The 57,671-nt window shown below is 70.7% G+C and carries 43 protein-coding genes, 2 rRNA genes and 1 pseudogene (2 of these 46 only partly in view); 17 read left to right on the top strand and 29 right to left on the bottom strand.

The window, feature by feature from the left end; genetic code table 11:
* The 3 genes from QIY60_RS17055 to QIY60_RS17045 all read right to left on the bottom strand — a co-directional run.
* Positions 1 to 723: ribosomal RNA gene (locus tag QIY60_RS17055) — 23S ribosomal RNA — on the bottom strand (it extends 2,403 nt beyond the left edge of the window).
* A gap of 287 nt (positions 724 to 1,010) precedes the next feature.
* Positions 1,011 to 2,538 (bottom strand): 16S ribosomal RNA (locus QIY60_RS17050).
* Together the 16S and 23S rRNA genes form the textbook arrangement of a ribosomal RNA operon.
* A gap of 575 nt (positions 2,539 to 3,113) precedes the next feature.
* The gene (locus QIY60_RS17045) at positions 3,114 to 4,121 is read right to left on the bottom strand and encodes a stage II sporulation protein M (protein ID WP_283143221.1); all 1,008 of its coding nucleotides are present in this window, start codon (positions 4,119 to 4,121) and stop codon (positions 3,114 to 3,116) included.
* Between the two features lie 164 nt (positions 4,122 to 4,285).
* On the opposite strand from QIY60_RS17045, the gene QIY60_RS17040 reads away from it, so the two are divergent.
* Entirely contained in the window at positions 4,286 to 5,278 is a 993-nt protein-coding gene (locus QIY60_RS17040) for an RDD family protein (RefSeq protein ID WP_283143220.1), read from the top strand.
* Positions 5,279 to 5,342: 64 nt separating this feature from the next.
* Here QIY60_RS17040 and QIY60_RS17035 read toward each other — a convergent pair whose 3' ends face one another.
* Entirely contained in the window at positions 5,343 to 5,960 is a 618-nt protein-coding gene (locus QIY60_RS17035) for a hypothetical protein (RefSeq protein WP_283143219.1), read from the bottom strand.
* A gap of 182 nt (positions 5,961 to 6,142) precedes the next feature.
* A complete protein-coding gene (gene ahcY / locus QIY60_RS17030) occupies positions 6,143 to 7,600 on the bottom strand; it encodes an adenosylhomocysteinase (RefSeq protein WP_283143218.1) in 1,458 nt (485 codons plus the stop codon).
* Between the two features lie 507 nt (positions 7,601 to 8,107).
* Between ahcY and QIY60_RS17025 the strand changes: the two genes are divergently transcribed.
* Positions 8,108 to 10,219, top strand: coding sequence for a fructose-specific PTS transporter subunit EIIC (locus QIY60_RS17025; protein WP_283145978.1), 2,112 nt, complete (start codon positions 8,108 to 8,110; stop codon positions 10,217 to 10,219).
* A gap of 174 nt (positions 10,220 to 10,393) precedes the next feature.
* Here QIY60_RS17025 and QIY60_RS17020 read toward each other — a convergent pair whose 3' ends face one another.
* The 6 genes from QIY60_RS17020 to QIY60_RS16995 all read right to left on the bottom strand — a co-directional run bounded on the left by QIY60_RS17020 (position 10,394) and on the right by QIY60_RS16995 (position 16,440).
* Complete coding sequence (locus QIY60_RS17020; protein WP_283143217.1) at positions 10,394 to 11,359, bottom strand: cation diffusion facilitator family transporter; 966 nt, start codon at positions 11,357 to 11,359, stop codon at positions 10,394 to 10,396.
* 68 nt (positions 11,360 to 11,427) lie between these two features.
* A complete protein-coding gene (gene manA / locus QIY60_RS17015) occupies positions 11,428 to 12,594 on the bottom strand; it encodes a mannose-6-phosphate isomerase, class I (protein WP_283143216.1) in 1,167 nt (388 codons plus the stop codon).
* Positions 12,595 to 12,757: 163 nt separating this feature from the next.
* Positions 12,758 to 13,900 carry an SIS domain-containing protein gene (locus QIY60_RS17010; protein WP_283143215.1) on the bottom strand — a complete coding sequence of 381 codons (1,143 nt, stop codon included), beginning with the start codon at positions 13,898 to 13,900 and terminating at the stop codon, positions 12,758 to 12,760.
* Positions 13,901 to 13,999: 99 nt separating this feature from the next.
* Positions 14,000 to 14,182: a Trm112 family protein gene (locus QIY60_RS17005; protein WP_067159781.1), complete on the bottom strand. Its 183-nt coding sequence runs from the start codon at positions 14,180 to 14,182 to the stop codon at positions 14,000 to 14,002.
* A gap of 216 nt (positions 14,183 to 14,398) precedes the next feature.
* A complete protein-coding gene (locus tag QIY60_RS17000; RefSeq protein ID WP_283143214.1) occupies positions 14,399 to 15,760 on the bottom strand; it encodes a phosphomannomutase/phosphoglucomutase in 1,362 nt (453 codons plus the stop codon).
* A gap of 260 nt (positions 15,761 to 16,020) precedes the next feature.
* The gene (locus QIY60_RS16995) at positions 16,021 to 16,440 is read right to left on the bottom strand and encodes a DUF3499 domain-containing protein (RefSeq protein ID WP_283143213.1); all 420 of its coding nucleotides are present in this window, start codon (positions 16,438 to 16,440) and stop codon (positions 16,021 to 16,023) included.
* A 273-nt stretch (positions 16,441 to 16,713) separates the two neighbouring features.
* Here QIY60_RS16995 and QIY60_RS16990 point away from each other — a divergent pair, with 273 nt between their 5' ends.
* Positions 16,714 to 17,184 carry a metallopeptidase family protein gene (locus QIY60_RS16990; protein ID WP_283143212.1) on the top strand — a complete coding sequence of 157 codons (471 nt, stop codon included), beginning with the start codon at positions 16,714 to 16,716 and terminating at the stop codon, positions 17,182 to 17,184.
* A gap of 33 nt (positions 17,185 to 17,217) precedes the next feature.
* On the opposite strand, the gene QIY60_RS16985 is transcribed toward QIY60_RS16990, so the two are convergent.
* From QIY60_RS16985 to QIY60_RS16975, 3 genes are all read right to left on the bottom strand, one after another.
* Positions 17,218 to 18,789, bottom strand: coding sequence for a DUF5719 family protein (locus QIY60_RS16985; RefSeq protein ID WP_283143211.1), 1,572 nt, complete (start codon positions 18,787 to 18,789; stop codon positions 17,218 to 17,220).
* Positions 18,786 to 22,505, bottom strand: a complete 3,720-nt coding sequence (locus QIY60_RS16980; RefSeq protein ID WP_283143210.1) for a glycosyltransferase — start codon at positions 22,503 to 22,505, stop codon at positions 18,786 to 18,788. The genes QIY60_RS16985 and QIY60_RS16980 overlap by 4 nt, the downstream gene beginning before the upstream one ends.
* 188 nt (positions 22,506 to 22,693) lie before the next feature.
* Positions 22,694 to 22,957, bottom strand: coding sequence for a WhiB family transcriptional regulator (locus QIY60_RS16975; protein WP_067159810.1), 264 nt, complete (start codon positions 22,955 to 22,957; stop codon positions 22,694 to 22,696).
* A 666-nt stretch (positions 22,958 to 23,623) separates the two neighbouring features.
* On the opposite strand from QIY60_RS16975, the gene QIY60_RS16970 reads away from it, so the two are divergent.
* From QIY60_RS16970 to QIY60_RS16960, 3 genes are read left to right on the top strand one after another with little or no spacing between them, the layout of a single operon-like run.
* The gene (locus tag QIY60_RS16970; RefSeq protein WP_283143209.1) at positions 23,624 to 24,124 is read left to right on the top strand and encodes a cysteine dioxygenase family protein; all 501 of its coding nucleotides are present in this window, start codon (positions 23,624 to 23,626) and stop codon (positions 24,122 to 24,124) included.
* Positions 24,125 to 24,136: 12 nt separating this feature from the next.
* Positions 24,137 to 25,093 carry a 2-phospho-L-lactate transferase gene (cofD, locus tag QIY60_RS16965; RefSeq protein WP_283143208.1) on the top strand — a complete coding sequence of 319 codons (957 nt, stop codon included), beginning with the start codon at positions 24,137 to 24,139 and terminating at the stop codon, positions 25,091 to 25,093.
* Positions 25,090 to 26,409, top strand: a complete 1,320-nt coding sequence (locus QIY60_RS16960; RefSeq protein ID WP_283143207.1) for a coenzyme F420-0:L-glutamate ligase — start codon at positions 25,090 to 25,092, stop codon at positions 26,407 to 26,409. Before cofD ends, QIY60_RS16960 begins: the two co-directional genes overlap by 4 nt.
* Positions 26,410 to 26,550: 141 nt before the next feature.
* On the opposite strand, the gene QIY60_RS16955 is transcribed toward QIY60_RS16960, so the two are convergent.
* From QIY60_RS16955 to QIY60_RS16945, 3 genes are all read right to left on the bottom strand, one after another.
* Complete coding sequence (locus QIY60_RS16955; RefSeq protein WP_283143206.1) at positions 26,551 to 27,552, bottom strand: DNA-3-methyladenine glycosylase 2 family protein; 1,002 nt, start codon at positions 27,550 to 27,552, stop codon at positions 26,551 to 26,553.
* Between the two features lie 323 nt (positions 27,553 to 27,875).
* Positions 27,876 to 28,958, bottom strand: coding sequence for an NDP-sugar synthase (locus QIY60_RS16950; RefSeq protein ID WP_283143205.1), 1,083 nt, complete (start codon positions 28,956 to 28,958; stop codon positions 27,876 to 27,878).
* 105 nt (positions 28,959 to 29,063) lie between these two features.
* Complete coding sequence (locus QIY60_RS16945; protein WP_283143204.1) at positions 29,064 to 30,314, bottom strand: peptidoglycan recognition protein; 1,251 nt, start codon at positions 30,312 to 30,314, stop codon at positions 29,064 to 29,066.
* Between the two features lie 128 nt (positions 30,315 to 30,442).
* Here QIY60_RS16945 and QIY60_RS16940 point away from each other — a divergent pair, with 128 nt between their 5' ends.
* The 4 genes from QIY60_RS16940 (at position 30,443) to QIY60_RS16925 (ending at position 36,459) form a co-directional block, all read left to right on the top strand.
* Positions 30,443 to 31,195 (top strand): TIGR03089 family protein, encoded by a 753-nt coding sequence (locus QIY60_RS16940; RefSeq protein WP_283143203.1) that lies wholly within the window; start codon positions 30,443 to 30,445, stop codon positions 31,193 to 31,195.
* Between the two features lie 196 nt (positions 31,196 to 31,391).
* A complete protein-coding gene (locus QIY60_RS16935) occupies positions 31,392 to 32,705 on the top strand; it encodes an LCP family protein (protein ID WP_283143202.1) in 1,314 nt (437 codons plus the stop codon).
* A gap of 219 nt (positions 32,706 to 32,924) precedes the next feature.
* Positions 32,925 to 34,637: an LCP family protein gene (locus QIY60_RS16930; protein ID WP_283143201.1), complete on the top strand. Its 1,713-nt coding sequence runs from the start codon at positions 32,925 to 32,927 to the stop codon at positions 34,635 to 34,637.
* A 103-nt stretch (positions 34,638 to 34,740) separates the two neighbouring features.
* Entirely contained in the window at positions 34,741 to 36,459 is a 1,719-nt protein-coding gene (locus QIY60_RS16925) for an LCP family protein (protein ID WP_283143200.1), read from the top strand.
* A gap of 78 nt (positions 36,460 to 36,537) precedes the next feature.
* Here the strand turns inward: QIY60_RS16925 and QIY60_RS16920 are convergent, their stop codons facing one another.
* Positions 36,538 to 37,548: a glycosyltransferase family 2 protein gene (locus QIY60_RS16920; protein WP_283143199.1), complete on the bottom strand. Its 1,011-nt coding sequence runs from the start codon at positions 37,546 to 37,548 to the stop codon at positions 36,538 to 36,540.
* Between the two features lie 200 nt (positions 37,549 to 37,748).
* Here QIY60_RS16920 and QIY60_RS16915 point away from each other — a divergent pair, with 200 nt between their 5' ends.
* A complete protein-coding gene (locus QIY60_RS16915; protein ID WP_283145977.1) occupies positions 37,749 to 39,134 on the top strand; it encodes an LCP family protein in 1,386 nt (461 codons plus the stop codon).
* A gap of 417 nt (positions 39,135 to 39,551) precedes the next feature.
* Here QIY60_RS16915 and QIY60_RS16910 read toward each other — a convergent pair whose 3' ends face one another.
* Positions 39,552 to 40,076, bottom strand: coding sequence for an acyl-CoA thioesterase (locus QIY60_RS16910; RefSeq protein ID WP_180357184.1), 525 nt, complete (start codon positions 40,074 to 40,076; stop codon positions 39,552 to 39,554).
* 128 nt (positions 40,077 to 40,204) lie between these two features.
* Here QIY60_RS16910 and QIY60_RS16905 point away from each other — a divergent pair, with 128 nt between their 5' ends.
* Both QIY60_RS16905 and QIY60_RS16900 read left to right on the top strand, forming a co-directional pair.
* Complete coding sequence (locus tag QIY60_RS16905) at positions 40,205 to 41,539, top strand: LCP family protein (protein ID WP_283143198.1); 1,335 nt, start codon at positions 40,205 to 40,207, stop codon at positions 41,537 to 41,539.
* Positions 41,540 to 41,742: 203 nt separating this feature from the next.
* Entirely contained in the window at positions 41,743 to 42,993 is a 1,251-nt protein-coding gene (locus QIY60_RS16900; protein WP_283143197.1) for an LAETG motif-containing sortase-dependent surface protein, read from the top strand.
* Positions 42,994 to 43,060: 67 nt separating this feature from the next.
* Here the strand turns inward: QIY60_RS16900 and QIY60_RS16895 are convergent, their stop codons facing one another.
* On the bottom strand, positions 43,061 to 44,218 hold the full coding sequence (locus tag QIY60_RS16895) for an acyl-CoA dehydrogenase (protein ID WP_266980326.1): 1,158 nt from the start codon (positions 44,216 to 44,218) through the stop codon (positions 43,061 to 43,063).
* Between the two features lie 189 nt (positions 44,219 to 44,407).
* Here QIY60_RS16895 and QIY60_RS16890 point away from each other — a divergent pair, with 189 nt between their 5' ends.
* Positions 44,408 to 45,733: a UDP-glucose/GDP-mannose dehydrogenase family protein gene (locus QIY60_RS16890; protein WP_283143196.1), complete on the top strand. Its 1,326-nt coding sequence runs from the start codon at positions 44,408 to 44,410 to the stop codon at positions 45,731 to 45,733.
* A gap of 10 nt (positions 45,734 to 45,743) precedes the next feature.
* Here QIY60_RS16890 and QIY60_RS16885 read toward each other — a convergent pair whose 3' ends face one another.
* The 3 genes from QIY60_RS16885 to purE all read right to left on the bottom strand — a co-directional run bounded on the left by QIY60_RS16885 (position 45,744) and on the right by purE (position 48,932).
* Positions 45,744 to 46,922, bottom strand: a complete 1,179-nt coding sequence (locus QIY60_RS16885) for a dipeptidase (RefSeq protein WP_283143195.1) — start codon at positions 46,920 to 46,922, stop codon at positions 45,744 to 45,746.
* A gap of 298 nt (positions 46,923 to 47,220) precedes the next feature.
* On the bottom strand, positions 47,221 to 48,405 hold the full coding sequence (locus tag QIY60_RS16880; protein WP_283145976.1) for a dipeptidase: 1,185 nt from the start codon (positions 48,403 to 48,405) through the stop codon (positions 47,221 to 47,223).
* Positions 48,406 to 48,410: 5 nt separating this feature from the next.
* Entirely contained in the window at positions 48,411 to 48,932 is a 522-nt protein-coding gene (gene purE / locus QIY60_RS16875; RefSeq protein WP_283143194.1) for a 5-(carboxyamino)imidazole ribonucleotide mutase, read from the bottom strand.
* Between the two features lie 60 nt (positions 48,933 to 48,992).
* Here purE and QIY60_RS16870 point away from each other — a divergent pair.
* Positions 48,993 to 49,555 (top strand): annotated as a pseudogene (locus tag QIY60_RS16870) (zinc ribbon domain-containing protein); the annotation flags it as partial.
* A 57-nt stretch (positions 49,556 to 49,612) separates the two neighbouring features.
* Here QIY60_RS16870 and QIY60_RS16865 read toward each other — a convergent pair.
* Positions 49,613 to 50,752: a 5-(carboxyamino)imidazole ribonucleotide synthase gene (locus QIY60_RS16865; protein WP_283143193.1), complete on the bottom strand. Its 1,140-nt coding sequence runs from the start codon at positions 50,750 to 50,752 to the stop codon at positions 49,613 to 49,615.
* 195 nt (positions 50,753 to 50,947) lie between these two features.
* Between QIY60_RS16865 and QIY60_RS16860 the strand changes: the two genes are divergently transcribed.
* A complete protein-coding gene (locus QIY60_RS16860; protein WP_283143192.1) occupies positions 50,948 to 51,469 on the top strand; it encodes a GtrA family protein in 522 nt (173 codons plus the stop codon).
* A gap of 18 nt (positions 51,470 to 51,487) precedes the next feature.
* Here QIY60_RS16860 and QIY60_RS16855 read toward each other — a convergent pair whose 3' ends face one another.
* Positions 51,488 to 52,750, bottom strand: coding sequence for an ATP-binding protein (locus tag QIY60_RS16855; protein ID WP_283143191.1), 1,263 nt, complete (start codon positions 52,748 to 52,750; stop codon positions 51,488 to 51,490).
* 53 nt (positions 52,751 to 52,803) lie between these two features.
* Positions 52,804 to 53,481 (bottom strand): response regulator transcription factor, encoded by a 678-nt coding sequence (locus tag QIY60_RS16850; protein WP_067159845.1) that lies wholly within the window; start codon positions 53,479 to 53,481, stop codon positions 52,804 to 52,806.
* Between the two features lie 578 nt (positions 53,482 to 54,059).
* Between QIY60_RS16850 and QIY60_RS16845 the strand changes: the two genes are divergently transcribed.
* A complete protein-coding gene (locus tag QIY60_RS16845) occupies positions 54,060 to 55,592 on the top strand; it encodes an oligopeptide:H+ symporter (RefSeq protein ID WP_283143190.1) in 1,533 nt (510 codons plus the stop codon).
* A gap of 69 nt (positions 55,593 to 55,661) precedes the next feature.
* Here QIY60_RS16845 and QIY60_RS16840 read toward each other — a convergent pair whose 3' ends face one another.
* The 3 genes from QIY60_RS16840 to QIY60_RS16830 all read right to left on the bottom strand — a co-directional run.
* Positions 55,662 to 56,015, bottom strand: a complete 354-nt coding sequence (locus QIY60_RS16840; RefSeq protein ID WP_283143189.1) for a hypothetical protein — start codon at positions 56,013 to 56,015, stop codon at positions 55,662 to 55,664.
* Between the two features lie 206 nt (positions 56,016 to 56,221).
* Entirely contained in the window at positions 56,222 to 57,583 is a 1,362-nt protein-coding gene (locus QIY60_RS16835; RefSeq protein WP_283145975.1) for a hypothetical protein, read from the bottom strand.
* Between the two features lie 14 nt (positions 57,584 to 57,597).
* Positions 57,598 to 57,671, bottom strand: partial view of a hypothetical protein gene (locus tag QIY60_RS16830; RefSeq protein WP_283145974.1) — the 3' end only. Its footprint extends 1,000 nt past the window's final position; the window shows 74 of its 1,074 coding nt (coding positions 1,001–1,074); its start codon lies off the right edge, out of view — the gene reads right to left on this strand; the stop codon is at positions 57,598 to 57,600.

Raw genomic sequence — 57,671 nt, 5'->3', positions numbered from 1 at the left:
CCCCACACGGGTTAACCTCGCTACACACCGCTAACTCGCAGGCTCATTCTTCAAAAGGCACGCAGTCACGACGTTGAGTACAAGTACTCAACGCGACGCTCCCACGGCTTGTAGGCACACGGTTTCAGGTACTATTTCACTCCGCTCCCGCGGTACTTTTCACCATTCCCTCACGGTACTATCCGCTATCGGTCACCAGGGAATATTTAGGCTTAACGGGTGGTCCCGCCAGATTCACACGGGATTTCTCGGGCCCCGTGCTACTTGGGTGTCTCTTAAACGAGCCGCATGAATTTCAGCTACGGGGGTCTTACCCTCTACGCCGGACCTTTCGCATGTCCTTCGCCTATTCATACGGTTTCTGACTCGTCCTGTCGCCGGCAGACGACAGCAAAGAGATCCCACAACCCCCACGACGCAACCCCTGCCGGGTATCACACGTCGTAGGTTTGGCCTCATCCGGTTTCGCTCGCCACTACTCCCGGAATCACGGTTGTTTTCTCTTCCTGAGGGTACTGAGATGTTTCACTTCCCCTCGTTCCCTCCACATGCCCTATGTGTTCAGGCATGGGTGACAGCCCATGACGACTGCCGGGTTTCCCCATTCGGAAACCCCCGGATCAAAGCCTGGTTGACGGCTCCCCGGGGACTATCGTGGCCTCCCACGTCCTTCATCGGTTCCTGGTGCCAAGGCATCCACCGTGCGCCCTTAAAAACTTGGCCACAGATGCTCGCGTCCACTGTGCAGTTCTCAAACAACGACCAGCCACCCATCACCCCACCAACCATGTGGTGAGTGCACTGGGGCCGGCATACCGAAGACAAGGCGTAAAGCCCGTGCCTTCAGACACCCAACAGCGTGCCCGGCACCCCCGCCTCGCTCCTGCTTCGTTCCACGCCCGAGGGCAGTACTTGAAGGAGAAGGTCACCGAAGATGCCGAATAGTCAACGTTCCACCCATGAGCTGACCGTGCAGAACATTTGCCTGCAATCGGTACTGTGCTCCTTAGAAAGGAGGTGATCCAGCCGCACCTTCCGGTACGGCTACCTTGTTACGACTTCGTCCCAATCGCCAGTCCCACCTTCGACAGCTCCCTCCCCGCAAGGGGGTTGGGCCACCGGCTTCGGGTGTTACCGACTTTCGTGACGTGACGGGCGGTGTGTACAAGGCCCGGGAACGTATTCACCGCAGCAATGCTGATCTGCGATTACTAGCAACTCCGACTTCATGGGGTCGAGTTGCAGACCCCAATCCGAACTGAGACCGGCTTTTTGAGATTCGCTCCGCCTCACGGCATCGCAGCTCATTGTACCGGCCATTGTAGCACGTGTGCAGCCCAAGACATAAGGGGCATGATGACTTGACGTCGTCCCCACCTTCCTCCGAGTTGACCCCGGCAGTCTCCTGTGAGTCCCCATCACCCCGAAGGGCATGCTGGCAACACAGAACAAGGGTTGCGCTCGTTGCGGGACTTAACCCAACATCTCACGACACGAGCTGACGACAGCCATGCACCACCTGTATACCGACCACAAGGGGGCGACCATCTCTGGCCGTTTCCGGTATATGTCAAGCCTTGGTAAGGTTCTTCGCGTTGCGTCGAATTAAGCCACATGCTCCGCTGCTTGTGCGGGCCCCCGTCAATTCCTTTGAGTTTTAGCCTTGCGGCCGTACTCCCCAGGCGGGGAACTTAATGCGTTAGCTGCGGCACCGACGACGTGGAATGTCGCCAACACCTAGTTCCCAACGTTTACGGCGTGGACTACCAGGGTATCTAATCCTGTTCGCTCCCCACGCTTTCGCTCCTCAGCGTCAGTAATGGCCCAGAGATCCGCCTTCGCCACCGGTGTTCCTCCTGATATCTGCGCATTTCACCGCTACACCAGGAATTCCGATCTCCCCTACCACACTCTAGCTAGCCCGTATCGAATGCAGACCCGGGGTTAAGCCCCGGGCTTTCACATCCGACGTGACAAGCCGCCTACGAGCTCTTTACGCCCAATAATTCCGGACAACGCTTGCGCCCTACGTATTACCGCGGCTGCTGGCACGTAGTTAGCCGGCGCTTCTTCTGCAGGTACCGTCACTTGCGCTTCTTCCCTGCTGAAAGAGGTTTACAACCCGAAGGCCGTCATCCCTCACGCGGCGTCGCTGCATCAGGCTTTCGCCCATTGTGCAATATTCCCCACTGCTGCCTCCCGTAGGAGTCTGGGCCGTGTCTCAGTCCCAGTGTGGCCGGTCGCCCTCTCAGGCCGGCTACCCGTCGTCGCCTTGGTAGGCCATCACCCCACCAACAAGCTGATAGGCCGCGGGCTCATCCTTCACCGCCGGAGCTTTCCACCCACCGAGATGCCTCGGCGGGTCATATCCGGTATTAGACCCCGTTTCCAGGGCTTGTCCCAGAGTGAAGGGCAGATTGCCCACGTGTTACTCACCCGTTCGCCACTAATCCACCCCGAAAGGCTTCATCGTTCGACTTGCATGTGTTAAGCACGCCGCCAGCGTTCGTCCTGAGCCAGGATCAAACTCTCCATGAATGTGTACCGGTCATCCGGTGCGCACACACGAAAGAGCGGAACAACCAGGCCGGAATATGGCCGGTTGTCCTCAGCGTCCTCGCTGTGTAATTGCCTGCCCGTCACAAGGACCGGCAGGACTTTTCAAAGGAACCTCCAACCCACCACAAGGGATGGGCCGGGGTTGTCAATCTGGCGTTGACTTTTGGCACGCTGTTGAGTTCTCAAGGTACGGACGCTTCCTTTGTTCCCGTTTCCGGGCCCTCCGGGCGCTTCCTTCGTTTCCGACTCTATCAGACCGTTTCCCGGCCCGACTTCCTCGGCGCTTTCCAGGTTCCCGCTTTCGCGTTTCCCTTTCCGGCGGTTCCGACTCTATCAGAAGCATTTCAGCCGATCTAATCGGCTTCGTGATTCAAATCAATCGGAGATGGCTCTTCGGGAATTCAATTCCCGGTGAGAGCGAGAGAGATACTAGCCAGTGCGCCCGAACCTGTCCAGTCCGGCGCAACCGTTTGAATCTACCTCCCCACGCGAACCGTGTCAACGGTTTTTGTGGGCGAAGAGGACAGTACCAGGTCAGAGGGGGCGTACGCACATCAGGCAGCAGTGGGAAGGCCGACGCTGCGGTCCAGTTCGTCGACGTCGCCCGTCTCGCCCTCGCGTACTGCTCGGCCGCCGAGCACGTAGACGTACACAAGAAATGCCAGCTCGGCGGCGATGCCGATGGTGATGCGCGCCCAGGTGGGGAGGCCCGAGGGCGTGACGAAGGCTTCGATCAGGCCGGAGACGAACAGGACCAGGGCCAGGCCAATGGCCATGCCCAAGGCCGCTCGGCCTTCTTCGGCAAGAGCGTCGCGGCGGGTGCGCGGGCCGGGGTCGATGACGGTCCAACCAAGGCGTAGCCCTGTACCCGCCGCTACGAAGACGGCGGTCAGCTCCAGAAGGCCATGCGGGAGGACCAGGCCGAGGAAGGTGTCCAGGCGGCCGGCCGAGGACATGAGGCCGATGCCCACGCCCAGGTTCAGCATGTTGGAGAAAAGGACCCAGAGGACCGGGAGCCCCAGGAAGGCGCCCAGGACCAGGCACATCGCGGCTGCCTGCGCGTTGTTCGTCCAAACCTGGGCCGCGAAGGAGGCCGCGGGGTGGCTTGAGTAGTACGTCTCGTACTCACCACCGGGTCGCGTCATGTCCCTGAGCGTCTCCGGAGCGGCGATCGACGACTGGACCTCGGGGTGGGTGCCGATCCACCAGCCGATGATCGCGGCCAGGGCGGTCGAGAGCAGGGCCGCCGGAATCCACCATCTACGCGCGCGATAGACGGCTGCCGGGAATCCGGCGGTCAGAAAACGCGCGGCGTCGCGCCAGGAGGCGCGGCGGGTGCCGGTCACCGTGGCGCGGGCACGGGCGACGAGCTGGGTGAGTCGGGCCGTGAGCTGTGGGTCCGGTGCCGAGGACTGTATCTGTGAGAGGTGCGTCGATGTGCGCTGGTAGAGGGCGACGAGTTCGTCGGCCTCTGCTCCGGTTAGGCGGCGGCCGCGGCGCAGCAGCTGTTCGAGTCGGTCCCACTCGGGATGGTGGGCGGTGACGAAGACGTCGAGGTCCATGGTCGGCTGCTGCTCCAGGCACTGGGTGCGTACGGTCCGTACTACTGCGGCGCGCTGCGGGCCAGCTTGGCAGACTGAGGTTTCCGACGGTCGGGGAAGGTCGCCGCTTCGGCGGCCGTGGTGAGGGTCGTCGCTTCGGCGGTGACGGTGAAGGGTGGGTACCGGTGAGTGCGCTGGTCACGGGGGATGCGGTCGTGCTGGGGCTGCGGCCCGCGCGACTGCCCAGTCGCGCGCTCGCGCTCCTCATCGACATGGTGGTGGCCTGGGCCGCCTACTTGATCGTGTCGTTCGCACTGTTGCTGGCCACCGCGTCGCTCGACGATGCCGCGCAGGCGGCGATAGCCGTCGCCCTGTTCGTCCTCGTACTCGTCGGAGCGCCCATAGCGGTCGAGACGCTGACGCACGGGCGCTCCCTGGGGAAGCTCGCCTGCGGTTTGCGGGTGGTACGCGACGACGGCGGGCCGATCCGCTTCCGGCACGCGCTCGTGCGCGGAGCCATGGGCGTCGTGGAAATCCTGCTGACCTTCGGGGTCGTCGCCTGCATCGCGTCGCTGGTTTCGGAGCGCGGGCGGCGGATCGGGGACGTGTTCGCGGGGACGCTGGTCGTACGGGAGAGGGTGCCTGCTGGACGGGCGGCCGCCGTGCCGCCGCCTCCGCCGTGGCTGATGGGACGTTTCTCCGGGCTCGATCTGTCAGCGGTGCCGGACGCGCTGTGGCTGGCGATACGGCAGTACCTGACGCGGATGGGGCAGCTCGACGCGCAGGTGAGCTGGGAGATGGCGGCCCGACTGGCGGACGACCTGATGGCGCGGACGGGGGCGCCTGCCCCACAGGGTGTGCCTCCGGCCGCCTATCTGGCGGCGGTCATGGCCGAGCGGCAGGCGCGGGATGCGCGGCGGGCGTTTGGGGCGGCGCACGCGAGTTGGGGTGGCCGTGGCGGTAGCGCCGCCGGAGTGGGCACTTCCGCTACGGCGATGGGCGGGGCAGCGGCGGCGGGTCATGCCGCGCCGGGCCCCGTCGACGAGGCGCGCATCCCCGCCGCGCCTACCTGGACCGCCGCTCCCCCGCATACAGCGTCTGCCCCCTCGGCGCCGCTGACCGGGCCCGAGTCCGAGCCGGATTCGCCGCCTGCCACGGGCTTCGCGCCGCCTGCCTGAAGCGCCCGCCAGGCGCTTCAGGAGCGCCCAGCCCCACTGGCCGGCGCGCCCACTCCCGAACTGCCTAGGGTGCCCAGACCGACGGCGGGCTTTCGAGGGATTCGAGCTCGATTCCGGGAGCCGCCAGGACCACGTCACCGGCGATGTGGACGACGTGCTGTTCACCCGTGTCCAGGGCGCTGACCTGGTACTCGTCCACGGTCAGGGGGCCGTTGTCAGTGGCGTGCGCTTCACTGTTCACCAAGGCCCAGGACTGGTCGAGGGTGCGGGGGGCGAGGACCGGGTCGGTGAAGGCGACGAGGCGTACGCGGGTCGCGGGAGAACCGGGGGTGAGGCGGAGCAGACGTGACGTGGCGATGAGGAATGCCGGGGATGTGCCGGTGAAGGCGTGGGCGGGGACGTTGCCTTCGGTGGCGTGAGTGCCGGTGGGGTCGGTGCGGACCCAGGTGACGCCGTCGAGGGCGGCACCGCGCACCTGCCAGCCGCCGGCGTGGAGTTCGAGGCGGATGGGGCGGCCGAGGTCGTCGAGGGCGAGGTCGACGGAGCCGGCGGGCTCGCCGGAGGGGGTGGTGATCTGGGAGACGTAGCGCCAGCCGGAGGGGCCGGGCGCGCAGTGGAAGTGTTCTTCGCCGAGGGGGGTGTGATCGTGCGGATCGTGAAGCGAATACCGGCCGCGGGGCATGGGGTCTTGTGGTCCTCGGGGGCGTAGGGGTGGACCGTTGTACGGAGCGGGGTACGGGGCAGGCCCCCGGCACGGGGGTCCGGGGGCCTGCCTTGTACCACTGCTCTCGGTACGACGTTCTCGTTACCGCGGCTGGTGAGTCCGCCAGCTGAGCCCGTCAGTTGAGTCCGTCGGTTACGGAATCAGTAGCGGTAGTGGTCCGGCTTGAACGGGCCGTCGACCTCGACGCCGATGTACGCGGCCTGCTCGGGGCGGAGCGTCGTGAGCTTCACGCCGAGCGAGTCGAGGTGGAGGCGGGCGACCTTCTCGTCGAGGTGCTTGGGCAGCACGTAGACGTCGGTCGGGTACTCCTCGGGCTTGGTGAACAGCTCGATCTGGGCCAGGGTCTGGTCCGCGAACGAGTTGGACATCACGAACGACGGGTGGCCGGTCGCGTTGCCCAGGTTCAGCAGGCGGCCCTCGGAGAGGACGATGAGGACCTTGCCGTCGGGGAACGTCCAGGTGTGGACCTGCGGCTTGACCTCGTCCTTGACGACGCCGGGGATCTTGGCGAGGCCGGCCATGTCGATCTCGTTGTCGAAGTGGCCGATGTTGCCGACGATCGCCTGGTGCTTCATCTTGGCCATGTCCGCGGCCATGATGATGTCCTTGTTGCCCGTCGTGGTGACGAAGATGTCGGCCTTGTCGACCACCTCGTCGAGTGTGGTGACCTGGTAGCCGTCCATCGCCGCCTGCAGGGCGCAGATCGGGTCGATCTCGGTGATGATCACTCGGGCGCCCTGGCCGCGCAGGGACTCCGCGCAGCCCTTGCCCACGTCGCCGTAGCCGCAGACGACGGCGGTCTTGCCGCCGATGAGGACGTCGGTGGCGCGGTTGATGCCGTCGATCAGGGAGTGGCGGCAGCCGTACTTGTTGTCGAACTTGGACTTGGTGACCGCGTCGTTGACGTTGATCGCCGGGAACAGGAGGGTGCCGTCGCGGTGCATCTCGTACAGACGGTGGACACCGGTCGTGGTCTCCTCGGTGACGCCGCGGATCTCGGACGCCAGCTGGGTCCACTTCTGCGGGTTCTCGGAGAGGGTGCGGTTCAGCAGGGTGAGGATGTAGCCGTACTCCTCGCTGTCCGCGGTGGACGGGTCCGGGGCCGCGCCGGCCTTCTCGAACTCGACGCCCTTGTGGACCAGGAGCGTGGCGTCACCGCCGTCGTCCAGGATCATGTTCGGGCCGCCGGTCGGGGAGTTCGGCCACGTGAGGGCCTGCTCCGTGCACCACCAGTACTCCTCGAGCGTCTCGCCCTTCCAGGCGAAGACCGGGACGCCCTGGGGGTTCTCGGGGGTGCCGTTCGGGCCGACCGCGATGGCGGCGGCGGCGTGGTCCTGGGTGGAGAAGATGTTGCAGGAGGCCCAGCGGACCTCGGCGCCGAGGGCGACGAGGGTCTCGATCAGGACGGCGGTCTGCACCGTCATGTGCAGGGAGCCGGTGACCCGGGCGCCGGCGAGCGGCTGGGTGGCGGCGTACTCCTTGCGGATCGACATCAGGCCGGGCATCTCGTGCTCGGCGAGGGTGATCTCCTTGCGCCCGAAGGCGGCGAGGGAGAGGTCGGCGACCTTGAAGTCCTGGCCGGCGTCGACAGTCGTCATGGCGAGCTGCTCCTCGTGGGTGGGTCGAGGGTGGGTACGGAAGGTCTGCGGGCACGCCTGGGCACGGCGACGGCCACGCGGGCACCAGCGGGTGCCCGGGCGGACATCGTGATGTCCGGGTGGACACCGGAGTGCCCGTGGGCACCAAGCGGTGCCCGTCGCGCTCACAGCGCAGTCCGTCGGAGGCCCTCTCTCCCTCGGCCGGTGCGCGTGGCGTACCGACCGACCGCCATCAGCAGCGACGTCTGGCTCTGGTCACGAATCTACACCGATCGGCCCAGCCGCCCCCAGCCCGTCCCGGATGGCGAGGTGGCGAAGTTCAGGGTCGAGAGCCTTACCAAAGAGGGTCTTTCGGGACTTCTGATGCGGTCGGCGCCTGGTGCAGGATGCATGGGGACCGGGTACACCCGCCCGAAGCGTCTGCGCGACGGAGCGCGATGCGGGAAGCGTTAGGAGAGCCACGTGACGAGTCCGGCGAACGAGCGGCGGAAGGTGAAGCTGCTCGCGGTGACCGCGTGCCCGACCGGCATCGCCCACACCTATATGGCGGCCGAGAAGCTGGCGCAGGCGGCGGAGGCGCTCGGCGTCGAGATGAAGGTGGAGACGCAAGGCTCCATCGGGGCTGAAAACGTTTTCTCTGACAACGATGTCAGAGATGCCGACGGCATCATCATCGCGGCCGACAAGGACGTCGACCGCAGCCGGTTCGTCGGGAAGAAGGTGCTGGCCGTCGGGGTGGCGGAGGGCATTCACCATCCGGAGCGGCTGATCGACCAGGTCCACAGCGCGCCGGTGCACTCGGGCGGCGAGGGAGGCGGAACCGGGGGCACCGCGGCACCAGGCGCCGGGGGCGGCAAGGAACGGAGCGTCGCGTACAAGGCGCTGATGAACGGTGTCTCGTACATGATCCCGTTCGTGGTGGTGGGCGGGCTGCTCATCGCGATCTCGCTGGCGCTGGGCGGGCACACGGACGCCAAGGGCGGTCTGGTGATCCCGGACGGCTCGTTCTGGATGCACGTCAACCAGATCGGGGTCATCGGGTTCACGCTGATGGTGCCGATCCTGTCCGGCTACATCGCGTACGCCATCGGGGACCGGCCGGCGCTGGTGCCGGGCATGATCGGCGGCTGGATAGCCAACACCGGTTCGCTGTACGACTCGAAGGCCGGGGCCGGTTTCATCGGGGCGATCGTGACCGGCTTCCTCGCCGGGTACCTCGTTCTGTGGATCAAGAAGGCCAAGGTTCCCAAGTTCGTCCAGCCGATCATGCCGATCATCGTGATCCCGATCGTGGCGACATCGGCGCTCGGACTGTTCTTCATCTACGTGATCGGGAAGCCGATCTCCTGGGTGTTCACGCACCTCACCGACTGGCTCAGCGGGATGACCGGGACCAGTGCGATTCTGTTGGGCGCGATTCTCGGGCTGATGATCGCGTTCGACATGGGCGGGCCGGTCAACAAGACGGCGTTCCTGTTCGGCGCGGGGCTGATCGCGACCGGGAATCAGAGCGTGATGGGCATGTGTGCGGCGGCCATTCCGGTCATGCCGCTGGGACAGGGGCTCGCGACGCTGCTGCGGCGGAAGTTCTACTCCGAGCAGGAGCGCGAGACCGGTATGGCCGCGCTGTTCATGGGCATGTTCGGGATCTCCGAAGGCGCCATTCCGTTCGCTGCGGCCAGGCCGGCGCAGGTCATCCCGGCGAACATGCTGGGCGGCGCGGTCGCGGGTGCGATCGCGGGGCTGGCGAGCGTGAAGGACGCGGTGCCGCACGGCGGTCCGATCGTGGCGGTGCTCGGGGCCGTCGGTGGCGTACCGATGTTCTTCCTGGCGGTGGCGGCGGGCACGGTGGTGACCGCGGTGACCACCAACGGGCTGATCGGGATCAAGGAGCGGCGGCGCGTGGCCGTGAGCGTTGCGGGCGTGGAGGCGGCACCGGTCACGGATGCGGCGGTGGCCGGCGACCGCGTTCCGGTCGGGGTGGCTCCGGTGGCAGCCTCGGTCGCCGCCGCGACTCCGGGCCGTGCCGGGGGCGGTTCCGGCGCGAGTGTTGTCGGCGGTTCTCCTGATGAACGTCCCGGCGGCTGCAGGAGTTCCAGCCGATCCCACAACTCCGAGGGCTCCACTTACCCCACCGGTTCCGGCGGCCCCGGCGACTCCCGCGAAGTCCTCTCCGGCTACCTCACGCAGGACACCGTCAAGGTCGCCCTGGCGGCGGGCGAGAAGGAGGCCGCGATCCGGGAGATGGCCGGGCTGCTGGCCCGTACCGGGAACGTACGGGACGTCGACGAGCTCGTACGGGTCGCGTTGGCGCGTGAGGCGCAGGGCACGACCGGGCTCGGCGAGGAGATCGCGATTCCGCACGCCAAGACGGATGCGGTGGCAGCGCCGACCGTGGGGTTCGCCCGGTCTTCCGAGGGGATCGAGTGGGGCGCCCTGGACGGGACGAAGGCCAAGCTGATCTTCATGGTCTCGGTGCCGGAGGCAGCGGCCGGGGACGAGCACCTGCGGATCCTGGCGCTGCTCTCGCGCAAGCTCATGGACTCGGAGTTCCGGGCTCGGCTGGCGGGAGCGCCGGACGAGGCGGCCGTACTCGCGGTGCTGAGCGAGATCCAGTAGACGTGCATAACAAGTACGCGTGAGGCAAGCAGACACGCAGCCCCCGTAGACGTGTGGGCGGGGCGGGATTCCTCTCCCGTCCCGCCCACACTCGCCTACCGGAGCTTCGACCCCGGACCTGCTTCGCAGGTAACAGAGCCGCGTACTCAGCGCTCCGTATTCGGCGTCGCGTACTCAGTGCCCCGTGCCGCCCGGCGTGGCCGCCGGGTCCGGGCCCGCCGCGGCTTCGGCCGCGCTGTAGATGTCCGGCTCCAGATAGATCACCCGGGCGATCGGGACCGCCTCGCGGACGCGCGCTTCGGCCGCGTTGATGGCGTGGGCGACCTCCGCTGCCGTGTCGTCGTGCTGGACGGCGATCTTGGCCGCGACCAGCAGTTCTTCCGGGCCCAGGTGGAGCGTACGCATGTGGATGACGGAGGTGACCGTGTCGCCGTCGACGATCGCCGTACGGATCTTCGCCACCTCCTCCGTACCGGCAGCCTCGCCAAGTAGGAGCGACTTCGTCTCGACCGCCAGGATGAGGGCGATCAGGATCAGCAGCGCGCCGATGCACAGGGTGCCGATGCCGTCCCAGACGCCGTCGCCGGTGGCCAGCGCGAGACCCACGCCGCCGAGGGCGAGGACGAGTCCGATCAGGGCGCCCGCGTCCTCAAGGAGGACTACGGGGAGCTCTGGGGCCTTCGCCCGGCGCACGAACTGCGACCAGGAGAGCGAGCCCCGCGTCTCGTTCGACTCCTTGATGGCCGTACGGAAGGAGAAGCCCTCGGCGATGATCGCGAAGACCAGGACACCGACGGGCCAGTACCAGGCCTCGATGTCGTGCGGGTGCTTGACCTTCTCGTAGCCCTCGTAGAGGGCGAACATGCCACCCACCGAGAACAGCACGATCGAGACCAGGAAGGCGTAGATGTAGCGCTCCCGGCCGTAGCCGAAGGGGTGTTGGGGCGTCGCCTCACGCTGTGCCTTCTTGCCGCCGAGCAGCAGCAGGCCCTGATTGCCCGAGTCGGCCAGCGAGTGGACGCTCTCCGCGAGCATCGACGACGAACCGCTGAAGAGGAACGCCACGAACTTGGCTGCCGCAATCGCGAGGTTGGCGCCGAGCGCCGCCACGATCGCCTTGGTTCCGCCTGACGCACTCATACGTGCACGTGTTCCCTTCGTCGGTGTCGCGGCCGCCCGGTGCCGCCATACGGCCGCACATTGTTGCATCAGGCCACGACGGTGGCGCGAAAAGCAGTGCCCGTTCCGGACAGTTCGGCCTTTTCGCCCGCCCGGACGAAGGCCGCTTGGCCCGGGGCGAGTCGCAGGTCACCGAGCTCCACCGCACCCGCCGTGCACAGGACGATCTGCGGGGTCCCCGCGGTCAGGTCCGTCGGAGCCGCGCCCTCCGCGCGCACGAAACGGGACAGGCGGAACTCGTCGATCGGGGTGTCGTAGAGCTCTTCGCCCGTCTCCGACGCCTCGGGGCGCAGCACGCCCGGGTCGTTGGCCTCGAAACGGACGACCCGGAGGAGTTCGGGGACGTCCACGTGCTTCGGGGTCAGACCGCAGCGGAGCACGTTGTCCGAGTTGGCCATGATCTCCACGCCCATGCCGCTCAGATACGCGTGCGGGACGCCGGCACCGAGGAACAGGGCCTCACCGGGCTGGAGTTGGACGTAATGGAGAAGCATGGCCGCGATGACGCCGGGGTCGCCCGGGAAGTGGTGGGCGAGCGAGGCGTAGGCCCGGTAGGCGTCGTCGCCGAGGCGCTCGCAGGCGGCCGCGGTCTCGGTCACCGTCGCCGCCATCTCCTGCGGATCGGCGGTCAGTACGGCCGTCAGGACCTCGCGCAGCGCCGCCTCTTCGGGGTGGGCGTGCAGGAGGTCCACGTACGGCTTGAGGGAGTCCACCTCGAGCGCGGCGAGAACTTCCGCGGATTCTTCCGGAGCCCGGAACCCGCACAGGCCTTCGAACGTTGTCAAGGCACAGATCAGTTCGGGCTTGTAATTGGCGTCCTTGTAATTGCGGTGCGGGGCGCCGAGCGGAACGCCCGCGCTTTCCTCGTCCGCGTAACCCCGCTGCGCCTGGGCGAGATTGGGATGCACCTGAAGCGAGAGGGGGGCGCCTGCCGCCAACAATTTGAGAAGAAAAGGAAGACGGGGGCCGAATTTGGCGACGGCCGCGTCACCGAGCTCCGCCGTCGGGTCCGCTGCGATGACGTCGGAGAGCGGAGTCCCGCCCGCACCTCGGTCGATACGGGACGGGGCGCCCGGATGCGCACCCATCCACATCTCGGCCTGGGGCTCGCCGGTGGGGGCGGTGCCGAGGAGTTCCGGGATCAACGTCGTGGAGCCCCAGGCGTAGGGGCGCACGGTGTTGGCGAGACGGTCCATGGTTCGCGTGGTCTCTTTCGCGTGGTCTCGTACGGGTTCGGTCGCCGCGTGCCCCGGCAGCCGCAGCAACTGTCGCAGCTGTCGGCCATCGGTCACCGGTGTCCTCGGTCGCTGATGTCCTCGGTCACCGGCCGCGTCGGCATCGGGCTGCACCGGCGGTGTCCTACGTCGGGGGCGGCGTCGATGCGAGGGCGAGGTATGCGGTCGCGAAGTCCGTGAGGGCGAGGAGTTCCGCCAGGCACTCCAGCTCCGTGCCCTCCTCCGGCTCCAGTTCGCTGATCTGCGCCTCGTGGCTCAGAGCGAGTTCGCGCGCGGCCGGGGCGGCGGAGAGGCCGCCCGCCGGGCGGTCGCGCAGCAGGACGACCCGGGCGTGCAGCGCCGCGGGCTCGTCCACCCGGTCGCGGAAGAAGTCGTCCGGGTCGGCGCCCTCCCCGAGCGAGCCCGCGAGCAGGATGCCGTGCGACGCCAGCGTCTCCGGCAGCTCGCCGGCGAGCGCGGGACGGCCCGCGAGCTCGGCCAGTACGGTCGCGAAGCGGCGGCCCGCCGGGGCGGCGCCCTCGCCCTCCGTCCAGACAAGGGGGAGCGAGTCGGCGAGTTCCGTCGCGAGGGTCTTCGCCGGGTTGCTGTACGTGGCGATAGCCGGGCCGCAGCGTTCCGCGGTGCGGTCGAGGCGGTCGGCGATCTTCTCCAGCGTCTCCGGAGGCGCGGCGGTCAACCCCAGGCGGTCGAGCAGGGCGAGGATGGGGGTGAACAGGGCCCACAGCGCGCTCGGGGAGGCGGCCGGGGTCGACCCGTCCTCGTACAGCTCGTGCGGGGCCGTCGCCAGCGGCACCACCAGGCCGTGCACCCCGTCGACGGCCTCGGAGAGCGGGGAGCCCTTCGGGGCGACGGCCACGACCGTGCAGCCTCGGCGGTAGGCCTGCTCCGCCAGGAGCGCCAGGCCGGGCTCGCTGCCGTCCGTCGTGGTGATGAGCAGGAGGTCGACCGAGCCCGCCCAACCCGGGAGGTTCCAGCGCAGGGCGCCCGCCGCGGCGGCCACCCCGGTCGAGACGAGCCGGGCGACCGGCGCGGAGGCTCCGGCCAGCGCCGTGACCAGGTCGGCCACGCCCTCGGCCGCGGTGCCGGGGCCCGCGACGAGCACGGCCCGGGGGCGGCCCTCGGGCTGCAGCTCCGTGATGCCCGCCTCGACGGCGTGCCGGGCGGCGGTACGGACGCGGGCGCCGGCTTCGGCGGCTCCGCGCAGCAGACCGCGGCGGTCCGCGCGGGCCAGGGCTTCCGGCGCGTCGAGCAGCGACTCATCGAGCATGTGCGGCGGCCTCCGGGGCGATCGGGGTTCCGGGTCACTCGGGTTCCCGGCTGGTGCGCCGGGCGGGGTCCGCGGGACGGGGGCCCGCGTGGGGCGGGGTTACGCCGGGCGGCGGGCCTCGTCCACGAGGAGTACGGGGATGCCGTCGCGGACCGGGTACGCAAGGCCGCAGTCCGCGCCGGTGCAGACCAGCTCGGGCGTCTCCTCGGCCGTGGCGTCCTTGAGCGGGGCGTGGCACGCGGGGCAGGCGAGGATGTCGAGGAGGCCGGCTTCGAGCGGCATGGGGGTCCTTCCGAGAACGTCTTCGTCGTCTTCGTATACGTGGATCGGGTGCCTGGATCAGGCCTTGTCACCCTACCGCCGGGGTGCGGTGCGGGCTTCCCGGGTGGCATGGCCGGACCGGTGGCGGCGGACGCCGGACACCGGCCCGCGAGGCCGCCGGGACCGGGCCCGGCGGCCTCGCGGGCGGGACCCGGGCCCCGGCCGTGTGGTGCGGGACTACGCCCGTACCAGCGCCAGGACTTCGTCGCGCAGTTTGGCCATGGTGGGTTCGTCGCGTGCCTCGACGTTCAGCCGCAGGAGGGGCTCGGTGTTGGAGGGGCGCAGGTTGAACCACCAGTCGGCGGTGGAGACGGTGAGGCCGTCCAGTTCGTCCGTGGTGACGCCCTGCCGCGTCGCGAAGGCCGCGCGGACCGCCTCCGTGCGGGCGGCCTGGTCGGTCACCGTCGAGTTGATCTCGCCCGAGCCCGTGTAGCGGTCGTAGGCCGCCAGCAGACGCGAGAGCGGGGCCTTCTGGGTGCCCAGGGCCGCCAGGACGTGCAGGGCGGCGAGCATGCCGGTGTCGGCGTTCCAGAAGTCCTTGAAGTAGTAGTGCGCGGAGTGCTCACCGCCGAAGACCGCGCCCGAGCGCGCCATCTCCTGCTTGATGAACGAATGGCCCACCCGGGTACGGACCGGGGTGCCGCCGTTCTCACGGACGACCTCCGCCACCGACCAGGACGTGATCAGGTTGTGGATCACCGTGCCGCCCGGGTGCCTGGCCAGCTCACGGGCCGCCACCAGCGCGGTGACGGCGGACGGGGAGACGCCCTCGCCGCGCTCGTCGACCACGAAGCAGCGGTCGGCGTCGCCGTCGAAGGCGATGCCCAGGTCGGCGCCCTCGGCACGGACCCGCTCCTGGAGGTCGACGATGTTGGCCGGGTCCAGGGGGTTGGCCTCGTGGTTGGGGAAGGTGCCGTCGAGCTCGAAGTACATCGGTACCAACGTCAGCGGCAGACCGTCGAAGACGGTGGGGACGGTGTGGCCGCCCATACCGTTGCCCGCATCCACGACCACCTTGAGAGGGCGGATGCCGGAAACGTCGACCAGCGACTTGAGGTGCGCGGCGTAGTCCACGAGCGTGTCGCGCTCATCCAGCGTGCCGAGCCTCGCCGCCGCTTCCGGGGCGCCCGCCTGCGACCAGGCCTCGACCAGGGCCCGGATGTCCGCCAGGCCCGTGTCCTGGCCCACCGGGGCGGCACCCGCACGGCACAGCTTGATGCCGTTGTACTGAGCCGGATTGTGAGACGCCGTGAACATGGCACCGGGCAGGTCCAGCTTCCCCGACGCGTAGTACAACTGATCCGTCGAACACAGGCCGATCAACGTGACATCCGCGCCCTGACGGGCCGCACCGCGCGCGAACGCCGCCGACAGACCAGGCGAGGAGGGGCGCATGTCGTGCCCGACCACGATCGCGTCAGCACCCACCACCCGCACGAACGCCGCCCCGAACAGCTCGGCCAGCGACTCGTCCCACTGATCCGGCACCACCCCGCGGACGTCGTACGCCTTCACGATCTGCGACAGATCAGCAGCCACGGCCCAACCCTTCTGAAGTCACCTGCGGAGACATGCGGCCCCCTGGACCGAGGCTACCGGCTGGGGATGTCAGGGCTGCGGTGCCTGTGGATAACGCGGGGTCTGACACGGGGGCTGTGGAGAACGCGAGGCTTGTGGAGGACTCCGGAGCGGTCGGCCCGCGAGGGTCGGGGGCGGCACGCATGAGGGGCGGGGCCCGTACGCCCTGCTCATGCCCACGTGCCCGGCTCCCATCCGATGCGACCGACCCGCTCGGCCCCTCAGGGCTCCGGGGAGCGCAGCACTCGGAGGTGGCCTCGGCGGGCGACCTCCATGGGGTCGGCCGTGCGGGCGCCGCCGGCTTCGGCGGCGCGTTCGTGGGGGCGGGCCGCTTCCCGTACCGCGTTGGCAAGCGCTTCCAGGTCGTCGCCGCTGGGGCGGCTCGGAGCGGACGCGTCGGTGAGGCGGACGACCTCCCAGCCGCGGGGCGCGGTGAGGCGCTCGCTGTGCTCGGCGCACAGGTCGTAGCAGTGGGGCTCGGCGTAGGTGGCGAGCGGGCCGAGGACTGCGGTCGAGTCCGCGTAGACGTACGTCAGTGTCGCGACGGCAGGGCGGCCGCACGCAGTGCGCGAACAGCGACGTACAGGGCTCACGACGTTGGACGGTACCGCACTCTTGAGCGGGCCGCGACGACTCTCCACCGGGTCACTCCACCGTGTCGCGGTGTGAGCTCGGGCACAGCGGCCCCGTGAGTAACTGGGCTGACCTGCACGGGAAGAGGGCCGCACGGTCTGTGACAGGACTGTTCACGTTCCGTACTTGGGAATCTTCCGGTCAAACGACGCGAAAACCACTGTCACGCATGGGCGGGTAATCGCTCTCAAGCGAGAGGGAAACGGTCATCCCGCGACATGCCGCGGAACGGGCCGCCGCCGCGATCGCACGGCGCTCCGGAGGGCTACGCTGCGTCAGTGATGGACAGTTCCAGTTCCGGCATCGGCACCGGCCCCGACTCCGTACCAACCGGCCCGCGGCCCCGCCGCCGCGACCGGCACGGGAGGGGCATGCGCGGACCCGTGGCCCCGCCCCAGGTGCCGCTCTCGGCGAGCCGCGCGGAGAGCTTCCGCGATCTGGTGCGGGACTCGGTGGAGCGGCTGGAGCGGCGTTGGCCACAGCTGGCCGACGTCGACTTCCTCGTCTCCGACGTGCCGCTGCCCGAGTCCGACGAGGACGGGTGGAGCGACGAGGCCGTGCCGCTGGGGCGCGCGCTGCCCGCCTCCAAGGACTCGCCCGCGCGGATCATCGTCTACCGCAGGCCCGTCGAGATCCGCACCAAGAGCCGGGACGAGCGGGCCCTGCTCGTCCACGAGGTCGTGGTCGAGCAGGTCGCCGAACTCCTCGGTCTCGCACCGGAGTCGGTCGATCCCCGCTACGGACAGGACTGATACGGACAGGACTGAACAGAACCGGATCCGACCTCAGTCGTCCAGTACCGACAGATCCTGCTCCGCCGCCGGGACCGCCACCGTCCCCTTGTCGTCGGGGAGCGTCTGCACGGTGAACATCGGAATGCCGTCCTGCGGCAGCGCCAGCGTCCGGGAGGCGTAGACCGGGCCGCTGCCCGGCTGGGTCTCGACCGTCAGCGCGTACGAGCCCTTGAGCCCGGACGGGACCGGCGGCTCCACCGCCAGCGTGGTGCCGGCCTTCACGGTGTACGTCTTGGTCTGCGGCTCGCCGCCCTCGGTGCCGGGCGACGCGGTGACCTTGACCGTGGCGGCGGCGGTCGGCGCGGTGAACGCCAGCGTCGAGCCCTTGGCCCGGTTGTCGGCGGCCGTGGACCGGTCACCGACCGCCGCGGTGGCCGGAATGTATGCGGTCTCCTGCTTGTCACCCGTTCCGCGCACTACGCGCAGCGCCGCAACGATGGGCGTTTTTCCGCCATCCGAAGTCGGGGCGAGCAACAGGGAACCCGCCTCACCCCTCGTAACGTTCTTCAGATCAAAGGACGCCGTCATCCCCGACTTCACGTGGACGGTGTCCAGACCAGCAGGGGTGAAGCTGCCGCTCGCACCGGCGAGGCGCACCTTGAGATCGGCGTCGTCGGCGCCCTTGGCGTACACCACCAGGCGTACGTCGGTGGCGTCGCCCGGGATGCCCGGGATGACCTGGCTCGCCGCCGGGTCGGCCGACGCGGACAGCCAGTCCGCGCCCGCCTTCGCGTCCGATGCCTGCACGACCGCCCCGACCCGGCCGGAGCGGGTCGTGACGTGAACGGTCAGGTCATCGGCCGCCGCCGAGGTCAACGTTGACAACAGAACAGGGACGCTGGATTTCGCGGGGACCGTAATGCCCTCCCCCACCTCCGACTTGATGACGCCGTCCTTGCCGAACAGCTCGATGTCGGCGACCGCCGCGGTGTCGTCGGGGTTGGTCAGATGGACGTAGTCCTGACGGGTCTTGGCGGTGGAGGCGCCGGGGAACCAGAAGTCGGTGTCGGGTTCGGTGCAGCGGGTGCCGAGCACCGCGCGCGTGTCGCCCGCCGAGACCACCGTGGTCTGCTGCACCGCCCAGCCGGGTGCGAGCGGGCCGTCGGCGGACCCGGCGAGCGCGGGTGCGTCGGAGCCGTCGGCCGTGGCCGACGCGGGCTTGCCGGGCTCCTTGAGGGTGATGACCGCCTTGTCGGGGTCGGGCTTCTCGGGGGTCTTCCCCTTCTTGCCCTTCTTGTCCTTGTCCGCCTTGTCGGTGGACTTGGCGGGGGTGCCGTCGGTGAGCGGGGTGACGGCGGGCTTCAGCACGGCGCTGCCGGCCGCGCCCGCCTTGGCGCCCGCGTCGCCGCTGCCCTTCGGGGTGTACGCGGTGTACGTGGTCTCCGCCAGGTCGGACAGGCTGGGCGCCGGGCACAGCAGGCTGGAGCGCTCCACGGGCAGCCGTGCCGGACCCTTCCCGTCGGCCTTCGCCGAGTCGCCGCCGGGCGCCGTGACGGCGGCGAAGCCGGTGACTGCGGCGAGGGCGACGGCGGCCGCGATCAGGGAGGGGGTGCTGCGGTTCACTGGTTGCTCCCGTCGGGGCGGTGCGGCTGCTCGGTGTCATGGTCCTGGCCGTCACGGCTCTGGCCGGGGATGCGGCCGTCCCCGCCCTGCCCCTGGCCCGGAGCGCCGGGATCCTGCTCGCCGCCGTAGCCATAGCCGTACGGGTCGTACGCGGGCTCCTGCGGCGGGTACTGCTGCTGTTGGTACGGGTCGTACTGCTGGTACTGCTGCTGGTACGGGTCGTACTGCTGCTGCGGGTACTCGCCGTTGGTGTACGCCGTCTGGTCCCACTGTCCGTAGGACTGCTGCTGCGGCACCTCGGCGTACTGGGCGGTCGCGTACGGGTCGTGCTCGGGGGCCGTGGGCGCGGTGGCCGGCGGGGGCGGGAAGTCCTGGCCGGCCGGGCCATCGGGCTCCGCGGACGGCTCGGCGCCGGCCGCCTCGGCCTCCGCCTGGGCGCGCAGGCGGCGGGCCCTGCGGCCCTCGCCGTCCCGGGCCGGGGGCAGCACCGGCTGCTCCTCCTCGGGCAGGTCGTCGTCGATCCGGCGGCGTCGGCCCGGCAGGGCGAGCACGACGAGCACCAGGGCGAGGAGCGACTGGGTCCAGATCCACGCGGTGTGGGTGAAGGGGGCGTCGTAGGTGACGTCCAGGCGGCCGCCGTCGGCGGGGAGTTGGAAGCCCTGGGCCCAGCCGTCGACGGTGGTCTTCTTCAGCGGCTTGCCGTCGAGGGTCGCGGTCCAGCCGGGTGCGGCCCGGTCGGCGATCCGCAGGACGCGGTCCACCGGACCGGCCGGGATCTTGGTGTGGACGTCGACCGGGTCGGCGGCGACGGCCACCGGCTCGGCGGCGCCCGACTGCGCCGAGCCCGACTGGGCGCCCGCGGGGGCGGTGGGCGGCACGATGACGGCGCGGGCGACCTGCCGGTCGACCCGCCACAGCGCGCTGCCGTCGAGCTGGCTCAGCCGGCTGAGGCCGGGGGTGGTGTCCAGGACCCGGCCGAAGGCGCGCGGCGCTCCGTCGCGTACCAGTACGTAGCGCACGGCGAAGCCGCTGAGCTGGGACGACTGGTCGGCGCCGGAGCCGGCGACCAGGTTGGCGACGACCTTGTCCAGGCGCGGGTCGCTGCCGCCGGAGGCGGCGAGTTCGGCGTCGCCGAGGCGGCCGCCGGAGCCGCGGACCAGGGTGTAGGAGACCTTGGCGGCCGAGGTGCCGTCCAGGACGAGGGTGCGGGCCTGGTCGCGGGTGCCGCTCTCCTCCGCGACGAACGCGGGTACCTGCACCGGGTCGCGGCGCTCCAGCGGGCCGTCGGCGCCGCTCAGCATCCAGCCGCCCGCCGCGATCAGCGGAGCGGCCGCGGCGGCCAGGGCGATCAGCGCGGCGACCGGCTGGCGCCAGCCGAAGCCGTGGGCGGCGACGCGCTCCTTGGCGCCCTCGGCGCCGAGTACGGCGGCGGCGATCAGGGCGAGGCCGTGGACGAGGGTGGCCGGGCCCGCCCAGCCCTTGTTGTTGGAGAGGGCGGCGAAGAGGAAGCCGGTGAGGGCGACGGCCCAGGCGGTGCGGATCGCGAACTCCCGCTCGCCGCGCAGCAGTGCGGCGAGCGCGGCCAGTACGAAGCCGATGAGGAGCAGTCCGCCGACCGTCTTGGGGCCGCCGGGGCTCGCGCCGAGCAGGTCGAGCGCGGAGGCCGAGCCCGTGCCGTACTCCAGACCGGCCTCGCGGAAGAAGCCGGACGGGCCGGTGAGCAGGGTCAGCGACCAGGGGGCGAGGATCAGGAGGGGGGTGCCGACGGCGGCGAGGAAGCGCAGTCCGTGGGCGGTGATGTCGTCGCGGCGCAGCACCAGGACGACGGCTCCGAGGAGTACGGCGAGGGGCCAGACGGCGGGGGTGAACGCCATGGCGACGGTGAGCAGCAGCGCGTACGTCCAGGTGCTCCGCCAGCTGCCGCGGCCCTCGCCGCGGAACCCTGCGGCGGTGATGCCCGCGCGGGCGATCAGCGGCAGGAGTACGGCGAGGACGGCGGTGCCCAGGCGGCCGGTGGCGAGGGCGCCGGTGGCGGCGGGCAGGAAGGCGTAGGCGACGGCCGCCCAGGCGCGCAGCAGGCGCGACTCGACGAGGGGCCGCGAGGCGAAGTAGGCGGTGAGTCCGGCCAGCGGGACCGAGCAGACGAGGAGGAGGGTGAGGGCGAAGCCGGTGGAGCCGAAGCAGAGGGCGGAGAGGGCGGCGATGGCCGCGAGGTAGGGCGGGGCGGTCTGGGTGCCGCCGGTGCCGACGGGGTGCCAGGCGTCCGCGTAGCGGCCCCACAGGTCGCCGACGCCCGAGGGCGCGGGCAGCAGGGCGCCGCCGGAGAGGGCGTCGCCGCCGATCAGTTCGCGGCAGGCGGCCAGCGAGATCAGCAGGAGCAGGGCGAACAGGACGGGCGCGGGCTTGCGGGCGATCTTCTTCAGCCGCGCGAACTGCTCGATCTCCAGGAAGTCGGCGTCGTCGCCGCCGGGGCCGGACTCGACGGCGCCGTGCCGGGAGCCGCCGGTGTCCTCGGTGCCCGCGCCGAGGCCGGCGGCGACCTGCTCGACGGTGGCGCGGACGGTGGCGCCGGGCGGCGGGAAGAGCGGCCGCAGCTCGCTCGCCTCCACCCCGCTCTTGCCGCGCCTGCGCCGTCCGGCGAGGATCCGGCCGGGCCGCAGCAGGGTCGCGGACAGGCCCATGATCTCGTCGACTGCCTGGCCGGGCGCCTTGCCCAGCAGATAGGCGAGGGTGCGCAGCACGGTGCCGACGACGATGCGCAGGAAGACGTAGGGCAGTGCGGCGGGGCGCGAGTTGACGAGCATCGTGTAGACGGCGCCCGCCTTGTCGACCCGGTGCGGGTCGACGGCGGAGCGGCCGGCGCAGTCGACGGTGCGGCGCTCGCGGGCGGCGGCCTCGGCGTGCCGTACGACGGCTTCGGGGGCGACGAGGACGGAGTGCCCGGCGGCGTGGGCGCGCCAGCACAGGTCGACGTCGTCGCGCATCAGCGGCAGCCGCCGGTCGAAGCCGCCGAGCTCCTCCCACACATCGCGGCGGATCAGCATGCCGGCGGAGGACACGGACAGGACCGGGCGGACCTGGTCGTGCTGGCCCTGGTCCTGCTCGCGGCGGTCGAGGCCCGTCCAGCGGCGGCCACTGCGGGCGATGGAGACGCCCACTTCGAGCAGCTGCTTGCGGTCGTACCAGCCGCGCAGTTTGGGGCCGACGATCGCGGCGTAGGCGTCGGAGTCGGCGACGCGCAGCAGTTCGGCGAGGGCGTCGGGCGCGGGAGCGCAGTCGTCGTGCAGCAGCCAGAGCCACTGGACGGGCTCGCCGTGCGGCAGTTCGGGCAGGTCGTAGGTGTCGTCGCGCCAGCTGCGCGAGACGGGGTCCCAGCCGCTGGGGCGCTTCAGGTACGGGAGCTCTTCCGGGCCGAGCACCCCCGCGGAGCGGACGGCCTCGTCGACGGCGGCGCCGAAGCCGGTGCGGCGCGCGAGGTGCAGGACGCGGTCGGCGCCCAGGGCCTCGGTGACCAGGCGGGCGGAGTCGTCGGCGCTGCCGGTGTCGGCCGCGTACGCGCTCTGTACGGGGCGCTCCTGGCCGAGCAGGCCGGCGAGGGCGTCGGGCAGCCAGCGCGCGCCGTCGTGCGAGACGAGCACGGCGGTGACGACGTGTCTGGGGAACTCGGGGGTCGCGGCCTCGGAGTACGGGGCCGTCGACTGGCTGTGCACGGACATCGAGGTACGGGCCCCTCCGGCCGGGGTCCGGGGGTTGGGGGCCCCGGAGGCTGCTGTGCTGACTGGCAGCGCCCCACACTAATGGCTGGGGAACACGGCAGTCCGCCGCCTGCGGGGGCCGGGTGGAGCCGGAGGGCGTCCGGACAGGGCCCGTAGGGGGTCCGGAGGGGGCAAAGGCCCCGAAAAAACTAGACCGCCGCCTTCTTCAGGCGGCGGCGCTCACGTTCGGACAGTCCGCCCCAGATGCCGAATCGTTCGTCATTCGCGAGGGCGTATTCGAGGCACTCGGAGCGGACTTCACAGGCGAGGCAGACCTTCTTGGCCTCCCGGGTGGAGCCGCCCTTCTCGGGAAAGAAGGACTCGGGGTCGGTCTGGGCGCACAGCGCGCGCTCCTGCCAGCCGAGTTCTTCGTCCACATCGTCGACCAGCAGCTCCTGGAACACCTCGGTCATGTGCACCCCTCGTCTGTCTTTGCTGCCCCGTGATGCTGCCGCTACCGATTTCGGGCGAACGACACGAGTGAAATTACAAGTGTGCGGATCCGGGCCAGTCAAGCCGAGATCTGCTATTGGGCCCCGTATTCACTCTGCGGAACCAAGGCTATACGGAAAGTGTTCAAATCGGCAAAAACCATGACACATGCCAATGGCCCAATCACCCTTCCCTCACCTGCCCAGAGAAGACGAGCCGAATATCGATCTTGTTGCGTCCGGGTGGCGGAAGCGACTGGGATCACAGTCCGGTCACGAGAGCACGACGGCGTTTGCGCGCACGGTTGCAGCGCCACATCTCCGGCGGCGACTCTGCACAAACCTTTCTCCGCATGCGGTAACCGGATGAGGTGAAACATTACGGCCAAATCGGGTATTGAGTTGACAGCCGGGCTCTTCTTGGTCACCTTTGACTGCATGCCAGCGACCACAGCGCTCTTCGCGACCCACGTCCGTGGGTTCCGCAGCGCTGTCCAGGCGCGCTGTTGCTGTTCCAGCTGTTGATGCCGTAGCGCTCCAGCCCTCTCCGCGTCCTTGCCGGCCTTCGGGCCCCTCGCGCATCCGCGCGCACGCCTTTGCGACACCCCGCACAGCTTCCTGAGTTTCTGCCGAGGAACCACCGCATCCATGAACAGCGACAGCGACCTTCAGATCGCCGGCGACATCCTCGAGGTCCTGCACCTCCTCCAGCCCGCCCGCGAGCACCCGAGCACCGTCGCCGACTTCGTCGGCCTGGCCCGCTCCCTCGCGGCCGACCCCACCCAGTGGGAGCCGCTCGTCCAGTACGACGCGACCAGCCGCTGGTACCACCGGCTGCGCACCGGGCCGGGCTACGAGGTCTGGCTGCTGTCCTGGGTGCCCGGGCAGCGCAGCGGGCTGCACGACCACGGCGCCTCCTCGGGCGTACTGACCGTGCTCCAGGGCGAGTTGACCGAGCGCACCGAGCGCGGCACCCGCAGGCTCGACGCCGGGTCGCAGCGCGTCTTCGCGCCCGGATACGTCCACGAGGTCGCCAACGACTCCCTGGAACCGGCCGTCAGCCTGCACATCTACTACCCGGGCCTGACCGACATGCCCATGCACGCCAGCCAGTCCACAGCCGCCGCCACCGATGTCGTACCCGCCTGACACACTCTGTACATGCGCATTGTGGTTCTGGCCGGCGGCATCGGCGGTGCCCGTTTCCTGCGCGGCCTCAAAAAGGCCGCGCCGGACGCGGACATCACGGTGGTCGGCAACACCGGTGACGACATCCATCTGTTCGGGCTGAAGGTCTGCCCCGACCTCGACACGGTGATGTACACCCTGGGCGGTGGCATCAACGAGGAGCAGGGCTGGGGCAGGACCGACGAGTCCTTCCACGTCAAGGAGGAGCTCGCGGCGTACGGGGTGGGACCCGAGTGGTTCGGCCTGGGCGACCGCGACTTCGCGACCCACATCGTCCGTACGCAGATGCTCGGCGCGGGCTATCCGCTGAGCGCGGTGACGGAGGCGCTCTGCGACCGCTGGCAGCCGGGCGTCCGGCTGATCCCGATGTCCGACGACCGGGTCGAGACGCACGTCGCGGTCGAGGCGGACGGGGAGCGGAAGGTCATCCACTTCCAGGAGTACTGGGTGAAGCTGCGGGCGTCGCTGGACGCGACGGCCGTGGTGCCGGTCGGGGCCGACCAGGCCAAGCCCGCGCCCGGCGTCCTGGAGGCCATCGCGGCCGCCGACGTGATCCTCTTCCCGCCGTCCAACCCGGTCGTCAGCGTCGGCACCATCCTGGCCGTGCCCGGCATCCGCGAGGCGATCGCCGAGGCGGGCGTTCCGGTGGTCGGGCTCTCCCCGATCGTCGGGGGCGCGCCGGTGCGGGGCATGGCGGACAAGGTGCTGGCCGCCGTCGGCGTCGAGTCGACGGCCGCGGCGGTCGCCGAGCACTACGGGTCGGGGCTGCTCGACGGCTGGCTGGTCGACACGGCCGACGAGGCCGCCGTGGACCGGGTCGAGGCGGCGGGCATCCGCTGCCGCGCGGTCCCGCTGATGATGACGGACCTGGACGCGACGGCGGCGATGGCCCGCGAGGCGCTGACGCTGGCCGAGGAGGTGCGCGCATGACCACCGAATCCGCGAACACCCCTCCCTCGTACCGGGTACGGGCCGTCGGCGGCATACCGGAGGTGCGGGCCGGGGACGACCTCGCGAAGCTCATCGCGGGAGCCGCGCCCGACCTCGTCGACGGGGACGTCCTGCTGGTCACCTCGAAGATCGTCTCCAAGGCGGAGGGGCGGATCGTCGAGGCGGCCGACCGGGAGGCCGCGATCGACGCCGAGACGGTACGGGTGGTGGCCCGGCGCGGCGCCCTGCGCATCGTCGAGAACCGGCAGGGCCTGGTCATGGCCGCCGCCGGGGTGGACGCCTCCAACACCCCCGCCGGGACCGTGCTGTTGCTGCCCGAGGACCCCGACGCCTCGGCCGAGGCGATCCGGTCCGGGATCCGGGCCGCGCTCGGCGTCGAGGTGGGCGTCCTGGTCACGGACACCTTCGGGCGGCCGTGGCGCGCCGGGCTCACCGACGTGGCGATCGGCGCCGCGGGCGTCCGCGTCCTCGACGACCTGCGCGGCGGCACGGACACGCACGGCAACGAGCTCAACGCGACCGTCGTGGCCAGCGCCGACGAACTGGCCGCCGCGGGCGACCTGGTGAAGGGCAAGGCCACCGGCTTCCCCGTCGCGGTGGTCAGCGGACTGGGGCACCTGGTCTCGGCGGACGCCGAGGGCGGCACCCGGGCGCTGGTGCGGGGCGCGGCCGACGACATGTTCCGCCTTGGCACCTCGGAGGCGATACGGACGGCGGTGACCCAGCGGCGTACGGTCCGCGCGTTCACCGACGACCCCGTGGACCCGGGCGCGGTGCGCCGCGCGGTCGCCGCCGCCGTCACGGCTCCGGCGCCGCACCACACCACGCCCTGGCGGTTCGTGCTGCTGGAGTCCGAGGAGTCCCGGGTGCGGCTCCTCGACGCGATGCGGGACGCGTGGATATCCGACCTGCGGCGGGACGGCAAGTCCGAGGAGTTCATCGCCAAGCGGGTGCGCCGGGGCCAAGTCCTGCGCGACGCGCCGTACTTGGTGGTGCCGTGCCTGGTGATGGACGGCTCGCACAGCTACGGCGACCCGCGCCGGGACGCGGCCGAGCGCGAGATGTTCGTGGTCGCCACGGGCGCAGGCGTGCAGAACTTCCTGGTGGCGCTGGCGGGCGAGCGGCTCGGCTCGGCGTGGGTGTCGTCCACGATGTTCTGCCGCGAGGTCGTACGGGAGGTCCTCGGCCTGCCCGACAGCTGGGACCCGATGGGCGCGGTGGCCGTCGGGCGCCCGGCCGAGGCGCCGAAGGAGCGGCCGGGGCGGGACGCTGACGCGTTCGTCGAGGTGCGGTGACGGCAGAGAAGGCGGGGCGCGGGGCGTTCGGGCTGCGTCGGGTTGTCGCGCGGCCGCGGGCCGTCCTGGGCTGAGCGCGCAGTTCCCCGCGCCCCCAGGGGGTGGTGGTTGCCGCGAATGTCGCCGCGGCGGGGCGGTTCTCTACAGCGCGCCGATGTTGCGCGGTGACATCCGGGGCGCTCGGCGGGGCGGGGTCAGGCCGCTGAGGAGGATCAGCCGGGTGGCGCGGTGGCGCTGGCCCGCGTACGGGGCGAGGAGCTCCAGCATCGCGGCGTCGTCGGCGGTGCGGTCGCCGGCCAGGGCGTAGCCGACGATGCCCGGCAGATGGAGGTCCCCGACCGTGACCAGGTCGGGGGCGCCCATCGCGCGCTGGAGGGTCTCGGCGCTGGTCCAGGGGCCGATGCCGGGGACTAGGTGGAGCCGGGCCGCGGCGTCCTCCGGGGGCAGTGCGGCGGCCTCCTCCAGACGGCGGGCCACGCGTGCGGCGCGCAGGATCGTGGCCGAGCGCTTGGCGTCGACGCCCGCGCGGTGCCACTCCCAGGACGGGATCCGGGCCCAGGTCCCGGGGTCGGGCATGACGTACATGTGGTCGGGCATGTGGGCCGGGCCCGGGGCGGGCTCGCCGTACTTGCGCACCAGCAGCCGCCAGGCGCGGTACGCCTCGTCCGCGGTGACCTTCTGCTCCAGGATCGTGGGGATCAGCGACTCCAGGACCAGGCCGGTCCGGGTCAGGCGCAGGCCGGGGCGGCGGCGGGCGGACTCGGCGACGAGGCGGTGCCGGGGGGCGAACTCCTCCGGGTCGTCCGCGTCCCCGAGGAGCGCCGGGAGGTGCCCGAGCAGCCACTCGGCGCCCGGGCCCCACGCCTCGGCCTCCGCGCGGGCGTCGCGCAGCGCGACTCTGAGGGTGCCGGGGCCGTCGGGGGTGCGGGAGGCTCGCCATGCCGAGCCGTCGGGGGTGGTGCGGAAGGTGGGGTCTGCGGGGCCCCTTCGCAGGGGGCCCATGACCAGGCCCAGGTCCAGGGGGCCGGGTGGGGTGTAGTGGCGCGTGCCCGTGCGTGGGGGCTGGGTGGGGGTGGGTATGTGGAGGTGGCCGCCGCGCACGGTGGTGCGGGTGGGGGTACGGGGGTTGAAGCGGCCGGCCACGCTTCCGAGACTACTGGGCCTTTTCCCCACCCCGCCCCTTCCCTAAAGCCCTCTGGCGGGCGGCCGGGGGCTTCGCCCCTGGACCCGTGTTCGTCTGCGGGTCGGTGGGGGCTGGTCGCGCAGTTCCCCGCGCCCCTTACGGGCGCTGGTCGCGCCCACGCGGCGGAGCCGCAAATGTCACAGCCCCGCGCCCCTGAAATGCTCGGCTTCGCCGTCGCCCTCGCCCTTCCCCGTACCCCCTAGGGGCGCGGGGAACTGCGCGACCAGCCACAGACGCCCTGTAGACGAACGGCGTCCGCAGCCCGGGGGCCGCAGGCCCCCGCCTACTCGTCCGACGAGAAGCGGAGTGACGCCCCCGGGATCACCGCGTCGCACCACACCCGTACCCCGTCGCGCAGCTCGTTGTCCGGGCCCACGTTCGCGCCGTCGCCCACGACCGCCCCGGCCAGCACGGAGCGCGCCCCGATCACCGCGCCCGCGCCGATCAGCGAGTCCGTGATCACCGCGCCCGGCTCGACCACCGCGTCCGCCAGGACCGTGCTGCCGAAGATGCGGGCGCCCGCGCCGATCACGGCGCGCTCGCCGACCACCGTGCCGCCGGTGAGCTTCGCGTCCGGGGCCACCGTGGCGCCGGGCAGGACGAGGCGGTCGCCGCAGCGGCCCGGGACCGCCGGGGACGGGGCGCGGCCCAGGACCAGGTCGGCCGAGCCCCGGACGAAGGCCTGCGGGGTGCCCAGGTCCAGCCAGTACGTGGAGTCCACCATGCCCTGGAGGTGGGCGCCCGACGACAGGAGGCCCGGGAACGTCTCCCGCTCCACCGACACCGGGCGGCCCGCCGGGATCTCGTCGATCACCGAGCGGCGGAAGACGTACGCCCCCGCGTTGATCTGGTCGGTGACGATCTCCTCGGGGGTCTGGGGCTTCTCCAGGAAGGCCTGGACCCGGCCTTCCGCATCCGTGGGGACCAGGCCGAACGCACGAGGGTCCGGCACCCGCGTCAGGTGGAGGGAGACGTCCGCGCCCGACGACGCGTGCGTGTCGACCAGGGCCCTGATGTCCAGGCCCGTCAGGATGTCGCCGTTGAAGATCAGCACGGGGTCGTCCGGCCCCGAGCGCAGCCGCGACGCCACGTTCCTGATCGCGCCGCCGGTGCCCAGCGGCTCCACCTCCGTCACGTACTCCAGGTGCAGCCCGAGCTCCGAGCCGTCGCCGAAGTACGGTTCGAAGACCTCGGCCAGATAGGACGTCGCCAGCACGATGTGCTCCACGCCCGCCGCCCGCGCCCGGGCCAGCTGGTGGGTGAGGAACGGGACGCCCGCCGCCGGGATCATCGGCTTGGGCGTGTGCACCGTGAGCGGGCGCAGCCTGGTGCCCTTGCCGCCGACCAGGAGGATCGCTTCAGTCACCTGTCGTCTCTGCTTCCTGCTGGGGCCGGGCGGAATCGATCGTTCAACTACGGCCGGCCAGTTTATGCAGACGGTTCGCGCCCGGTCGGTACGCCCCCGCCCCGGTCAGCGCCGGCCCTGGAGCCGGGCCGAGGACGACCGGGCCTTGCCGAGCTTCTTGTAGAGGCGCGTCCCCGGGCACTCGGTGGCGAAGCCGTCCCGGTGTCCGGAGATGATGTTGAGCCTGACGCTTCGCCCCTTCCCGTAGAGGTTCCCGCCTGCCGATGTGAGATGCGTGGTGCCCGTCGGATCCACCCCGTACAGCCCGAGCTTCCAGGCCGTCAGCCGGGCGATGGCGTCGAGGGCGGCGGCGGACGGGTTGGTCGAGGTGTACGTTCCGAGGACCGCGACGCCCATGGAGTCGGTGTTGAAACCGAGAGTGTGCGCCCCGAGGACCGGCTTGGCCACACCTCCCGCGCGGCCTTCGTAGATGTTGCCGCACTTGTCGACGGCGAAGTTGTAGCCGATGTCGCGCCAGCCGCTGCTGCGGACGTGGTAGCGGTAGATACTGCGCAGCACGGAGGCCGCCTGCGAGCAGCGGTAGTTGTTGCCGGACGCCGTGTGGTGCACGAAGGCGGCCTTGATCTTGCCGGTGTAGACGTAACCGGGCTCGCGCAGCTGCTCGTCGGCGCCCCAGCCGTGGCGCGTGATGATGCGCGGGCGCGGGCCGATGTACGGGCGGGCCGCCGCCCACGCGCCGGACGCCAGGGCCCGGTCCCGCACCGGCTCGGCGCCGTCCTCCCGCTCCGCCTCGTCCACCGCCCCCACCCCGTCCGGGTCCGCGCCCGGGTCGACCAGGTCGATGTGCAGGCCCCGGGGCAGCGCGCCCGCCATCGCCCGGTCCGCCCCGGCCGCCTCCGGCCGTACGCGCACCTCGACGCCGTCCGAACGGCCCACCCACAGCGGGGCGGTGGAGCCGTGGACGCGCGCGGCGCCGTACTCGGCGGTGCCGGGGTCGGGGGCGTGCTCCTGGTTGCGGGTGTCGACGTCCTGCCAGCCGGACCAGGCGCGGGAGCCGACGGGCCGGGTGCGCACCTGGACGGTGCCGTGGAGTTCGGCCTTCGCGTCGTCCCAGACCACGCCGAGCAGGGAGAAGGGTGCGGTGTTCCGCTCCGGCAGCCCCTGGGCGGGGGCGGCGCCCAGCGTCCGGTCGGTCGCTCCCAGCGGGGCGAGCGGCAGCGACTGGGTGGAGCCCGCCAGTTCGGCGGACGAGGAGGACGACGGGGTAGTGGCCGCGGCGTCCGCGGACGCCGCGAGCGGCAGGGCGAGCGCGGTGGCGCACGCGACCGAGATCGAGGATGCAAGGAGTGCACGCATGCTGACAATCGTTGACATAAGCATATTAATCTGTCCATCTCGGAACTGACGGTCCGTCGGCCGAACCGGTGTACGCGGACGGCGCTCTCCCCGGGCGCGCCCCGCGCCCCCACCCGTACGCTTGCCGCGTGAACGCCAGCGACCGCACCCCCGCCGACCTGCTGCGATCCGCGCTCGCCGCGGACCCGGCCCGCCCCCTGGTCACCTTCTACGACGACGCCACCGGCGAACGCGTGGAACTCTCGGTGGCCACCTTCGCCAATTGGGTGGCCAAGACCGCCAATCTGCTCCAGGGCGACCTCGCCGCCGCGCCCGGCGACCGGCTCGCGCTGCTGCTGCCCGCGCACTGGCAGAGCGCCGTCTGGCTGCTCGCCTGCCACTCGGTCGGCGTGGTCGCCGAGGTCGGCGGCGACCCGGCGGGCGCCGACCTGGTAGTGGCGGGCCCGGACGCACTGGACGCGGCCCGCGCCTGCTCCGGCGAGCGGGTGGCGCTCGCGCTGCGCCCGCTCGGCGGCCGCTTCCCGCAGCCGCCCGCCGGGTTCCAGGACTACGCGGTCGAGGTGCCGGGCCAGGGCGACCGGTTCGCACCGTTCGCCCCGGTCGACCCCGAGGAGCCCGCGCTCGTTGTGGGCGGCGCCGAGCTGAGCGCGGCCGACCTCGTGGAGCGCGCCCGCGCCGATGCCGCGGCCCTGGGCCTTGAGCCCGGCTCGCGGCTGCTGTCGGCGCTCCCGTACGACAGCTGGGAGGGGCTGGCGCGCGGCCTGTACGCGCCGCTGGCCTCCGGCGGCTCGGTGGTGCTCTGCCGCAACCTCGGCCAACTGGCCGCCGGCGGCCTGGAGAAGCGGATCGAGAGCGAGCGGGTCACGCACCGGGCGGTGTGACGGGCGCGGGCCGTCGCGCGCACCCGGTACGACCATCGCCCCGGCACCACCCTTGTGGCCCACAGCGGGCCGAGTCCCTCGGGCTCCGGGCGCGACTGAGGTGGATGATCGTCGGTACGCCACACAACCAAGCGCGCGCGACGACCGTCTACCGGGGTGCCCCGGCGGCTTTCCGCCCGCCGCCGACCCGTGAAGGATGGACGCCGACGTGACCGACAGCCCGCCCCCCGCGCCCGACCACCGGGCCGAGGACGAGCCACGACCGGACACGCCGACACCGCAGGGACCGGCCGGGCCCACGGAATCCGACGCGCCCGGCGAGCAGCCCGACGCGCCCGGACCGGCCGAAGGCGGGCCCGACGCGCCCGCCGGCCGCAACGCCCGTCACCACTGGCTGCGTTGGACCGCCGTCGGCGTGTCGTTGCTCGTGCTCGCCGCCGCCGGCACCGGCTGGTGGTTCTACAACAAGCTCGACAACAACATCCGCACCGACACCACGGCCGCCGCCGAGCTGGAGCGCTACGAGAAGGAGCGCCCCCCGCCCGGCGCGGACAACGCGCAGAACCTGCTGCTCATCGGCTCGGACTCGCGCGCGGGCAGCAACAGCGCGTACGGGCGCGACGACGGCGGGAGCCAGCGCTCGGACACCACGATCCTGCTGCACCTGGCGGCGGACCGGAAGTCCGCGACCGCGGTCTCGCTGCCGCGCGACCTGATGGCGGACGTCCCGGACTGCCTCAAGCAGGACGGCACCCGCACCAGGGCCCAATTCGCCCAGTTCAACGAGGCGTTCGAGGTCGGCGGCGCCGCCTGCACCATCCGTACGGTGGAGAAGCTCACCGGGATCCGGGTCGACCACCACATGGTCGTCGACTTCAGCGGCTTCAAGGACATGGTGGACGCGGTCGACGGCGTCGAGGTCTGCCTCAAGCAGCCGGTGGACGACCGGCAGGCGCATCTGAAACTCCCCGCCGGCCGCCAGACGCTCCACGGCGAGCAGGCGCTGGGATTCGTCCGCGCCCGGCACGGCTTCGGCGACGGCAGCGACACCGAGCGCATGGACCGCCAGCAGCAGTTCCTCGGCTCGCTGGTGCGCAAGGTGCAGAGCAACGGCGTGCTGCTCAATCCGACCCGGCTCTATCCGGTGCTGGACGCGATGACGAAGTCGCTGACCACCGACCCCGGGCTGAATTCCCTGAAGGACCTGTACGACCTGGTGCGCGGGATGCGCGGAATCCCGACCGACAAGGTGCAGTTCCTCACCGTGCCGCGCAGGCCGTACACGTACGACACCAACCGCGACGAGCTGGTCCAGCCGGCCGCGCGGGTGCTGTTCCAGCAGCTGAGGGACGACCGGCCGCTCAAGGTGGCACCGGCCCGGACCACGGAGACGGGGACGCCCGAGGGGGCGGACGGCTCGCCGTCGGACGACAAGCCCGACGACCCCGCTTCCCCCAGCCCGGCGCCGACGTACCCGGGTTCGAATGCCGCCGTCGGCATGTGCGGGTAAAGCGTGTGTCAACGGAGAACAGACGGCGATGCGGATTGGGTGGATTGCCCGGTTGTAAGGGGCGTGGAATTTGTCACGGCCGTCGCTCTTCGCTCAACTGGGCAGATAGTGTGACGCGACCCGTGCTTGTGGCCACCGTGGCCAGGCACTGCAGGATCGAATGACTGAGCGCTTTGGGGGAAGTGACTCGAGTGGCACCGACGGAGGACTAAGGCAACCGTGGATGCGCAGAGCCGTGGGCGGGCAGAAGAAGTCGACCCGGCAGACCAGTGGGTGCTCAACCCGCAGACGGGCAATTACGAATTGCGACTGAATCCCTCCGGACCGCAGTCGTCCCCGTCGGCAGGCACTCCCCCGCGCAGAACCACGGCCCCCGGCAGAGGCGGCCCGTCCCGTCGTGACGTCCCCGGCCAGCGCGACAACCGCCGCACGGGCAGCGCCCAGGACGGTTCCCCGGCAGCTCCCGGCCGGCGCAAGCGCAAGCCCAAGGCGTCCCGCAAGAAGAAGGCGCTGGTGTGGACGGGCGGTGTGCTGGGGTTCGTCCTCGTCGCGGGCTCGACCGGCGCGTACCTGCTCTACCAGCACTTCAACAACAACCTGAACACCGTCGACGTCGGTGACGCGGGCAGCAAGCACGCCACCTCGGACGGGCCGGTCAACATCCTGATCATCGGTACGGACAAGCGCACCGGCAAGGGCAACGAGGGGTACGGCGACAAGGGCAGCGAGGGCCACGCCGACACCAACATCCTCTTCCACGTCTCCAAGGACCGGACGAACGCGACCGCCCTGTCCATCCCGCGCGACCTGGTCACCAACATCCCCGAGTGCCCGACCAAGCAGAAGGACGGCACCACCAAGACGGTGCGGTCCGAGGCGAACGTGCGCTTCAACACCAGCCTGGGCCAGGACGGCCGCGACCCCGGCTGCACCATGCGTACGGTCAAGGCGCTCACCGGGCTCAGCGTCGACCACTTCATGATGGCCGACTTCAACGCGGTCAAGGAGCTGTCGACGGCCGTCGGCGGCGTCAAGGTGTGCCTGGCCAAGCCGGTGAACGACCCCAAGTCGCACCTCAAGCTCCCGGCCGGCGTCTCCAAGATCAAGGGCGAGCAGGCCCTCGCGTTCGTACGGACCCGGCACAGCTTCGGCAACGAGAGCGACCTGGACCGCATCAAACAGCAGCAGCAGTTCCTGAGTTCGATGATGCGGCAGATGAAGTCCGACGCGACGCTGAGCAGTCCGACCAAGATGTACGGGCTCGCGAACGCGGCGACCAAGGCGCTCACCGTCGACTCGGGCATAGGGTCGATCAAGAAGCTGACCAGCCTCGCGCAGGACCTCAGCAAGGTCGACCTGAAGAACGTCACCTTCACGACCGTTCCGGTCATCGACAATCCGGCGGACGGCCCGGTGCACAAGACCGTCGTCGTCGACCCGGTCAAGGCGCCGCAGGTGTTCAGCATGATGCGCTCGGACGTGTCCTTCACCGAGGTGAAGAAGAAGGAGAACGAGGCCAAGGACGCCCAGGCGGCGCTCCTCAAGGGCACCCGCGCCCAGGCGTCCGCCGTGCGCGTCCAGGTGCTCAACGGCGGCGCGCTGGCGGGCTCCGCCTCCCAGACGCTGCTGTGGCTGCAGAACAGCAAGGGCGTGCTGAAGTCGGACAACGGCGGCAACGCCCCGGCGAAGCTGAAGGCCACCACGCTGGCGTACGCGCCCAACCAGGCCGACCAGGCCCGTAAGCTCGCCGATCTGATGGGTCTGCCCGCCAGTGCGCTGAAGCCCGGGACGCAGGACGCGGTGGGCAAGGCGCCGATGGTGCTCACCCTCGGCGAGGACTTCAAGGGCGCCGGGGTTCCGATCGCCGCTCCGGCCAAGGCGCCCGAAGGAATTCAGAAGGTGGAAGCGGACAAGTCGGTGTGCGCCAAGTGACGCGCGTACGCAACTGATGCGTACGCAACCGACGTGTGCCAAGTGACGACAGGTCTCCGGCCCTTAGCGGGCACGGGGACCACCTGAGACAGGGGGTATTGGGGTGGGGCAGAACAGCGTGCGCGGGGAGGGAACGCGGCCGCGGCGCGTCCAAAAGGCCGATCAGCACGGCTGGGACGAGTCTCTGTACGGCGAGGAGGGGGGCGGCGGCAAGCCGCCCGCCCCGCGCTCCTCCGGCGACGGGCCGGGCGAGGGCAAGGGCGCACCCGGGAAGGCCACGGCCGCCGACGGCGGCGGGCACCGGCGCGGCGGTCCGCGCAAACGCGTGAAGAAGAAGAGCAAATGGCGCATATTGCGCTGGGCGGCCTTGACCCTCGCGCTGCTGATACTCGGGACGGCCGGCGCCGGTTACCTGTACTACCAGCACCTCAGCGGCAACATCCGCAAGGGCGACCGCAGCGCGGGCGGATCCAACGCCAAGAAGACCGCGGCCAACGCCGACGGCCAGACCCCGCTGAACGTCCTGCTGATCGGCTCCGACAGCCGCGCGGGCGACGAGAACGTCAAGCTCGGCGGCGCCCGGGACACCGCGAACGACCCGCCGCGGGCCGATGTGCAGATGCTGATGCACGTCTCCGCGGACCGCAAGAGCGCCTCGGTGATCTCCATTCCGCGCGACACCCGCGTCGACATCCCGGCGTGTGTGAACCCGAAGACCAAGAAGACGGAACCGGCCACCAACACCCTCATCAACGAGGCGCTGGCCCGGGGCGGCGCGGGCTGCGTCCTGGACACCTGGGAGAAGCTCACCGGGGTCTACATCGACCACTGGCTGATGGTCGACTTCGCGGGCGTGGTGTCGATGGCGGACGCGGTCGGCGGCGCCGAGGTGTGCGTCAAGCAGAACGTGTACGACGGGCCCAAGCCCAAGGTGCCGGGCGGCTCGCACCTGCGGCTGACCAAGGGCACCCACAAGGTCAAGGGCGAGCAGGCGCTCCAGTGGCTGCGCACCCGGCACGCCTTCTACAGCGACCTGGGCCGGTCCCAGGCCCAGCACATGTACATGAACTCGGTGATGCGCGAGCTGAAGAAGCAGAATGCTTTCACCAACACCGGGCGCATCATGAACCTGGCCGAGACGGCCACCAAGGCGCTCCAGGTCTCGCGTGAGCTCGGCACGCCCAAGAAGCTCTACGACCTCGGGATGGAGCTCAAGAGCGTGCCGATGGACCGGCTGAACATGCTCACCATGCCCCGGATCGAGGACCCCAAGAACAGGGAGCACGTGCTGCCGCAGCCGGGCGCCGCCGACGCGCTGTGGTCGCTGCTGCGCGAGGACAAGCCGCTCGACAAGAAGGACGACGGCCCGGCCAAGCCGGAGACCAAGGGCCCGGCGGCCACCCCGGCCGGATCGCTCGTGCTCAGCGTCGTCAACGGCACCGGCGTCAACGGCATGGCGCCCACCCAGAAGCGGGCGACCACGGTCGCCGACACCCTGAAGAACAAGGGCTTCTACAAGGCGAAGGCCTCCGACACCCGCGGCTCGGCCGCGGCCACCACGCTCACGTACCCCAAGAGCGCGGGCGCGCAGGGCAAGGCCGACGCGATGTCGGTGGCGGCCGCGATGGAACTGCCCTCCAGCGCGGTGAAGGTGTCCGCCGACGTCTCGACGCTGACCCTCACGGTCGGCGCGGACTGGCGCACCGGCGCCACGTACCCGAAGAAGGCCGCCCAGGACAACGACCCGCTGAAGGACACGGAGAACGTCAACGGCGCCAACAACTCGGACTGCATGGACGTGTACGCGCCCTACCGCTGGTAGTCGCGGGTCCCGCCTGCGCGAAAGGGGGCGCCCGGTGCTTCACAGCACCGGGCGCCCCCTTTTTTTCGTACGTGCTGATCAGACCTTGACCGCCGGGCGGCGGCTCGCGATGACCTTCTTGGCGAGCGCCTTCGGGCTGGTCAGGAAGCCGTAGCCCCAGGACATGTGCATGGTGGCGAGCGCCACCGGGATCTGCAGGCGGGCCTTGAGCGGCAGGCCCTTGCCCGCCGGGAGCGAGCCCGCCGCGATCGCGGCGAGGTAGCCGGCCGGGATCACGAAGCCCACCGGGGTGAGCGCCGCGCCCACCACGACGCCCGCAGCGATCGCGCAGACGGCGGTCGGCGGGGCGAGGTAGCGCAGGTTGATGGAGCCCTCGTGGTAGCGGGCGACGACGTGGCGCCAGCGGCCGTAGTCCTTGTACTGCTTGGCCAGGGCGCGCACGCTCGGGCGCGGGCGGTACTGGACCCTCAGCTCGGGCGAGAACCAGATGAGGCCGCCGGCCTCGCGGATGCGGAAGTTCAGCTCCCAGTCCTGGGCGCGGATGAACTCCTCGTTGTAGCCGCCCTGTTGCTCCAGGGCCTCGCGCCGGAAGACGCCCAAGTAGACCGTCTCGGCCGGGCCCGCCGCGCCGCCGGTGTGGAAGGCCGCGTTGCCGACGCCGATCTTCGACGTCATGGCGGCCGCGACCGCGTCCTCCCAGGCGTTCTCGCCCTCGGCGTGCATGATGCCGCCGACGTTCTGCGCGCCGGTCTCCTCCAGGAGGCGGACGGCGGTGGCGATGTAGTTCGGGGAGAGCATGCCGTGGCCGTCGACCCGTACCACGATCGGGTGACGGGAGGCCTTGATGGCCGCGTTCAGGGCCGCCGGCGTGCGCCCGGTGGGATTGGGGACGGTGTGAACCCTGGGATCCTCCTGTACCAGCTCGGCGGCGATCTCGTTCGTGCGGTCCGTGGACGGGCCGAGCGCGATCACCACCTCCATCTCGCCGTCGTACTCCTGTTCCAGGATGTGGCGGACCGAGTTGCGCAGATGCCGCTCCTCATTGAGGACCGGCATGATCACGGAAACAGCGGGGTGCGTGGCGTTCATCGTGGGTCACGTTACCGCGAACGGGGGACAGCGTTGCGCGCGGCCGGGGCGGCGCCGGTTGTCGCAGATCGTATGGGCTTACGGTGCTCACTATCCCCCTTTCGCCCGCGGAGGTCTCCGTGCCCACGCCCCCCCGCTCCCGCTCCCCCCGTACCGACCGGCCCCGCAGCAGACAGCAGGACGAGCGGCCCCGCTGGGGCATGCGGATGGCGACGACCCTCTCGGTCCTCGTGCTGGGCGCGGGCGGGGTGGGCCACGCCGTGGTGACCAGTCTGGACGGCGGGATCGGGCGGGTGGATCCGTTCAAGGACATGAAGAACCGGCCGCAGGCGGGGCACGGCACCAACATCCTGCTCGTCGGCACGGACGGCCGGGAGACGGTCACGCCGGAGGAGAGGGAGAAGTACCGCCTGGGCGGGGCGCCCTGCCACTGCACCGACACGATGATGATCGTGCACGTCTCGGCGGACCGGAACCGGGCGAGCGTGGTGAGCATCCCGCGCGACAGTTACGCGGAGATCCCCGAGCACACCGACCAGAACACCGGCGCGCACCACAACCAGCACCCCGTGAAGATCAACGCGGCGTACGCGGAGGGCGGGCCCGCGCTCACCGTGCGCACGGTGGAGCACATGACGGGGTTGAAGATGGACCACTATCTGGAGGTCGACTTCACCAGCTTCATGAAGACGGTGGACGTGCTCGGCGGGGTGCAGATCTGCACGGCCCGGCCGATGAAGGACTCGTACACCGGTCTCGACCTCGCGGCGGGTACGCACGAGCTCGACGGCGGGCAGGCGCTCCAGTACGTACGCTCCCGGCACACCGACGGGTCGGCGGACCTCGGCCGGATGCAGCGCCAGCAGCGGTTCATGGCGGCCCTGATCCACAAGGCGACGGGGTCGGGGGTGCTGATGAACCCGGTGCGCTTCCGCGAGGTCGCCTCGACGCTGCTGTCGTCGGTCCGGGCGGACCAGGGCTTCGGGGCGGAGGAGGTCCTGTCGCTGGGCCGGACGATGCGGGACTTCTCGCCGGCGTCGTCGGAGTTCGCGACCGTGCCGATCGGGCAGATGAGCTTCCCCGTGAAGGGGATCGGGTCGACGGTGAAGTGGAACCCGGTGAAGTCGCGGAAGCTGTTCGCCTCGCTGCGCGAGGACCGGTCGCTTGCGCGGAGCGCTGCGCGCGGGCAGCAGGACGGCAAGGGGAAGCCGCCCGGGGCGGTGGTCGAGGTGGCGCCGGACCAGATCCGGGTCCAGGTCTACAACGGCACGCGTACGGACGGGCTCGGGCGGCGGGTGGACGACGCGCTGCGCGCCACGGGCTTCCGCACCACGGGGAACCCGATGGCGGGCGGCACCGGTCTGGTCCAGCGCACGCTCGTCGAGTACGACCCGCGCTGGGACCGCTCGGCCCGGTCGCTGGCGGCCGCGCTGCCCGGCGCCGAACTCCGCCCGGTCAAGGGCCTCGGCCCCACCCTGAAGGTGACGGCGGGCACGGACTTCAGGGCGGTGACGCCGGTGCGGGCGGAGGCGGCGGGGGCGGGCGAGTTCGAAACGGTACGGGGGGACGAGGTGGTGTGTCCCTAGTGGGCCTCCCCGCCGCCGCGTGGGCGGTTCGCGGCGTGCGTGCAGCGCTGCGCCTTCAGCGGGGTGCGAGGTTTCCCGGAGACGGGATGCCGGGTAGCGGCGCGCGTGCGCACGGCGGTGCGGGATAAGGGGCGCGGGGCTGTATCGATTTGCGGCTCCGCCGCGTGGGCGCGACCAGCCCACGACGGCCCGCAGCCGCGCAACGAGCCGCAAGGGGCCGGGCGGGAGCGGAAGTGCCCGGGGACGGGGTGCCGCTGTGCCCACCCGTGCCGCCCCTAGCGGCACGATTGCCCACAGCGGCGGGGGTAGCGGCGCACGTGCCGACAGCGGCGGGGGTTCAGGGGCGCGGGGAACTGCGCGATCAGCCACAGCCGGCCCGCAGCCGCGCGATGAACCCAAGGCACCCCGGGCGGAGCGCTAGTCGTCCAGGCCCTCTGCCGCCCGCTTCTCCCGCAGCTCCAGGATCGCCCGGCGCCGCGCCAGGCGGTGCGTGCGGCGGATCTGGGCCTCCTGGTAACGGCGCTCGTCGCGCTCCGTCTCGGGGAGCACCGGCGGCACGGGGCGCGGCTTGCCGTCCGCGTCGACCGCCGCGAAGACCAGGTACGCCGAGCCCACCTGCTGCGCCGGCGTGGACTCGTTCCAGCGCTCGGCCAGGACCCGTACACCGACCTCCATCGAGGACCGGCCGGTCCAGTTGACCTGGGCCTTCACATGGACCAGGTCCCCGACCCTGACCGGCATCAGGAACGCCATCTCGTCCATGGACGCCGTGACCGCCGGGCCCCCGGAGTGGCGGCCGGCGACCGCCCCCGCCGCGTCGTCCACCAGCTTCATGATCACACCGCCGTGGACCGTACCCAGAAGGTTCGTGTCATGGGCGGTCATGATGTGGCTCAGGGTGGTACGGGACGCCGAGGTCGGCTTGCCCGGAAGATCAGTCATACCGCCCAGCTTATGCGCGGCCGGGTGTGTCCTCATCGCGCGCACATTGCATCAGCTGTGCAACAGCCAGGGCCCAGATCCCCACCCGCCCTGTCAGACACGCGGGGGACCCGTGCATGCTTGACGGCATGAACGACGGATGGTCCGACGACGACCGCGGCGAGCGCTACGGCCGCGGCAGCTCCGCCGCGCAGCCGGACGGCCCGCGCGTGATGCGCCACGTGCAGCGGCCCGTGGGCTCCACGCCGGTGCGCCCGCAGCGCCCGGTCCCGCCGCAGCAGCCCTCGTACGACGACGGGGCCGGCTACGGACAGCAGCAGTACGGCAACGGTGTGCCCGCACCGGGCGCGTACGACAGTGGCTACAGCGACGGCCAGGTCTACGGCACCCCGTCCGGGCGCGGCCCCGGCGGCCCCGGCGGCCGGGGTCCGGGCGGGCCGGGCGGCGGCCCGGGCGCGGCCGGCGCCCCCGCCAGGCCGCGGCCGAACTGGAAGCGCCGCATCATGATCGGCTCGGCGGTCCTGGTGGTCGCGATCGTCGGCGTCTCCGTCGGCACGTACTTCTGGGCCGACGGCAAGATGCACCGCGACGTGGACCTGTCGAAGGTCATCGACCGCCCCGCCGACGGCAAGGGCACCAACTACCTCATCGTCGGCTCGGACTCCCGCGACGGGCTGTCCAAGGACGAGAAGAAGAAGCTGCACACCGGCTCCGCCGAGGGCAAGCGGACCGACTCGATGATGATCCTGCACACCGGTGACAACGGGAACACGATGATCTCGCTGCCGCGCGACTCGTGGGTGCAGATCCCCAGCTTCAAGGGCTCCCAGTCCGGAAAGCTGTTCCCGGCCAAGGGCCACAACAAGCTGAACGCGGCGTACGCGATGGACGGCCCCGAGCTGCTGGTGCGCACGGTCGAGGCCAACACCGGGCTGCACATCGACCACTACGCCGAGATCGGCTTCGCGGGCTTCGCGAACATCGTGGACGCGGTCGGCGGCGTGGAGATCGACATCCCGCAGGACATCAAGGACAGGGACTCGGGCGCCGACTTCAAGAAGGGCAAGCAGACCCTCGACGGCCAGCAGGCCCTCGCCTTCGTCCGCAACCGGCACGGCTACGCGGCCGGCGACCTGGAGCGCACCAAGAACCAGCAGCGCTTCCTGTCCGCCCTGGCCAGCCAGACGGCGACCCCGTCGACCGTGCTCAACCCGTTCAAGCTGTACCCGGTGATGGGCGCGGGCCTGGACACGCTGATCGTCGACAAGGACATGAGCCTGTTCGACCTGGGCGACATGTTCTGGGCGATGAAGGGCGTCACCAGCGGCGGCGGCACGTCGATGAACATGCCGATCTCCGGCAACGGCCCGCAGACGTCCCTGGTGTGGGACAGCGCGAAGGTCAAGCAGCTGGTGAACGAACTGAACAACGACCAGAAGGTCACGGTGACTTCGTCGCGCTGACGCCCTGTCAGACGTGCGCCGAGCGCGACAAGACTCACAGAGAAATCACAGGGCTCTGCACAACTGCCCGCCCTTGCCCCGCTTTGCCCGCCCAACTGGGGGGCCTGGCGGGGCTTTTGGCGTAAAGAAACCTCTACTGCACCCCTTGTTCCGGTCATACGATCACCGGCATTCGTGATTCTCCCGTACCCCGAAGGGGCGTAGTGAACATTCGCCGTGCTCTGGCGACGGCCGTCGCCGCCGCTGTGACCGCGCCCGTGGTGATGCTGTCGGCCGGGTCGGCGTTCGCCGACGCGCAGCCGCCGTCGCAGACGCAGAAGAAGAAGCCGACCATCGAGGAGTTGGAGAAGGCTGCTGCCGAGGCGAAGAAGGCGTACGACGAAGCCCTCACCGCGCAGAACATCGCCCAGAAGGCCGTCGACGCCGCGATGTCCGACGACGCGCCCCTGCATGTGAAGGCCAAGGCCGCCGCCGAGGAGGCGGGCGCCGCGACCGCCGCGAAGACCCTCGCCGACAAGGCCGTCACCGACGCGGCGGACATCCTCGCCGCGCTGCCCGCCGACGCGAAGCCCGAGGACCGGGCCGCCGCCCAGAAGGTCCTCGACGACGCCAAGAAGGACGCCGAGGAGGCGGCCGAGAAGAAGAAGGAAGCCGACGCCAAGGCCGCGGCGGCCCTAAAGGAGGCGCAGGACGCGGAGGTCGCCGCGCTCCGCACGCTGCACACCGCCACCGAGGCGACCAAGAAGGCCCTCGCCGCCAAGGAGGCCGCCGACCAGGCGCTCGCCGACGCCAAGAAGGAGGCCGAGAAGGAGGCCTGCGAGCCCGGCACCCGGCTCATCACCGCGGCCCTCACCGGCCTGCCGTCGAAGATCGCCGCCGGAACCACCACCGACTTCTCGCTGCGGATCACCAACGGCACGGAGAAGACCCTCGACCGGCTCCGGGCGTTCACGTACATCTGGGCCGCCGACAAGAGCAACCACAAGGTCTCCGGCGACCTGCTGCACCTCCAGTGGTCCACCGCCAGGTCCGGCGGTTGGAAGGACGTCGACAGCCTGCACCGCGCGGGTGCGATCGAGAACCTGGAGGCCGGTGCGCACGCCGACATGAAGCTCCGGCTGACGCTCGACGCCAAGACCCCGGCGGGCCAGGGCTTCGCCTTCGTCTCGGCCATCGACGCGCGCAAGTCCTGCGACGGCTCGCAGCCGCCGATGGACAAGTACCCGTTCGAGATCCTCGCCGCCGGTACCAAGCCCGGCACGCAGGGGAAGAGCACCCCGGACGCCAAGCCCCAGGGCGGCACCTCCACCACCCCGGTGAACACCGCCGCCACCGGTCAGCTCGCCGCCACCGGCTCCTCCCCCGCCACCCCGAAGCTCGCCCTCGCGGGCGGCGCGGCCGTGGTGGTGGGCGCGGGCGCGCTCCTGGCGGCACGCCGCCGCACCGACGGCTGAGCACGGCCCCGCACACGCCTCGGGCCCGCATCCGTGACGCACGGATGCGGGCCCGACTCGCTTGCCGCTACGGCAGGTTGCGCGCCATCACGATGCGCTGGACCTGGTTCGTACCCTCGTAGATCTGCGTGATCTTCGCGTCGCGCATCATGCGCTCGACCGGGTAGTCGCGGGTGTAGCCGTAGCCGCCGAGGAGCTGGACGGCGTCCGTGGTGGCCTCCATCGCGACGTCCGAGGCGAAGCACTTCGCCGCCGCGCCCAGGTAGGTCAGGTCCGCGTCGCCGCGCTCCGAGGCCGCGGCGGCCTGGTACGTCAGGGCGCGGGCGGCGGAGATCTTCATCGCCATGTCGGCGAGCATGAACTGGATGCCCTGGAACTCGGCGATCGGCTTGCCGAACTGCTTGCGCTCCTTGACGTAGCCCTTGGCGTAGTCGAGGGCGCCCTGGGCGATGCCGAGGGCCTGGGCCGCGATGGTGATGCGGGTGTGGTCCAGGGTCTTCATCGCCGTGGCGAAGCCGGTGCCCTCCTCGCCGATCATGCGGTCGGCGGGGATGCGGACGTTGTCGAGGTAGACCTCGCGGGTCGGGGAGCCCTTGATGCCGAGCTTCTTCTCCGGGGCGCCGAAGGAGACGCCCTCGTCCGACTTCTCGACGACGAAGGCGGAGATGCCCTTCGAGCGCTTCTCCGGGTCCGTCACGGCCATCACCGTGTAGTAGTCGGAGACGCCCGCGTTGGTGATCCAGCGCTTCACGCCGTTGAGGACCCAGAAGTCGCCGTCGCGGACCGCGCGGGTCTTCATGCCCGCCGCGTCCGAGCCCGCGTCCGGCTCCGAGAGGCAGTACGAGAACATCGCGTCGCCCTTGGCCAGCGGGCCCAGGTACTTCTTCTTCAGCTCCTCGGAGCCGGAGAGGATCACCGGGAGCGAGCCGAGCTTGTTCACGGCCGGGATGAGGGAGGAGGACGCGCAGACGCGGGCCACCTCCTCGATCACGATGACGGTGGCGAGCGCGTCGGCGCCGGCGCCGCCGTACTCCTCGGGGACGTGCACGGCGTGCAGGTCATTGGCGACCAGAGCGTCCAGCGCCTCCTGCGGGAAGCGGGCCTCCTCGTCGACCTCGGCCGCGAACGGCGCGATCTTCGCCTCGGAGAGCGAGCGGATCGCGTCACGGAGCATGTCGTGTTCTTCGGACGGGCGGTACAGGTCGAAATCAGCCGTTCCGGCCAAGGTGACTCACTCCCCAAGGGCGCTAACTACCGTTAAGTAACCTTAATTTTAGTGGGGTGTACGGCTCGGGGCATACGTGAGCTTGACGACAGCCCCCCTGCCTGCGGTTCCGGTGCGGATCACAGGCGTGGCAAGGGCCCGACTATGCTCGGGCAGCGTCCTCAAGCCCGTACCTCCCAGGAGCACCGCATGGCCCTCAAGATCACTGTGATCGGCACCGGATACCTCGGGGCCACCCACGCCGCGGCCATGGCGGAGCTGGGATTCGAGGTGCTGGGCCTCGACGTCGTCCCCGAGAAGATCGAGATGCTGGCGCAGGGGCGCGTGCCGATGTACGAGCCGGGGCTTGAGGAGCTGCTGGGCAAGCACGTCGCCGGGATCGAGGGGTCCAGCGGGCGGCTGCGCTTCACCACCTCCTGGGAGGAGGTCGGCGCCTTCGGCGATGTGCACTTCGTCTGTGTGAACACCCCGCAGAAGCACGGCGAGTACGCCTGCGACATGTCGTACGTCGACGCCGCCTTCGCCTCGCTCGCGCCGCACCTGCGCGAGGGCGCGCTGGTGGTCGGGAAGTCGACCGTGCCGGTCGGGTCCGCCGCCCGGCTCGCCGCGGGGCTGCCCGAGGGCGTGCAGCTGGCCTGGAACCCCGAGTTCCTGCGCGAGGGCTTCGCCGTGAACGACACCCTGCACCCCGACCGGATCGTGGTCGGCGTGGAGAGCGAGCGGGCCGAGAAGCTGCTGCGCGAGGTGTACGCGACCCCGGTCGGCGAGGGCTCCCCGTTCGTGGTGACCGACTTCCCGACCGCCGAGCTGGTGAAGACCTCGGCGAACTCCTTCCTGGCCACCAAGATCTCGTTCATCAACGCCATGGCCGAGGTGTGCGAGGCCGCCGACGGAGATGTCGTGAAGCTCGCCGAGGCCATCGGGCACGACGAGCGGATCGGCTCGAAGTTCCTGCGGGCCGGGATCGGGTTCGGCGGCGGCTGTCTGCCGAAGGACATCCGCGCGTTCATGGCCCGGGCCGGTGAGCTCGGCGCCGACCAGGCGCTCACCTTCCTGCGCGAGATCGACTCCATCAACATGCGCCGCCGCGGCCAGATGGTCGAGATGGCGCGGGAGGCGCTCGGCGGCGGGTCCTTCCTCGGCAAGCGGGTCGCCGTGCTCGGCGCGACCTTCAAGCCGGACTCCGACGACGTACGCGACTCGCCCGCCCTGAACGTGGCCGGGCAGATCCACCTCCAGGGCGGCCAGGTCACCGTCTACGACCCCAAGGGCATGGACAACGCCCGCCGCCTCTTCCCCACGCTCGGTTACGCGGACACCGCGCTCGACGCGGTCCGGGGCGCGGACGTGGTGCTCCACCTCACCGAGTGGCGCGAGTTCCGCGAGCTGGACCCGGCCGCGCTGGGCGAGGTGGCCGACGCCCGGATCGTCCTGGACGGGCGGAACGCGCTGGACGCGGTGAAGTGGCGCGAGGCGGGCTGGACGTTCCGGGCGATGGGCCGCCCGAGGGCCTGACCGCCAGGATCTACGTCGGGTCCAGATCCTCGATGGTGGCGGTGGAGGGCCCCCGGCGGGGCTGGGCCGCGCGGGCGGCGAAGTCGACGTCGCGGATGACCCGGGCGAGGTTTCCCCAGGTCAGCGCGGCGAGATCGGTGTCGTCCCAGCCGCGGCCGATGAGCTCGGCGAGCAGTACGGGGTAGCGGGAGGCGTCCTCCAGGCCGACGGTGCGCGGGGCGCCCGCCTTGAGGCCGTACCCGCCCGAGAGGCCGATGTGGCCGGGCCCGACGACATCGCGCAGATGCTCGATGTGATCGGCGACGTCCAGCACACAGCCGGGTCTTCCGGCCCGCGCGACCTGCGCGGGGGCGAAGCTCACCAGACACACTCCCCCGTTCTCGGCGAACCCGTCGAGGAGCTCGTCGGTGACGTTGAGCGGGTGGTCGGTGAGGGCGCGGGCGGCCGAGCGGGTGAAGATCAGCGGGGCCTTGGCGCAGCCGAGGGTCTGGCGGACGGTCTCGGGGGCGGCGCCGGACAGGTCGATGAGCATGCCGAGCCGGGTGAGCTCCCGTACGACCTCCTGCCCGAAGCGGGTCAGGCCCGCGCGGGTCCAGCTCGTGGTGGCGGTGAGGGCGACGGCGCGTACGCCGAGGGCGTGGTACGCCCGGACCGTGCCCAGCGAGTCGCCCAGCGCATGGGCGGCGACCGGTCCGAACAGCGACGCGATACGGCCGTGGTTACGGGCGTCGGCGAGGTCCCCGACGGCCTGCGCGAGCCGCAGCCCCTCCGGGCAGGCGTCGACGAGCGTACGGAGCCGGTCGACGCGTTCGAGGGTGGCGCTGACGGGGTCCGGGCAGTCGGCGGCGACCATCAGCGACCAGAACTGCGCGCCGACGCCGCCGTGGCGCATCCGCGGGATGTCGGTGTCGAGCGAACTCTCCCCGAGCTCGAGGTCGTGCCACGGGGTGTTCACGAGCACCTGGGCGAGGGTGTTGTAGCCGTCGGCGACGGGGTGGGCGCGGAGGAGGGCGTGGATGCGGGTGCGGACGTCGGGGTCGAGGGTGTCGTGGGGGGCGACCGCTTCCGCCTCCGGCGTGGGTTCGGCGGGCGTGGGCTTCGGCTTCGCGCCGCGTTTCCGGGGGGTGGGGCGGTCCAGCGCGCCTATCGCGGCGGTGGCGTCGTCGGCCTCGTCCTGCAGATCTGCCATGACGGTCTCCCGGTTCGGCGTCGGCGACGGCAGTACGGCCACGATCACATGGGGGCGGCGGGGGGTCGCGGCGGACGGGGCGTTCGGGGGAGGCCCGGTGTTCGTCTGCGGGCCGGTGGGAGCTGGTCGCGCAGTTCCCCGCGCCCCTTGAATGCCGCTGCGCGGCATCCACGGGGCGCCCCGGAGGGGCGCTTCCAGGGGCGCGGGGAACTGCGCGAGCAACCAACGACGGTCCGCAGACGAAAGGGGTCCTGGGCGCAGCCCCCGGAGGGTTTAGGGAAGGGGCGGGGTGGGGGGCTCAACCGTCCAGGGAAGACAGCGTCGCGTTCGACGGCCCCCGCCGCCCCCGCTCATCCCGCCCCACGGACTCCGCATCCCGCAGCACCCGCACCGCGTTCCCCCACGTCAGCTTCGCCACGTCCCCCTCCGACCAGCCGCGGCTGAGGAGTTCGGCGATCAGGTTGGGGTAGCCGGAGACGTCGTCCAGGCCGGACGGGGTGAACGCCGTGCCGTCGAAGTCGCCGCCGATGCCGACGTGGTCGATCCCGGCGACCGCCCGCATGTGGTCGAGGTGGTCCGCCACCGTCACCACCGTCGCGACCGGACGCGGATGCGCCGCCTCGAAGGCGGCGTGCAGCGCCATCGCCTCGGGCGAGGTGTCCAGCGCGTGCAGCCCGTGCGCCCGCAGGTTCTCGTCCGCCGCCGCCGTCCACTCCACCGCCGCGGGCAGGATGAACTTCGGTACGAAGGTCACCATCGCCACTCCCCCGTTGGAGGGGAGGAGCGCCAGCACGTCGTCGGGCACGTTGCGCGGGTGGTCGCACACCGCCCGCGCGGAGGAGTGCGAGAAGATCACCGGCGCCGTCGACGTGGACACCGCGTCCCGCATCGTCGTCGCCGCCACGTGCGAGAGGTCGACGAGCATGCCGAGGCGGTTCATCTCGCGGACCACCTCGTGGCCGAACGGGGACAGGCCCCCGACCCCCGGCGCGTCCGTCGCCGAGTCCGCCCAGGCGATGTTGTCGTTGTGCGTCAACGTCATGTAGCGGACGCCCAGCGCGTACAACGCCCGCAGCGTGGCGAGGGAGTTGTTGATGGAGTGGCCGCCCTCGGCGCCCTTGAGCGACGCGATGCGGCCCGCCGCCCGCGCCTTCTCCATGTCGTCCGCCGTCAGCGCCCCCGCCAGGTCCCCGGGGTAGCGCGCGATCAGCTGGTCGACGCAGTCGATCTGCTCAAGGGTCGCGCTGACCGCCTCGTCGCCCGCCAGGTCGGTACGCACGTACACCGACCAGAACTGCGCGCCGACCCCGCCCGCCCGCAGCCGGGGGATGTCGGTGTGCAGACGGCCGGTCTGGTCCTGCCCGACGTCGCGGCGCGCGAGGTCGTAGCGGACCTGCTTGCGCAGCGCCCAGGGGAGGTCGTTGTGGCCGTCGACGACGGGGTGCTGGGCCAGCAGCGTACGGGCTCGCGCGAGGTGGTCCACCGTGCTCACTTTCCGAAGCCGAAGGACGCCGAGGACTCCACCTTGGAGCGCAGCCGCCTGCCCTTCTCCGTCGCCTGGTCGTTCAGCTCCTGCTGGAACTCCCGCATGCGCGCGAGGAGTTCGGGGTCATGGGCGGCCAGGATACGGGCGGCCAGCAGGCCCGCGTTGCGCGCCCCGCCCACCGACACCGTCGCCACCGGCACCCCGGCCGGCATCTGCACGATGGACAGCAGGGAGTCCATGCCGTCCAGGTACTTCAGCGGCACCGGCACGCCGATCACCGGCAGCGGGGTGACCGAGGCGAGCATGCCGGGCAGATGGGCCGCCCCGCCCGCACCCGCGATGATCGCCTTCAGGCCGCGGTCCGCCGCCTGCTCGCCGTACGCGATCATCTCGTGCGGCATCCGGTGCGCCGAGACCACGTCGACCTCGTACGCGATCTCGAACTCGTGCAGGGCCTGGGCGGCGGCCTCCATGACCGGCCAGTCGGAGTCCGAGCCCATGACGATGCCGACCACTGGATTCATTTCAATCTCCTTGCGTACCTTTTGCTGCGCGGCGAGATCCCAGAGTGCCAGACAGGCTCACGCAGGATCTCCTACGTGGAGACCTCGGCGATGCTCACAGGATGGAAGAAGGCCGAGGAAAAGGACGCTGCGGAGTACACCCGTTCCGCGTTCCGATTCCGGGACGGGGAACTCACGCTCGCGAAGATGCGTGGTCCATTGGCGATCGTGTGGTCGCCTTCTCTCCCCGACGGCGCCGAGCCGTCCACGGTCACAGTGTCCCGGGACAGGGCGGTCGGCCTCGATGCGGGCATCACCAACCTGGTGACCCTGTCCACCGGGGAGAAGATCACCAGCCCCAAGTGCGAGAAGAAGGACCGCCCGTCCGCGGCCTGCTCGGAAACCGCACCCTCGCACGTGCGATCTCGGATGCCTCGTGGGCGGAACTGCGTTCCCGGTTGGAGTACAAGTGCGCCTGGTACGGGCGCGAGCCGATCGCGATCGACCGGTTCTTCCCGTCGAGCAGAACCTGCTCCGCCTGTGGCCTGATCCGCGACAAGCTGCCCTTGAACGTCCGGGAGCGGACGTGCGGGGGATGCGGCACCCGGCACGACCGGGATCACAACGCCGCGAAGACCCTCCTGGGTCATGGCGCGAGCTGTGGCCGTTCCCTCCCCGCATGGTGCGGGGAGGGAACGAGGTCACTCGGTGATCGTTCCTCTGAGGTAGTCGGCCGCGTGACGGGCGCGCTCGCGCACGTCAGCGAGGTCGTCGCCGTAGGTGTTGACGTGGCCGACCTTACGGCCGGGCTTCACGTCCTTGCCGTACATATGGATCTTGAGCTGGGGGTCGCGGGCCATGCAGTGCAGATACGCGTAGTACATGTCGGGGTAGTCGCCGCCGAGCACGTTGCACATGACCGTCCACTTCGACCTCGGGCGCGGGTCGCCCAGCGGAAGGTCGAGCACGGCCCGGACGTGGTTGGCGAACTGCGAGGTGATCGCGCCGTCCTGGGTCCAGTGGCCGGAGTTGTGCGGGCGCATCGCCAGTTCGTTGACCAGGATGCGGCCGTCGCGGGTCTCGAAGAGCTCGACCGCGAGGTGGCCGACCACGCCCAGCTCGTCCGCGATCCTGAGCGCCAGCTGCTGGGCCTCGCCCGCCAGCTCCTCGGCGAGGCCGGGCGCGGGGGCGATCACGGTGTCGCAGACCCCGTCGACCTGGACCGACTCGACGACCGGGTAGGACACGGCCTGGCCGTGCGGGGAGCGGACCACGTTGGCCGCGAGCTCCCGTACGAAGTCGACCTTCTCCTCGGCCAGGACGTCCACGCCCGCCTTGAAGGCGTCCGCCGCGTCCGCCTCGGAGCGTACGAACCACACGCCCTTGCCGTCGTAGCCGCCCCGGACGGTCTTGAGGATGACGGGGTAGCCCTCGCCCTCCGCCGCGAACCGCGACACGTCGGCCGGGTCCGCCACCAGCCGGTGGCGGGGGCAGGGCGCGCCGATCTCGTCGAGCTTGGCGCGCATCACCCCCTTGTCCTGGGCGTGCACCAACGCGTCGGGCCCCGGCCGGACGGGAATGCCGTCCGCCTCCAGGGCCCGCAGGTGTTCGGTGGGTACGTGCTCGTGATCGAACGTGATCACGTCACAGCCGCGCGCGAAGGCACGCAGCGTGTCCAGGTCGCGATAGTCGCCGATGACGACATCGCTCACCACCTGGGCCGCCGAGTCCTGGGGGGTGTCACTGAGCAACTTGAATCTGATGCCGAGGGGGATGCCCGCCTCGTGGGTCATACGGGCGAGCTGACCGCCGCCGACCATGCCGACTACCGGGAACGTCACGCCCCCAGGGTATCCGCCGTCCCCGGGGCCCCCGCCGGAGCGGCCCGCGGGCCGGGGCGGGGCCGGGCGTGGCCGGGATTTGCGGGCGCCCACGAGCGGGGCCCGGGGGCGCTGGTTAGCATGGCCAGGTTGGCGTACGACCAACGACACGGATCTTGAGAACGACACCGAACCGAACGGGGCTGGGCGATCACCATGAGTGAACGGGGCGCATTGCGTACGCGACTGCAGCTGCTCGCCCGGGAGATCGCGAAGTTCGGCGCCGTGGGCGCCATCGGGTTCGTCGTCAACGCGATCGTCTTCAACCTGTGCATGCACGTGGCCCACCTCGCGGTCGTACGCTCCGGTGTCATCGCCACCGCCGTCGCCATCGCCACCAACTACGTCGGCAACCGCTACTGGACCTACCGGCACACCGACAGCGGCCGGCGCAGCCGGGAGCTGATGCTCTTCCTGCTGTTCAGCGGCATCGGCCTGGTGATCGAGAACGGTGTGCTGGCGCTCTCGCACTACGGCTTCGGCTACACCTCGACCGTCGCCGACAACGTCGCCAAGAACGTGGTGGGCCTCGGCCTCGGCACGGTCTTCCGGTTCTGGTCGTACCGCACCTGGGTGTTCCGGGCGCTGCCGGCCCGGGAGGCCGTGCAGACCGCCGAATCCTTTCTCGGCGAGGCCCCGCAGCCGTACCCGTACGCCCGCAACAACTCCGGCTCCTGAATCAGGGGCGTAAACCGGTCATCTGATCGTCTGCTCCGGCTCGCGCGGGCCGCGCGCCACCCGGCTGAGGAACAGCGCGAACACCGCGGGCTGCTGCTGGAGCATCTCCAGGCGGCCGCCGTCCGCCTCCGCCAGGTCGCGGGCGACCGCGAGGCCGATGCCGGTGGAGTTGCGGCCGCTGATGGTCCGCTCGAAGATCCGCGCCCCGAGGTCGGACGGCACGCCGGGCCCCTCGTCGGTTACCTCGACGACGGTCTGGTTTCCGGTGACGCGGGTGCGCACCGCGACCGTGCCGCCGCCGTGCATCAGCGAGTTCTCGATCAGCGCCGCCAGGACCTGGGCGACCGCCCCCGGCGTCCCCACCGCCTGCAGCCCCTGCTTGCCGGAGCGCACGATCGCGCGGCCCGCGCTGCGGTAGGCCGGGCGCCACTCCTCCAGCTGCTGCTTGACCACCTCGTCGAGGTCGAAGACGACGGCCGAACCGATCCGGGGGTCGCGGGAGTTGGTGAGGAGGCGCTCCACCACGTCGGTGAGCCGCTCGACCTGGGTGAGCGCGATCGTCGCCTCCTCCTTGACCGTGTCCAGGTCGTCGGTGAGGGCGATCTCCTCCAGGCGCATCGAGAGCGCGGTGAGCGGGGTGCGCAGCTGGTGGGAGGCGTCGGCGGCGAGCCGGCGCTCGGCGGTGAGCATCCGCCCGATCCGCTCGGCGGAGGAGTCCAGGACGTCGGCGACCCGGTCCAGCTCGTGCACCCCGTACCGCTTGTGGCGGGGTCGCGGGTCGCCGGAGCCGAGCCGCTCCGCGGTCTCGGCCAGATCGGTGAGCGGGGAGGCCAGCTTGTTGGCCTGGCGTACGGCGAGGAGCACCGCGGAGACGATGGCGAGCAGCGCCACCGCGCCGATGATCAGCAGGGTGCGCCCGACCTCCCGGGTGACCGTGGAGCGGGACTCCTCGACCAGGACGGCCTCGCCGCGCTCGCCCTCGGCGGAGCCGCGGATGAGCGAGCCGCTGGGCCGGGTGCCGAGCTCGATGGGGGCGCGGCCGGGGATGTCGATGCGGGCGTAGCGGTCGGGGCCGACCCCGGCCAGCGACTGGGCGCTGACCGTCTCGCCCGCGAGCATCCGGCTGTCGATGACGCTGACCAGCCGCAGCGCCTCGGAGTTCACGCTCTCCTGGGCGCTGCTGCTGATCGTCCTGGTCTCGACGATGACGAGGGAGACGCCGAAGACGGCGATCACCACGAGCACCACGGCGAGCGTGGAGTTGATCAGTCGGCGGCGCATGGCTCAGTGTCCCAGGACGTACGGGCGCGGGTCGTCGGCTCTTCCCGAAGTCGTCAGCTCTTCTCGAAGCGGAAGCCGACGCCGCGCACGGTGGCGATGTAGCGCGGGTTGGCGGCGTCGTCGCCGAGCTTCTTGCGCAGCCAGGAGATGTGCATGTCGAGCGTCTTGGTCGAGGACCACCAGGTGGTGTCCCAGACCTCGCGCATCAGCTGGTCTCGGGTGACGACCCGGCCCGCGTCGCGCACCAGCACCCGCAGCAGGTCGAACTCCTTGGCGGTGAGCTGGAGCTCCTCGTCGCCCATCCAGGCACGGTGCGACTCGACGTCGATCCGCACGCCGTGGGTGGCGGGCTGGGGGGCCGGCTCGGTGGCGCCGCGCCGCAGCAGGGCCCGCACCCGGGCCAGCAGCTCGGCGAGGCGGAACGGCTTGGTGACGTAGTCGTCGGCGCCGGCGTCGAGGCCGACCACGGTGTCCACCTCGTCGGCGCGGGCGGTCAGCACCAGGATCGGGACGGTGTGGCCCTCGGCGCGGAGTCTGCGGGCCACCTCCAGGCCGTCCATTCCGGGCAGCCCCAGGTCGAGCACGACCAGGTCGGCGCCTCCCTGGAGTCCGGCGTCGAGGGCGGTCGGGCCGTCCTCGCGGACCTCGACCTCGTAACCCTCCCGACGCAGTGCGCGGGCCAGCGGCTCCGAGATGGACGCGTCGTCCTCGGCGAGCAGTACACGGGTCATGGGGGTGATGGTAGTCCGCGACCGGGACGGGCTGTCCGTGGAACCCGTCAGGGACCGGCCGGGGTTGGGGGACACGTCCGTTCTTGATCGTCCCCTGATCGCCTCTTGATCGTCCGACGGCCGTTCCTTGATCGTCTTTTGCCCGTCCGCCCCTGCGGCTCTGGGATGCGATCCTGTTAACCACCTTCGAATGTGGGCAGATGGTTCCAGCGGCGCCTGTGATCCATCTCTCAAGTCCTTCCATATGCGGCCGTGTGGTGTCGTATGGTGTCTCAACGCCTTTAGCACTAACACGGGGACCTTTGGCCTGCTTGGCGCGCCAAGGGTCTCTTTTCTGCACAAGGACCGGAATTATCTATTCCGTTTCCGAAGACAGTGAATGACCTATGGGCCGGGCCCCGGGCGCGATGGTGCGCCCCGGGCGTGGATCCCGGTGGGTCCGTCCTCTCGCCTCCGTCACCCACGGAGCGAACCCCTCGGGCGTAGGGGTGGGACGGCTCCCCTGCCGGTGCCGGCCACCCCCACCGGGCGCGATCACCGCTCACGAAGCGCGCGTCCCGAGCAAGCAAGGATCGACCATGGCGTCCAGCCTGACGAAGGACTCGGCCAGCACCACCGGCTCCGAGAAGACCTTCTTCGGCCACCCCCGCGGCCTGGCCACTCTCTTCATGACCGAGATGTGGGAGCGCTTCTCCTACTACGGCATGAAGGCACTGCTCACCGTCTACCTGCTCTCCGGCGGCCCCGGTGCCGGCGAGGGGAGCATGGGCGGCGGTCTGGCCATGGACGTGGCCACCACCACGGTCATCGTCTCCGTCTACTCGGCGATGGTGTACCTGCTGGCCATGCCCGGCGGTTGGCTCGGCGACCGCGTCTGGGGGCCCCGCAAGACGGTGGCCATCGCGGCCGTCACGATCATGTCCGGCCACATCGTGCTGGCGCTGCCCGGCGGTCAGGCACCCTTCTTCGCGGGTCTGGCTCTGGTCGCGGCCGGTTCCGGTCTGCTCAAGGCCAACATCTCCACGATGGTCGGCCACCTGTACGACGGCCCGGACGACCCGCGCCGCGACGGCGGCTTCACGATCTTCTACATGGGCATCAACGCCGGTGCCTTCTTCGCGCCGCTGGCCATCGGCACCGTCGGCCAGAAGGTCAACTGGCACCTCGGCTTCAGCATGGCCGCGGTCGGCATGGCCATCGGTCTCGCCGCCTTCCTCATGGGCACCCGCAACCTGAGCCCGAAGAGCAACGTCGTTCCCAAGCCGCTGGCGGCCGAGGAGCGCACGGCCTTCCTGCGCAAGGGCATGATCTGGGTGGCCATCGCCGCCGTCTTCTACGGTGTCGTCGGCTTCACCGGCCACTTCACCCTGAACTGGGCGATGATCCCGCTCACGATCATCGGCCTGGTCGTCCCGGCGGGCGTGCTGCTGCGCATCAAGCGCGACAAGGACCTCTCGACCACCGAGCAGTCGAAGATGACCGGCTACATCTGGTTCTTCGTCGCGGCCGCCGTGTTCTGGATGATCTACGACCAGGGCGCGTCCACCGTCCAGGCATTCGGCGAGGGCAAGGCCGCCCACACGATGCTCGGCTTCAACTTCCCGACCTCCTGGTACCAGTCGCTGAACCCGCTGTTCATCATGGCGCTGGCCCCGGTCTTCGCCTGGATCTGGGTGTGGCTGAACCGCAAGGGCAACGAGCCGAGCAGCATCGTGAAGTTCACGATGGGCCTGGTGCTCATCGGCGTCTCGTTCTTCTTCTTCCTGATCCCGCTCGCCATGGCGGCGAACGGCACCGCGGTCAGCCCGATGTGGCTGGTGGGCATCTACTTCATCCAGACCGTGGGTGAGCTGTGCCTGTCGCCGGTCGGCCTGTCGGTCACGACGAAGATGGCCCCGGCCAAGTACGCCAGCCAGATGATGGGCGTGTGGTTCCTCGCGGTCACCGCCGGTGACTCCGTCGCCAGCCTGCTCTCGAACCCCGCCGTGTTCGGCGTCGACCTCAACGGCACCAGCGCCGTGGCGATCGAGGCCACCCTCGCCGTCCTCGCGGGTGTGGCGGTCTTCATGTACCGCAAGAAGGTCAAGGAGCACATGGGCACCGTCCGCTGACGCGCCCTCACAGCACGGGAACGGCCCGGTACGCATCGCGCGTACCGGGCCGTTCCCGTGTCCGGACCGCTACTTGGTCTGGACGCTGAAGCCGCGCAGGAAGTTCTTGAAGCCGCACTGCACCGTGGACTTCTGTCCGGGACCAACCCACGGGCCGTGCATCGTGTACGTCACCATGTGCTCCCGGGCCCCCTGGAGCTGGTCGCACTTGATCTCGACACGGTGCTGCGAGACGGTCTTGCTGCCGCCGCCACTGCACACGGAGTAGGCGTTCGGACGGCCTGCCCGGTCCATGTCGGCGTACGCCTTGCAGGTGTACTTCCCGGCCGCCTGAGCCGGAGCCGCGGTGATGAGCCCTGTGCCGCCCGCGCCCAACATGACGGCGAGCGCCCCTGCGGCAGCTTTGCTCCCCCAACGCATCATGTGCGTTCCTTTCCGTGCAATGAACCCGCAGCAAGGCAGTGGTCAAGCTTCCCAACTGCGGGTTCAGCAGTTTCGTCATGTCCGCCCTTCGCTCAGGCGAACATCACAAACCTTCCACGCAGATCATCTGGTTACAAGGTGCTACCTCAAGAACACGGGAAGTTTGAGGGGATCTGAGCTTCCCGAGATCGGCATGGCGGACGCTGTCACCCCCGCCCGCGCAACCGTCGCCACGGGGTGAAGGTGAAGACCGCGCCGCCGAGCAGTACGGCGGTCCCGGCGATGAGGCCGAGGGCGCGCAGGGCGCCGTGGTCGTTCGCGCCGGTCTCGGCGAGGCCGCCGGACGCGGCCGCGCCGCCGCCGGTGGCGGAGCCGCCGCCCGAGGACGTGCTGCCGCCCGACGTGCCGCCCTGCTGGGCCGTGGTGTCGAGCTCCAGGGACACGGGGGCCGTGCCCTTGACCGTGCAGGGGATGTTGATCTTCTGGCCGGCCAGGGTGACGTCGATCGTCAGGGTGCCGGGGCTGAGCGTCGACTTGCCACTCGCACCCGGCTTGTAGGTGCCGGTCATGTCGGAGAGGCTGACCGGGTCGCCGGTGTTCAGGGGGCCGGAGTTGGCCGGACCCGTCACCGTCACCGAGCCCTTGTCGGCGCCGCCGACGGTGATCTGCATGGAGGGCTTCAGCGCGCCCGCGGGGAGCGGGGCCGGGCTGTTCATGACGCCCTTGGCGGTCTTGACCGTGAGGTCGTAGCTCCCGCCGTTCTTCTTGGCGCCGATCGTCACCTTGGAGTTGATACTGGCCGGGCCGGGGGCCTTGCAGGCGAAGGTGACCGCGACTTCCTTGCCGGGGAAGTCGGTCTGGCCGCCGCTGCCGCCGGTGGTGCCACCGGCGGTGGTTCCGCCCGTGGTCGTGGTGCCGCCGGAGGTGGTGGTCCCGCCGCTCCCGGTCGTCCCGCCGGAGGTGGTGGTGCCGCCCGAGGCCGTGGTGCCGCCACTCCCGGTCGTCCCACCGGAAGCCGTCGTCCCGCCCGAAGCCCCCCCGCCGTCCGTCACCTTGATCGTCGCCCCGGCGCCGACCGTCTCCTTCGGGGAGCACTTGGTGTCCGTCGAGAGCGGCTTGCTGACGTTGATGTTGTACTTGTCCGGCGTCAGCGTGACGTCGCCCGCCTTGGTCAGCTTCAGCTTCGCCTTCATGTCGGGCAGGACCATCGGGCTGTTCTTGGGAATCGGCGGGTTCTGCCGCGGACCCTCCACCGCCAGGTCGGCGCTCTGCGCACCGGCCACCTTGACGGTGCCGGTCGGCTTCACGGTGTCCTTCTCCAGGTCGAGCACATCGGGGTTCTTGGACGCGGCCTGGACTGTCTTCCACACCACTTCGACCTCGTCGCCCACCTTCGCCTCGGCGGGCGCGGTGATCTGCACCTTGGTGGTGCCCTCGACGGGCGGCAGGCCGGAGATGGGGGGCGGGATGCACTCGGTGGCGTACGAGACCTCTGCCGCCCGAGCGGGCCCGGCGGCCAGAATGATTCCCGCGCCGCCGAGCATCAGCGCGACTCCGGCCGCGCTCATCCTCCGTTGCGTGGTCACGGATTTCCCTTCGTCGTGGGGGTGTTCGGACGGTTCTCGGTCGGTGCGGAGTCGGGGGTGAACCACGGCA

It is taken from the genome of Streptomyces sp. BPTC-684 (genome assembly GCF_030028635.1).
Taxonomy (GTDB): Bacteria; Actinomycetota; Actinomycetes; order Streptomycetales; family Streptomycetaceae; genus Streptomyces; species Streptomyces noboritoensis.
The sequence above is the reverse complement of the archived record's forward strand: the minus strand, read 5'-3'. Positions and strand labels throughout refer to the sequence as shown.

Excerpts from the sequence above, each read along its gene's own strand:
- QIY60_RS17035 (WP_283143219.1), bottom strand. The coding sequence starts at position 5,960 with ATGCCCCGCGGCCGGTATTCGCTTCACGATCCGCACGATCACACCCCC.
- QIY60_RS16855 (WP_283143191.1), bottom strand. The coding sequence starts at position 52,750 with ATGCGCCGCCGACTGATCAACTCCACGCTCGCCGTGGTGCTCGTGGTG.
- QIY60_RS16840 (WP_283143189.1), bottom strand. The coding sequence starts at position 56,015 with ATGATGCGTTGGGGGAGCAAAGCTGCCGCAGGGGCGCTCGCCGTCATG.
- QIY60_RS16960 (WP_283143207.1), top strand. The coding sequence starts at position 25,090 with ATGACCACCGAATCCGCGAACACCCCTCCCTCGTACCGGGTACGGGCC.
- QIY60_RS16905 (WP_283143198.1), top strand. The coding sequence starts at position 40,205 with ATGAACGACGGATGGTCCGACGACGACCGCGGCGAGCGCTACGGCCGC.
- manA (WP_283143216.1), bottom strand. The coding sequence starts at position 12,594 with ATGGACCGTCTCGCCAACACCGTGCGCCCCTACGCCTGGGGCTCCACG.
- QIY60_RS16980 (WP_283143210.1), bottom strand. The coding sequence starts at position 22,505 with ATGTCCGTGCACAGCCAGTCGACGGCCCCGTACTCCGAGGCCGCGACC.
- QIY60_RS16935 (WP_283143202.1), top strand. The coding sequence starts at position 31,392 with ATGGACGCCGACGTGACCGACAGCCCGCCCCCCGCGCCCGACCACCGG.
- QIY60_RS16885 (WP_283143195.1), bottom strand. The coding sequence starts at position 46,922 with ATGGCAGATCTGCAGGACGAGGCCGACGACGCCACCGCCGCGATAGGC.
- cofD (WP_283143208.1), top strand. The coding sequence starts at position 24,137 with ATGCGCATTGTGGTTCTGGCCGGCGGCATCGGCGGTGCCCGTTTCCTG.
- QIY60_RS16850 (WP_067159845.1), bottom strand. The coding sequence starts at position 53,481 with ATGACCCGTGTACTGCTCGCCGAGGACGACGCGTCCATCTCGGAGCCG.
- purE (WP_283143194.1), bottom strand. The coding sequence starts at position 48,932 with ATGAATCCAGTGGTCGGCATCGTCATGGGCTCGGACTCCGACTGGCCG.
- QIY60_RS16990 (WP_283143212.1), top strand. The coding sequence starts at position 16,714 with ATGGACAGTTCCAGTTCCGGCATCGGCACCGGCCCCGACTCCGTACCA.
- QIY60_RS17005 (WP_067159781.1), bottom strand. The coding sequence starts at position 14,182 with ATGCCGCTCGAAGCCGGCCTCCTCGACATCCTCGCCTGCCCCGCGTGC.
- QIY60_RS17045 (WP_283143221.1), bottom strand. The coding sequence starts at position 4,121 with ATGGACCTCGACGTCTTCGTCACCGCCCACCATCCCGAGTGGGACCGA.
- QIY60_RS16945 (WP_283143204.1), bottom strand. The coding sequence starts at position 30,314 with ATGCGTGCACTCCTTGCATCCTCGATCTCGGTCGCGTGCGCCACCGCG.
- ahcY (WP_283143218.1), bottom strand. The coding sequence starts at position 7,600 with ATGACGACTGTCGACGCCGGCCAGGACTTCAAGGTCGCCGACCTCTCC.
- QIY60_RS16860 (WP_283143192.1), top strand. The coding sequence starts at position 50,948 with ATGAGTGAACGGGGCGCATTGCGTACGCGACTGCAGCTGCTCGCCCGG.
- QIY60_RS16975 (WP_067159810.1), bottom strand. The coding sequence starts at position 22,957 with ATGACCGAGGTGTTCCAGGAGCTGCTGGTCGACGATGTGGACGAAGAA.
- QIY60_RS16835 (WP_283145975.1), bottom strand. The coding sequence starts at position 57,583 with ATGAGCGCGGCCGGAGTCGCGCTGATGCTCGGCGGCGCGGGAATCATT.
- QIY60_RS17020 (WP_283143217.1), bottom strand. The coding sequence starts at position 11,359 with ATGAGTGCGTCAGGCGGAACCAAGGCGATCGTGGCGGCGCTCGGCGCC.
- QIY60_RS16890 (WP_283143196.1), top strand. The coding sequence starts at position 44,408 with ATGGCCCTCAAGATCACTGTGATCGGCACCGGATACCTCGGGGCCACC.
- QIY60_RS16915 (WP_283145977.1), top strand. The coding sequence starts at position 37,749 with ATGCGGATGGCGACGACCCTCTCGGTCCTCGTGCTGGGCGCGGGCGGG.
- QIY60_RS16845 (WP_283143190.1), top strand. The coding sequence starts at position 54,060 with ATGGCGTCCAGCCTGACGAAGGACTCGGCCAGCACCACCGGCTCCGAG.
- QIY60_RS17010 (WP_283143215.1), bottom strand. The coding sequence starts at position 13,900 with ATGCTCGATGAGTCGCTGCTCGACGCGCCGGAAGCCCTGGCCCGCGCG.
- QIY60_RS16970 (WP_283143209.1), top strand. The coding sequence starts at position 23,624 with ATGAACAGCGACAGCGACCTTCAGATCGCCGGCGACATCCTCGAGGTC.
- QIY60_RS16910 (WP_180357184.1), bottom strand. The coding sequence starts at position 40,076 with ATGACTGATCTTCCGGGCAAGCCGACCTCGGCGTCCCGTACCACCCTG.
- QIY60_RS16920 (WP_283143199.1), bottom strand. The coding sequence starts at position 37,548 with ATGAACGCCACGCACCCCGCTGTTTCCGTGATCATGCCGGTCCTCAAT.